Raw genomic sequence first — 57,671 nt, forward strand, 5'->3', positions numbered from 1 at the left:
CCGTCTGCCTCCCCGGGGTGGACGCCAATTCGGCCCTGCTGCGGCTTTTGGCCCAGCTCACCTCCGAGCGCGTTCCCGTCGACTTCGAACCGTTGTTCGCCCTCGCACCGGAGCGTGTCAGCGCCACGGCCTTAGTCGGCGAGGGGAAAACCCTTCGCTTCACTACCGGCGGCGACCCCTTTGCACCGTCGCGCCCGGGAATGGAGGCTTCCGCACCGGCACAGGCGGCACAGGCGGCACCGCCTGTCAGGCCGCAGGCGCCCGTTTCCGCCGCACCTGCCGCAACCAAGGTAGCCGTACCGCAGCCTCCTCAGATACGGCGGTCTACAGATGCGCCGGTAAGTACCTTGTCGATTCCGGCTGCAGATCAAGTGGTTGCACCGACAGCACCATCGATACACAATGCCGCAACTAAGGCGCAGCCTCAGGCAGCTCAGCCCCAGATGGGGCAGCCGCAAGTGAACCCCGCGCCACTACAGGCCGTTTCGCCGCTCCCCATCCAGGGTGCGATCCAGGAACCGCTGCTGCGCGAATTCGCCGCCGCCCAGGAAGCGTCCCAGCAGGCCCATGAGGCTTACCTGCGCGTCGCCACCGGCCTGAGCCGTTCCATCGCCGAGACGCTGGCGCTGCAGATATCCCTGCAGCAGCAGATGCTGGCCGCGGGGATGCCACTGGATGCGGCATCTGCTTTCCCTGCAACGGGTAATTATCCGGGATGGTCTCCGGAACCGGCTGCGGCAGTACCCGCAGCCCCCCCGGCGACAGTGCAGCCTGCCCCCTACCCCGGCGCCCTTCCCGCGCTCTACGACGAGCAGATGTGCTTCGAGTTCGCCGTGGGCTCCGTCGCCAAGATGCTCGGGCCCGAGTTCGCAGAGGCCGACAGCTTCCCGACCCGCGTGAGGCTCCCCGACACGCCGCTGCAACTGGTGCACCGCATCGTGGCGCTGGAGGGAGAGCCCAAATCCATGACCAGCGGCCGCGTGGTGACCCAGCACGACGTGCACCCGGGCGCCTGGTACCTGGACGGCGGCCGCATCCCGACCTGCATCGCAGTCGAGGCGGGTCAGGCGGACCTCTTTCTTTCCGGCTACCTGGGGATCGACTTCATCACGAAGGGACTGGCGGTATATCGCCTGCTGGACGCCGTGGTCACCTTCCACCGCGATCTCCCGGGGCCGGGCGAGACCATCAACTACGACATCCGCATCGAGCGCTTCTTCCGCCAGGGCGAGACCTACCTGTTCCGTTTCCACTTCGAGGCGACGGTTAACGGGGAGCCGCTTCTATCCATGCGCAACGGCTGCGCCGGGTTCTTCACCCAGGGCGAACTCGACGCCGGCAAGGGAATCGTGCGGGGCGCCATCGACCTCCGCCCCAAAACCGGCAAGCTCCCGCCGGACTGGAAGTACCTGGTGCCGATGCAGCCTGCCTCATATGGCGCGGAGCAGTTGAATGCGCTGCGCAGGGGGGATCTCGCCGCCTGTTTCGGCCCCCTCTTCGCCGGGCTTCGCGTAGGGCGCCCGCTCACTATACCGGGCGGCAGGATGGAGCTCGTGCATCGCGTCATGGAGCTCGTGCCCGACGGCGGGCGCTGCGGCCTGGGCTTCATCCGCGCCGAAGCCGACATCCACCCTGAGGACTGGTTCATCACCTGCCACTTCGTCGACGACCGCGTCATGCCCGGCACGCTCATGTACGAGTGCTGCATGCACACGCTGCGCATCTTCCTGCTGCGCCTGGGATGGGTCGCCGAGGCGGACGGCGCCGCGTGGCAACCCGTTCCCGGCGTCGCCAGCCAGCTTTGCTGCCGCGGTCAGGTGCTGGAGACAACCAAGGTGGTCACCTACGAGGTGACAGTAAGGGAACTGGGCTACCGCCCCGAGCCCTACGCCATCGTGGACGCGCTGATGTACGCCGACGGCAAGCCCATCGTCGAGATCACCAACATGTCGGCTCAGCTGACCGGAACCAACCATCAAGCACTGCTTGAACTTTGGGGCGCCAAAGGCCAGGAACTGCATAACGTAGCGGCTCCCGCTCCGACCCAGCCAGCCGGCAACTACGACGTGAAACCTGCCGTCTACACCAAGGCGCAGATCCTCGCTTACAGCAACGGCAAGCCGTCCGAAGGGTTCGGCGACAGGTACCGGATCTTCGACAGCGTCAGAAAGATCGCCCGTCTCCCCGGACCTCCCTTCCAGTTCATGGACCGGGTCACCGCGGTGCGAGGCGAGCCCTGGCAGATGGTCCCTGGGGCATTGGCCGAAGCGCAGTACGACATCCCGGTGGACGAGTGGTATTTCGCCGCCGACCGCCAGGCGCGCATGCCCTTCTCCGTGCTGCTTGAAGCGGCGCTGCAGCCCTGCGGCTGGCTCGCAGCCTACGTGGGCTCCGCGCTCACCACCCCCAACGACATCTCCTTCAGGAACCTGGGAGGGACGGCGGTGCAGCACCGGGCCGTGACGCCTGAGACCGGCACGCTCACCGCGACCGCCACCCTCACCAAGGCGGCGACCAGCGGCGGGATGATCATCCAGGAGTTCAGCTTCAGCGTAGCCGACCGCCAGGGCGTCCTCTACGAGGGGGACACGATGTTCGGCTTCTTCGCCAAGGAGGCGCTGGCAAACCAGGTCGGCATCAGGGAAGCGGCCCCGCACCAGCCTACGGCGGAAGAAATCGCGCGAGGAGAGAAGCTCCCCTATCCCGAGAGCCGCCCGTACCCAGAGAAGAAGCTGAGGATGATCGACCAGATCGAACTCTACGTCGCCGACGGCGGCCCGGCCGGTCTCGGTTACCTGAAAGGGACCAAACTGGTTGACCCGAACGACTGGTACTTCAAGGCGCACTTCTACGAAGACCCGGTGACGCCAGGGTCGCTGGGGCTTGAGTCGTTCCTGCAACTGGTGAAGTTTGCGGCGGTCGAGCGTTGGGGCTGGCAGGAGGGTGACACTCTTGCGGCTGTGGCGCTGGAGCGGGAGCACCGCTGGCTCTACCGCGGCCAGGTGGTGCCGACCAATAAGGAAGTCACCGTAGTTGCCTGGATCACCGCCGTCGATGACGCCAACAAGGTACTTACCGCCGCCGGGTTCCTGTACGTGGATGGGCGCGCCATTTACCAGATGAACGACTTTACGTTGCAGTTGGAGCGGGGGTAGGCGGCAAGGAAATCCCCCCTGCCCCCCCTTCGCAAAGGGGGGAACGCAAGTTCACGTGCGGCGCTGGGTGGGTGAATGGAATCAAAGTTCTTTTCGATGTTGGTTCGACGATAAAAAAGAGTTTGGTTTTCCTCTGTGTTCCTCTGTGGTGAGTGCTTTTAGGTTTGGTTTTCCTCCATGACCCCCGTGAACCTCCGAGTCCTCTGTGGTCATGCTTTTTTAGATTTTGAGCTTCCGTTTTTAAGGTGATGAATGAAGTATTCCAAGGTATTTATCGAATCTTTCGGCTATGAGCTTGCTCCGGTGGTCGTCACTTCCGACGAGCTGGAGGCGCGGCTGGAGCCGCTTTACAAAACCCTGCACTTCACCCCCGGACAGCTCCAGGCGCTGACCGGCATCCGTGAGCGGCGCTGGTGGGAGCCCGGCTTCCAGCTTTCCAAGGGGGCCGTCGCCGCCGGCAAGAAGGCGCTTTCGGCTGCCGGCATCCCGGCTTCCGAGATCGGGGCGCTCCTTTACACCGGCGTCTGCCGGGAGCGGTTCGAGCCTGCCACCGCCTGCCGCGTGGCCGCCGGGCTCGGCATCTCGGGAAACGTCGCGGTGTTGGACCTCTCCAACGCCTGCCTCGGCGTCTTGAACGGCATCCTCGAAGTCGCGAACCGCATCGAGCTGGGGCAGATCCGCGCGGGTCTGGTGGTCTCCTGCGAGAGCGCCAGGGACATCAACGACATCATGATCGCCCGCATGCTAGAGGACAGGAGCATGGAGAACTTCGCCAGTTCGCTCGCCACCCTCACCGGCGGCTCCGGCGCGGTGGCCGTGCTCTTGACCGACGGCTCCTTCTCCAAATCTGGCAGGCGGCGCCTGCGCGGGGGACTGACCCAGGCGGCCCCGGAGCACCACGCCCTTTGCCTGTGGGGCATCACCCCCGACGGCAAGGGAGGCTTCGCGCAGTCCATGAGCACCGATGCGGTCAGCGTGATGAACTACGGGGTCGAGCTCGGCCGCCGCACCTGGGAGCAGTTTCTTCCCGAGGTGGGCTGGGGCGAGCACGACGTGGACCGGGTGGTCTGCCACCAGGTGGGGAGCGCGCACCAAAGCGCCATCTTGAAGACCTTGGGGATCCCGCTGCAGAAAGACTTCACCAGCTACGAGTTCCTGGGCAACATGGGGACCGTCTCCCTGCCGCTCACCGCGGCGCTTGCCGATGAGAGGGACGTCCTCTCCGAGGGGGACCGGGTGGCGCTGCTGGGAATCGGGAGCGGGCTCAACTGTCTCATGCTGGGAGTGGATTGGTAACAACCGCCCTCACCCCCGCCCCTCTCCCAAAGGGCGAGGGGAGATTAATTCACTCATCAACCACTCAATTTCGCCCAGCGGCAGGCAGCCTTGTTTCACGCTACTCACAGACTTCCGCAAACCCCGACCCTCGCCCTTTGGGAGAGGGTCGGGGTGAGGGTAGCACGACATACACAGACACAGGTAAGCATCTAATGACTTTCGACATAAAAGCGCACTACCCCTTCACCGGACGCACGCTGGATCTGGACGGCCTCTCCTACCACTACCTCGATGAGGGCGCGGGCGAGCCTGTGGTCATGGTGCACGGGAATCCTTCCTGGTCCTTCTACTACCGAAACCTGGTGCTGGCGCTGCGGGACAAGTACCGCTGCATCGTCCCGGACCACATCGGCTGCGGCTTTTCGGACAAGCCCGGCGACGACCGCTACGACTACACGCTCGCGCGCCGCATCGACGACCTGGAGCGCCTTATCGACCACCTTCAGCCGGAAGGGAAGATCACCCTGGTACTGCACGATTGGGGCGGGATGATCGGCATGGGGTACGCCAACCGGCACCGGGAGCGGATCGGGCGCATCGTGCTCCTGAACACGGCCGCCTTCCATCTCCCCAAGGAGAAGCCCTTCCCGCTAGGTCTTAAGATCTGCCGCGATACGGCCCTGGGGACGCTTCTGGTGCGCGGCTTCAACGCCTTCAGCGTGGGGGCCTCCATCGTCGGCTGCAAGAAAAACCCGATGCCCTGGGAACTGCAGCAGGCGTACCGCTCCCCCTACGACTCCTGGGCGAACCGCATCGCCACCCTGCGCTTCGTGCAGGACATCCCGCTTGCCCCCGGCGACCGCAACTACGACCTGGTGAGCGAGATAGCCGCTGGCCTTGAGCGGTTTGCCGATCTCCCCATCGCGATCTTCTGGGGTGAGCTCGACTTCGTGTTCGACCGGACCTTCCTTGCTGAGTGGAGGCACCGCTTCCCCAAGGCGAAGGTGAAGAACTACCCCGACGCCGGACACTACCTCCTGGAAGACATGAAGCAAGAAGTCGTGCCGATGATTGCCGAATTCCTGCGAGAGACCACACCCGGGGAGATCCGTTAAGGCCATGCTAGAGAGCGAACTGGTCAACATTGCAGCGCACCTACCGGAGATGGCGAAGCGCCAGCCCGATACGAGCGCCATCATCTTCCCCAAGCAGAACCGGAGCTTGAGCTTCTCTGAGCTCAACACGCTGAGCGACCGGATCGCGCGGGGGCTGATCGCCAACGGCATCTGCCGCGGCGTGCGCACCGTGCTTATGGTGACGCCGAGCCCGGAGTTCTTCGCTCTCACCTTCGCCCTCTTCAAGGTAGGCGCTGTGCCGGTACTGATCGACCCGGGGCTGGGGATCAAGAACCTGAAGCAGTGCTTTGCCGAGGCGCAGCCGCACGCCTTCATCGGCATCCCCAAGGCGCACCTGGCGCGACTGATCTTCGGCTGGGGGAAGGAAACCATCCGGACCTGGATCACCGTCGGCCCGCGCCTTTTCTGGGAAGGAACAACGCTCAACAAAATCATCGAAGAGCACACCGACGCTTCCCCCTTTGTCCCCGCCCCGACCAGTTCCGAGGACGTCGCCGCCATCCTCTTCACCAGCGGCAGCACCGGGGTCCCCAAGGGGGCGGTCTACAGCCACGGCAATTTCGCGGCGCAGGTCAAGGCGCTGAAGCAGGTCTACGGGATCGAACCAGGCGAGATCGACCTCCCCACCTTCCCGCTCTTCGCCCTTTTCGCCCCCGCCCTCGGCATGACCGCCGTTATCCCGGAGATGGACTTCACCCGCCCGGGGTCGGTGGACCCGAAGAAGATCATCGGCGCCATCCATACCTACGGCGTCACCACCATGTTCGGCTCACCCGCACTGATCAACCGGGTCGGGCGCTACGGGGTGCAGCACCAGGTGAAGCTTCCCACCTTGAGGCGCGCCATCTCGGCCGGCGCCCCGGTGTCGGCTGCGGTACTGGAGCGCTTCACTTCGCTGCTGAACCCCGGCGTGCAGGTCTTCACCCCTTACGGCGCCACCGAGGCGCTCCCCGTCTGCTCCATCGGCAGCACCGAGATCCTGGAAACCACCAGGAAGATCACCGATGCCGGCGGCGGCGTCTGCGTCGGCAGGCCGGTCGAGGGGATCCGACTGGAGATCGTCCAGATCAGCGACGACCCTATCTGCAGCTGGCACGAATCGCTGCGGGTACCGACCGGGAAGATCGGCGAGATCGTGGTGCAGGGGGAGCAGGTCACCAGGGGGTACTACAACCGCCCGGAATCGGACCATCTCTCCAAGATCGCCGATCCCGAGACCGGTTCCTTCTTCCACCGCATGGGGGATCTGGGCGGGCGCGACGAGGAAGGTAGGATCTGGTTCTGCGGACGCAAATCGCATCGCGTGGAGACCGAGTCCGGGCCGCTTTACACTATCCCGTGCGAGGCAGTGTTCAACGCCCACCCGGCCGTGTTCCGCACCGCGCTGGTGGGGGTGGGAGCACCCGGCGAGCTGAAGCCCGTGCTCTGCGTGGAGCTGGAAAAGGACGTCAAGGTGGATCCTGAACTGGTCCGGGCCGAGCTCCTCTCCTTCGCACAGGACCACATCCACACTAAGTCGATTGAAACCATACTGTTCCACCCGGCTTTCCCGGTGGACATCCGTCACAACGCCAAGATCTTCCGGGAGAAGCTGGCGGTCTGGGCGGCTGCGAGGCTCAAATGAAGGCTCTGGTGACCGGCGGCGGGGGCTTCTTAGGCTCGGCCATAGTGCGCCAGTTGCTGGCCCGGGGGGACCAGGCGGTCAGCTTCTCGCGCGGCGAGTACCCGGAACTGGCCCTGCTGGGCGTGGAACAGCGCCGGGGCGACCTGTCGGATCCGGAAGCAGTGGTGGACGCGGCCCGGGGGTGCGACGTCGTTTTCCATGTCGCCGCGAAGGCGGGGATCTGGGGAGAGTTCGAGGAGTACTACCGCGCCAACGTCACCGGCACCGAAAACGTCATCGAGGCCTGCCGCAGGCTCGGCATCGAAAGGCTCGTCTATACCGGTTCCCCAAGCGTCGTCTTCGACGGCTCCGACGTGGAGGGAGGGGACGAGTCGCTCCCTTACCCTGCCCATTTCGAGGCGCATTACCCCCACACCAAGGCACTGGCCGAACAGGCTGTGCTCGCGGCGAATAGCCCGACCCTGGGGACGGTGTCGCTGCGCCCGCACCTGATCTGGGGTCCAGGCGACAACCACCTGGTGCCGCGCATCGTGGCTAAGGCGCGCTCGGGCGCCTTGAAGCGAATCGGCAACCGCCCCTGCCTGGTGGACACGGTGTACGTCGAGAACGCCGCCGAGGCGCACCTGAACGCGGCCGACCGGCTGAAAGCCGGAAGCGCGCCGGCGGGAAAGGCGTATTTCATCTCCAACGGCGAACCCATCCCGCTCTGGGAGATGGTTAACCGGATCCTCGCGGCGGCAGGGCTTCCCCCGATAACGCGCCAGGTCTCCCCGGGCCTTGCCTACGGCGCCGGCGTGGTCTGCGAGACCCTCTGGAAGATGCTGCGCCTCTCCGGCGAGCCCCCCATGACCCGCTTCGTAGCCAAGGAACTGGCCACGGCGCACTGGTTCGACCTCTCCGCTGCGCGCGCCGATCTCGGTTACCACCCCCGCATATCCATCGCCGAAGGGCTTAGGCTGCTGCAAGACGCCCTGAGGCAAGGTCGTTGATACCGGTTCCGGGCGAGGAAGGGGTCTTCTTCGAGCTGGCTTCCCTGGACCGCTCCGAAGCGGAAAGAAAGCGTCTGTTCGCCCACCTCTCGCCGGATGAACTGCTGCGGGGTGATCGTCTTTTGGACCCGGTAAAAAGAGAGCGATTCCTAGTGGGGCGAGGGATACTGCGCGAACTGCTGGGGGGGGCGACCGGGGAAGAAGCGCGGGAAATCGGATTTGCTTCTGGGGAACACGGCAAACCGTCGCTGCAGCGTGATGCCGCAAACGGTCCCATAGGTTTCAACGCGTCACATTCCGGTTCATGCCTTCTGGTCGGCGTCGTCTTCGGCGGCGAGGTGGGGGTGGACCTGGAAGAGCTGCGGCCGGATCTCGACTTCGCGCCCATAGCCCGGCGCTACTTCTCTCCCCGCGAGCAGCAAGAGCTGTTCAGCCTGCCCTGGAAAGAGCAACTGACCGCTTTCTACCGCTGCTGGACCCGCAAGGAAGCCTACCTGAAGGGGATCGGCACCGGCTTTTCGCAACCTTCCACCTGCTTCGACGTATCGCTCTTGCCTGGAGAAAAGCCGGCGCTCCTGGCGCACCGCATCACGCCGGAGGAGGTGGGCATATGGCGCCTGCATGATCTACCCGTCCCAACCGGCTACTGCGCCGCTATCGCAATCTGCAACACCTGAGGCGTAGGCACCCGAGCAAATCCCTCACCCCCGCCCCTCTCCCTTCACTTCTTAACCCGAAAGGCCCGGTAGGCGTCCATGTGGCTGCGGTACTTGGTGAGGCTGACCTCGCTGTTCATCCAGGCATAGATGATCGCGTTGCTCTCTCGATCCCATTTGAAGAAAAGGCGATGGTGCTCGTCCGGCTTAGCCCGCCTCCACTGCCGGTAGACGTGCCCCGGCGTCTCCCCCTGATAAAAGCTCGGGTGCTGCGGGTCCGCAGGGACCTCATCCTTGATGGTCTTGTAGACACGCGCCAACAGCTTCGCCTGGGGCGATTTCTTGTAGTTCTGGGGATCCCTTTCCCGCTCCTTCGCCACGGCGGTTACCAGTTCGTCCAGAACCTGCTGGAACGCCGCGTGAAAGCGGATGCGCGATTCGTTGCTCACCATCGATCAGACCTCCACGCCTGCCACCAGCTCCTCGATCAGCTTTATCTGCTCCGGGTCCGGGACCTTGATGGTGTCGGCGCTTTCCCCCAACTCCCGATCCATGTAGTCGTACAGCTCGTACATCGTTTCGTTTTCGACTGAGAAAGAGAAAACGTCGAAGATGCGCGGGTGGCAGGCGGCAGCGTCGAGTTTCGCCGCTATCAGATCCTCGTAATAGGAGGCGACCAGGTTGTCCGGGAGCAGGAAGCGGTAGTGGATGAAACAGGAGGCGTCTTTCAGGGGCACCAGCTCGTAGCGGTGCTTGAGGAGAATGGCGTCGCTCTCGCAGAAAGCGTCCCCCAAGGCGGTTATCACCTGCTTCAGGTCCTTTTCCAGGAGCCCGTGCTTGGCGAGGCTGCCGTTGAGCGCGTCGAAATGCCCCTGGTCCGGGTGCCGCACCCCTTCGTGGCTTTCCTGCCACTGCTGCAGCAGCCTTTTTTGAAGCGAAAACCTCCCCGTCAGGGGGGCGATGCGAAGGGCGGCGTTCAGGAGCTTCGGATCCTGGGGGGCGAGGTCGAGGGCGAGCAGCGTGTACTTCGCGCACTCGTTCCAGAGGCAGCTTTTTTCGAGGGAGAGGGCGTAGTACATCAGCGGCAGGCAGGATTGGGAGAGTTCGATCGCCTTCAGGTGCTGGGCGTGCATGGAGGAGAGGTCGTGCTCCAGGCAGGCGACCAGCCCCATAAGCGCGTGCCCGGAGCCGGGGTCGCTCTTCAGCAGGGTACCGGCCGCCTTCTTGTACTTGGCAAGCTTGATCCCTTGGGTCACATCCCTGCGGGTGAAAAGGGAGAGTTCGCTCCAAAGCTGCGTGAAATCGGTTTGCTTCTTCCAGAACATGGCCAACTCAAACGAACTCGGTCTGGCAGTACTTGCACACAGTTTCCCGCCACTTGACGAACTCCTTGCATTTCGGGCACTGCCGGTAATGGCCGGAGACAGGGCGCAAGGGTTTCTGGAACAGGGTCACCATCAAGGTGGGGGGAAACACGAAGTTCAGCAGGAACCAGGTGAAAGGGTTGCGCCCCTTGGACCAGGCGATCCAGGCGCCGATCAGCCCCGGGAGCAGGAAGAAGACAGCTATAAAGATCCACCCGCGAATGTCGTCCGTCATGCATCCTCCCTTAGTGCCGCTACGTCCTCGGCTCGGTCCTGGTTATGGTGCTGCGCAGGTTCAGCCCGAGGAGGTTGGACGCCTCGCGCATGGCGTTTCTGTAGCGCTCACTGAAATGTGCGATAGCTTCTTCCCGGTTTTCCTCGGCATCGAACGGCAATTGGGTGCGCACCAGTACAATCAGGATTTCTTCCAGTGCGTCGCTTTTCTTTCTCAGCTCCGTTATCTCACTCAGCGATTCTGCCAGTAGATCACGGTCGGCGGCACCTGCTTCTATCGATGACTTCAGTCTCTGTGTTATATCGGGCATACGACGCTCCTCCTTGAGGGGGGAATGGTAACAGCGGCAAGTATTTGAGTCAATATGCATTGTCCTTTGACATGGATAATTGAATTAAGCTCACTTCTTGTTTGCCAAATAGAAGCAAAGGCACTATGCTCTCTCCCCTGCAGTCATCACTAAAAAGCTAAGAGGACCCATACATGAACAGGTTCGCCGCATTGCTAATCGGTTCCGCCCTCACCTCCCTCATCGCCAGCCACGGTTTTGCCGCGGATGCTCAACCGTCAGCCGCAGCACCCGCGACGCAGGCGCCGGCAGAAACAGCGGCGACTACAGCTCCCGCAACCCCGGCGGCGCCCGCAACGCACCCCCCCGCAGCTAAAGACGAGAAAGCAGCCCAGGCTCCCACTGCTGGAAAAGAGGTGAAGGTCGGCTTCATAACCCTGAACAAAGTTGCTTCCGAAACCGCAGAGGGAAAGGCCGCCACTGGCAAGCTGAGCGTGCGGTCCGCCAAACTGCGCGAAAAAATCGATGCAAAGCAAAAGCAGCTTGAGAAGCAAAAGGCCGCCATAGAGTCGAAGCTTCCCACCATGACCCCGAAAGAGCGCCAGACCAAGGGGACGGAATTCCAGAAAAAGGTCGAGGACTTCCAGAAGATGTTGCGCGCGAGCGAGTCGGAAATGGCGGAAATGCAGGAAAAACTGACCAGCCAGGTCTATGCGCAGATAAAAGAAGCTGCGGCCGCTTACGGCAAGGCCAACGGTTTCGCCATTGTGGTCGAGGAAAAGGCGGTGCTCTACCTGGCGGAAGAGCTGAAACCCAAGGACCTGACGGCCGAGATCATCCAGTACATGGACAAGAAACCCGCGAAGTAATATTTAGCAACAGCATGCTTTACGCGAACAGGGGCCTTCATGGCCCCTGTTCTTTTTTCACCCTCGTTTTACCGACTCTTCATTTTGCCCATTCCTTTAGCATCTACCTTCCAATCTAGTTTCAAAGCTTTGCATCACAAACCTTCCCCTTCCTGAAAAACCTGTTGGCATAAAGGAAAATTAATCTTGCGTGATACAATGGAAAAGTTTTTTTCTGGGAGCCAAATTTCACTTAGAACTCGGGGGCGGACATGGAAGTTAGACGCGGCATTACACCTTTTTGTATGGTTCTGGCGCTGCTTTGGGTAGCCCCACAGGCGCAGGCAACGCTCGGAGAGAGGGGCGATTCCATCGCGAAAGACAGCAAAGCCTTATCCACGGTCACCCGCAGCACGGTTCAACGCGCCAGGTACGCAGTGCAGGAGATGACCTCGGAAGCGACAGCAGTTCGGGAGTTCCTGACACCGGAAGGGGTGGTCTTCGCCGTCGCCTGGAACGGGCTGGTCCATCCGGATCTCACCCAACTGCTCGGCTCCTACGACCAGGAGTACCGGACGGCCCTCTCCAAACAGCAACGCAAGCGCGGACACAGGCAGACCCAGGTGAAGTCGAACCGCGTCGTGGTCGAAACATGGGGTCATATGCGAAACCTACAGGGGAGGGCCTACCTGCCTGGACTGTTCCCTCAAGGAGTGAGCCTCAATGAGATCCGTTAACCTACTGGCGATTTTGACCTTCCTGCTGTCGTTCATCATCATGCCCGGCTGCGGCGGTGGAGGCGGAGCCCCCCCCCCCGCTCCGGCTCCGACTCTGAGCTCCGTAACCGTCACGCCGGCCAACTTCTCGCAGGACATCGGCGCGTCGACACAGTTCACCGCCACGGCAACCTTTTCCAACGGGAGCACCCAGGACGTTACTTCTCTTGCCACCTGGACCTCCTCGGCGCCGGCCGTCGCCACCGTAAGCGACGCCACCGGGGCCAAGGGGACGGTGACCACCGTGGCCGCAGGGAGTTCGCTGATTACCGCTTCATTCGGCGGCCTTACCGGCTCCACTACGGTAACCGCGTCGCCGGCGGGGGTTCCGGCGAACGTGATGGCGGTATCGGTCAACGGCGGGCTCTGCTCTGCCGGGAGCTACCTGAACAAGCCGTGCGTGAGCGTAACGGTATGTACCCCCGATCTATCGGCCTGCCAACCGGTCGACGACATCTTGCTTGACACCGGGAGCTATGGCCTGCGGGTATTCAAAGAGGCAGTTGGAACACTGCCGCTACCTCAAGTGACAAGCGGCAGTGGCTCCCTCGCCGGGTGCACGCAATTCGTAGACCAGACTTCTCTTTGGGGTCCTATCGTGAGGGCATCGGTAAAGCTCGGTAACGAGCCTGCGGTAGAGATCCCGATCCAATTGATCGACTCAACCTTCAGCGCCAGCCCCAGCTACTGTCCCGGCGCAGAGCCTAACGCGAGATCAGCACGCTTTTCCGGAATACTGGGCGTCGGCGTACTCACCGAAGATTGCGGTCAAGACTGCGCCGATTTTGCAGAAATCGGGATCTATTACCGTTGCACCGGCACCACTTGTGTCAAAACTACTGTCCCCCTGGCAGATCAAGTGCAGAACCCGGTGGCCCACCTGCCGTTGGACAATAACGGCCTGATAGTGCTGTTGCCATCGGTTCCTGTAGGTGTCGGCGCCCCATCCGTCAGCGGCTCGGTGATCTTCGGCATTGGAACACGCAGCAACAACACGCCGGCCTCGCCCATCGTGTTCCCGACCGATCAAAGGGGCGACATCAGCACCATATTTAACGGCGTCAAGACGACAGGCTTCTTCGACACCGGCTCGAACGGTTTGTTCTTCCCCAACGCAGACGACTCGGTTCTCCCTGTCTGCGCCGACGGGAACTCCGACTGGTTCTGCCCGCCCGCCACGCGCGCTCTGTTCGCCACCAACGTCGGCATCGGGGGAACCCCCACCAACACTGTAGGGTTCAACATTTCCAATTTCGTCACCCTGGCCAATTCCCCTAACAACGTCTTCAACGACGTCGGCGGCCCCTCGACCTTCGGGTTCGACTGGGGCCTCCCCTTCTTCCTGGGACGAAGTGTCTATTTCGGCCTTGAGCAAAAGAGCTCCACCCTCGGCAACGGTCCCTACGTCGCCTACTGACCGAACCCTCCCACCATCGTCCCAACAGCACCTTGCCGCCTGCAGCGGGGCAAGGTGCTTCTTTTTCTACCCTATGCCGCGCTTTCGTTAGAAGGTTTACTGTGATAGATTCATGGGAGCGAAAAGCTGTAATAATGTCGATGCGATGGCAGCGGACCCTCGTTTCGGGCCCGTTGCGGTTGGGAGGGATACCTTGATCAAACCTTTGCTGATGCTCCTCGCTTTATCGATGGGAACCCTGCTACCGGCGACAACGCTTTGGGCCGAAACGGCTGCCTCGAAAACGGCGGAAGGCGCCGCCAAGTCAGAATCCCGACCAGGGTCGGCAACGCCTGGGCGGACGGTCACAACCGCCCACAGCACGCGCATTGCCGGCAAGGAGATCAGGTACCTTGCCACCGCCGGAGAGCTCCCCCTGGTCAACGATGCCGGAGAGGCCGAGGCGCAGATCTTCTACGTCTCCTACAACGCAGAAAAACGCGATGCCAATCGGCCGTTAATCTTCGTCTTCAACGGCGGACCGGGAGCGGCCGCGGTATGGCTGCACCTTGGGGCCATGGGACCCAGGCGGGTACAGATGCTCCCTGACGGCAACATGCCTTCGCCCCCCTTCCAACTGGTAGACAACGAACAGGGATGGCTCGATCTTGCCGACCTCGTCTTCGTCGACCCAGTCGGCACCGGCTACAGCCGGGCGGCAAAACCGGAACTGGCCAAAAAGTTCAGCGCCGTTCAAGCCGACATCGACTCACTGACGCGGTTCATCAGGCTTTACCTCAGCAAGATCCAGCGTTGGGGAAGCCCGCTCTTTCTGGCTGGCGAGAGCTACGGGAGCTTCCGGTCGGCAGCGCTTTCTGAATCCCTTCTGGAGCATGGCATCGCCTTGAACGGGGTGTTGCTGATATCGTCCATCCTCAACCTGCAGACCGTCTCCTTCGACTTCGGCAACGATCTCCCCTACTCCCTCTTCCTTCCCAGCTACACGGCAACCGCCTGGTATCACAAGAAGCTTGCGCCCGAGTTGCAGGGAGACCTGGAACGGACCCTGGCAGACGCGGAAAAATGGGCCGCAAGCGACTACCTGACGGCGCTGAACCAGGGGGACCGCCTCGATCCGGCGGCACGCCGCGCCGTGGCCGAAAAGCTTGCCCGCTTCACCGGCCTTAGCGCCAGTTTCGTGGAGAACCGCAATCTGCGCATCGACAGCCGGGATTTCGCAACCGAACTGTTGCGGGGCGACGGCAGGATCACCGGCATCATGGATACCCGCTTCAGCGCCCCGAACACCGCCCCGAGCAAATCGTTCCCCTTCGATCCCACCGTGAGCACCATACGCTCGCCCTTCACCTCCACCGTCAACCTCTACTTGCGGGATGAACTCAACTACCACAGCGACCTGGAATACTTCGTCCTTGGAGGTGGCATCGGGCGCTGGGACTGGGAGACGAAGAACAGTTACGCCGACACGAGCGAGAATCTTCGTGACGCCATGGCGAAAAACCGCTACCTCGGGGTGTTCATCGCCTCCGGGCTCTTCGACCTGGCGACCCCGCATTTCGCGACCGACTACACCGTGGCGCATCTCGGGGTCGCACCGGAGTTGAAGAAGAACATCACCGTGCGACGTTACCGCTCGGGGCACATGATGTATCTGGAAAAAGAGTCACTGGCTCAGTTGAAAAAGGATGCGGCCGAGTTCATCGGCGCCGCGGTGAAGAGATGATAAAAGGGACAGGCTACTTTTGAGATCAAAAAGTAGCCTGTCCCTTTTTCCTATTTTTTATTGCCACAGAGCCTCGGGCTTGGGGATCTCGATCATGTCCTGCTCTTCCTGTGGGAGGGTGGAGAAGAACTCAAGGCCGGTCAGCTTTTCCACCTCGCGGACCGGAACCAGGTACTTAGGCATGTCGCGGGTGTCGAGCGGACTGTTGGGCATGACCACCGCGATGGCTTCGTGCCTTACCGGATCGAGGACCACTTTGAAAAGAGCATCCGGTACCGCCACCTTATTGCGGCCAATGGTTTTCACTTCACCTTCGCCGTAGATCGGCCCGCTGTAGATGTAAAGTTCCCCGCGCTTCTCCACCCACTGGCGCACCTTCTTTTCCAACTCGGCCCAGATGCCGCGATTCATCCCCTCCCCCGCCTGGGGAACCATGTTGGATAGATAGAAACTCTCCGACATGGCGGCTGCATCCCATGCCATGTCCGCCGCTGGGGCCATGTGCCCCCGGTCGTATCCCGATCCTTTGTAGTCAGACAGTTCCGCCCGCTGCCCTTTGGGCAGTTCCGCATCAGGCACGAAACGGTCGGAGCGCTTCAGGACCGCCTTTAGCCGCTCCCGTGTCATGCGCTCCGCGACCCAGACCGGGGTCTTGCGCTGGGCGTCGTGCGAGAGCAGGTATCCCTTGCGGCAAAGGAGATCGCCAGAGGTGCCTGGGACGCCGAACTGCGTGTACTCGCGGCAGTCGTTGAGGGGACCAGCAAAGACGGAAACGGTGGTAAACAGTACCAGCAACAGGGAATGAAGACAGAGTCGACGCATCAATACCGCCAAAGAGGAAGGTAGGCCGGTCAAAACCGGTTGCTGACAGGCGCGCAGTGTAGCAGGAGTACTTTGAGCGGTCCAACATTATCTGGGATCTCTAAGCAGGTCTGCATCAGCAGGCAAAAAATCCGTGGGGAGGTTTACATAGAAGAAATATGTATTATCATAAGAACCAGAATTAGACAGTTCTAACAATATGCGAGAGGTGGTACTGACAATGTACCAAGGACTTAAGACGGGTATCGAAGGGAGGCAGGAGGTAGAGACTGCCTACGAAATAGCGGTCAAAGAGCAGGCTGCCGAGGTAATGGCAAAGCTCGCCCACACAGTCAGAAGCAACTCCAAAAAGCACGGCTCTTTGACTCCCGGAGAGATGCTGACAGTTCTGATCAAGGACCTGCCTGAGAGTGTTCAGAAGGCGGTGCGGACCAGGATGCCAAACGATGCGGCCTACCGGGACATCAAGACTATCATGACCTCTTCACGTCAGATCTTTTTCTACTCCCTGGCGCACATGTCGGCCACCGACGCCGAGGCCAAGGGTCGAATAGAAGAGACGAAGCTCATAATCGCCGAAAAAATACGTCGAGACTCCCGGGTCACCATTTCCCTCACCCCCTTGAACGCGATATATGCGCTGTGGCCGGAGATGCGGACGGTCAAGATCTGCTCCATCATGAACGAGATGCAAGCCCAGGAATGCTACCGCGACGTGAAAACGGTCTCCGCCTGCAGCGGCGCGCTCTACCTCTACAGCGACCGGCACATCACCGACAAATACGCCGTGCTTCTGGCACGGACCGCCGTCAACGACACCTGCACCACCATCGCGCATACGGTGAGGGAAGAGTCAAGGATCTACCCCAGGCCCATCAATATCACGGCCTTCACAAGCCAGGTTTTCGGCATTCCACCCGCTTCACTAGAGCCCTGCATAGTACGGGTCCTGAACCATCCCGAATTCACGGACATAAGGAAATTGATCCACCCCGAAACCCAGGCGGTGTATCTCTACTCCAACCAGTACATGAAAGAGGACCATGCCTTCTCCGTCATGAAGTGGCTGGAGGAAACACCTTCCAAGCGCAACGCTTCTTTATTTTGATGTCTTGGGGAGGGCCTGGGCCACCAACTCGGCTAAGTCCTTTACCTGAACCCCGGCGCCAGGCACCTCCTTCACCCCGTCTTCGAACATGGTCATGCAGAAAGGGCAGCTGACGCAGATGGTGTCCGGTTTCAACGCCAGCGCCTCCGCCACGCGTGCCCGGTTGATCGGCGTTCCCTCGTGCTCCTCAAGCCACATCCGACCGCCACCTGCGCCGCAGCAAAAGGCTTTGTCGAGGTTGCGTTCCATCTCGCCGGCCGCCGTACCGGTTACCGCCTGTACCACTGAGCGCGGGGGCTGGTAGACGTCGTTATGGCGCCCCAGGTAGCAGGAGTCGTGCAGGACCAGGTTTCCCAGTTCCTCCATCTTTCCCTCCAGTTGCAGCTCACCCGAAGCAAGAAACCCGGCGATCAACTCGCTGTGATGCAGCACCTCCAGTTCCAGCCCGAATTGCCGGAAATCGTTCTTGAGCGTGTTGTAGCAGTGAGGGCACTGGGTAATGACCTTGGTTACCCCCTTCTCCCGGAACTGCGCCACGCTTTCCCGCGCCATCAGGTCGAAGAGGTATTCGTTGCCCAACCGGCGCACGCTCTCGCCGCAACATTTCTCCTCCCTGCCCAGGACGCCATAGGAGACGCCCGCAGCGTCCAACACCCGGGTCAGGGCGACGCTCACCTGCTTGTTCCGGGCATCGAAGGCGCCCGAGCAGCCGAGGAAGAGGAGGTACTCTGTCTCTCCCGCCACGAAAGGGCGTAGCTCCAGTTGAGAGCTCCACTTGCTCCTTTCCGACGGGGCCATCCCCCAGGGATTGGAGCGCTGCTCCATATTTTCGAAGAGGTTCAAAAGCTCGTCGGGGAACTTCGCCTCCATCTGCACCAAGTGCCGCCGCATCTTCACGATCTTCGGGAGATGCTCGATGAAGACCGGGCACGCCTCCATGCAGGCGCCGCAGGAAGTGCAGCTCCAAAGGGCGGATTCCGGGGTCGCTCCCTTCTTCCCTTCCCCTATCAGCGAGACGGCTCGTTCCGCCTGAGCGTCTCCGGCAAGCTTCTCCAGCACGGTCCCGTTTTGCAGCAGGTTCTCCTTAATGGCATGGAGCACCTCCCGCGGGTTGAGCGCCTTTCCGGTGGCGGCAGCCGGACAGGAGTCATGGCAACGGCCGCATTCGGTGCAGGAGAAGGAATCGAGCAGGTCCTTCCAGGTGAGCTGGTCAACTGTTGCCGCTCCGAAAATGTTCCCCTCGCTGAACTCCTCGCGGGGCTGCGTGTTGCTCTTGCCCATGGTGCGCAAGAAGACATTAGGTATGGCGGTAAGTATATGCATGTGCTTACTGTAGGGGAGATAGTTCATGAACCCCAGCAACACCACGGCATGGATCCACCAGAACACGCTGACGGCGAGATTAAGCTGGTCCGCGGCCAGGCACGAAGATAAAAGGCTCGCGAAGATGCCGGACACAGGAGTAAAGGGAGAGGCAGTACGCACACCGGAAGCGATGAGGGCGCCATTCATCCCGAAGAAGGCAAGCATCAGGAGGGCGATCATGGAGAGGATGAAGTAGGCCTCGCAGGTGCGCGCCCCCGGAAACGGCGGGTTTATGCTGCGGCGCACGGCTGCGACAGCCACCGCGATCAGTACCGCCAGCGAGCAGATATCGAACAGAAACGCCAGAGCGTCGTGCAAAGGTTCAGGCAAAAGCGCAAAAGAGAGGCCCGGCAGTATCCCGGATACCAGGAATTCCAGATTCGCCACGGCCAGCACCAGGAAGGCCCAGAAGATGACCACGTGGTTGAGGCCGAAGGGGCGGCTCATCACCCTTTTCTGCCCGAGGGCATAGACGAGCATCTCCTTGAAACGGGCCAGCGGCTGGTCGAAGCGATATTCGTGCTTCCCGATGGCCACCAACACCAGCCGGCGGTAACAACTGAAGGCAAAAGCAGCCATGGAAAGGGACAGCAGGACAGAGAAAAAAATATGTTCCATAGGTATGACTCCCGGCAGGATCGAAGGTTTACTTGCGCTTCAGCTTCTCAGTTGTTTCATCTCCCGTACCCCGGCGGTCAGGGCCGGCACCACCTCAAAGAGATCCCCAACGATGCCGAAGGTCGCCACCTCGAATATAGGCGCTTCACGGTCGCGGTTGATGGCGACGATGACGTCGGAATCCTGCATGCCGACCAGGTGCTGAATGGCGCCGGATATGCCGCAGGCGATGTAGATCTTGGGCCGCACCGTCTTGCCCGTCTGCCCCACCTGCCGGTCCTGCGGCAGCCACCCCGCGTCGACCGCGCTGCGCGAGCCGCCTACCACCCCGCCCAGCTCCTCGGCGAGTTCCTCCAGCAGCGCGAAGTTTTCCTTCGCCATCAATCCCCGGCCGCCGGAGACGATGAACTCGGCGCCAGCGACATCGACCTTGTCCTTCCCCCCCTTGTCCGTGATCACCTCCAGAACCCGTGTGAAGATGGAGGACTCCGGGATAGGGCAGCTCTCCGGGATGGTAATGCCCGTCGCACCTTGACGCTGCTGCGGCATGGGCATGACATGCGGGCGCACGGTGGCCATCTGGGGGCGGAAGCGGTCGCACATGATGGTCGCCATGATGTTGCCCCCGAAGGCCGGACGCGTCTGCATCAGGTTCCCCTTGGCGTCGATCCCCAATCCGGTGCAGTCGGCGGTGAGTCCTGTCTTGACGCGGGTTGCCACCGCACCGGCCAGGTCGCGCCCCATACCTGTCGCCCCCATGAGGACCACCTGGGGCTTGTGCTTTTCGATCAGGTGACACATCGCCGCGAGGAATGGCTCAGTCCGGTACTGGCGGAACACCGAGTCGTTGATCATGTAGGCCTGGTCAGCGCAGTAGCTGAAGGCGGTGTCGGCTAAGTGATCCACCCCGCTCCCTATAATGACCGCCGAGAGCGGCACCCCAAGCGTGTCGGCAAGCTCGCGCCCCACGCCGGTCAGCTCCCAGGAGACCTTCGCCGCCTCCCCGTCGTTTTGCTCGACGAAGACCCAGACCCCTTTGTAGGCAGCCACACGACTGCGGCGCTCCAGCTCCTCTTCGTCGATCTCCTCGCCCCCGTGCTTCTCGAAGCTCGCGATTATGGCCAGCTCTTCCGGGGTGTAGAACATCTCCAGCGCGCCCGCCGGGCAGGCCTTCACACACTTGACGCAGCCGATGCACTTTGCCGTCTCGATGACAGGTTCGCCCTGTTCGCTCATCTCCACGCCGTTTATCGGGCAGACGCTCTGGCAGCGCGCGCCGCAGGCGATGCATTTCCCCGCTATCACCCGCGCTTTGCCGCGAGGCCTCTTCACCTTTACTGGTTCGCTCATTTGGTCACCTTTTTATTGCCGATCTTTGTAGTGAGGCGCTTCGTGGCGTGGCACTTCGTAAAGGGGACAGGCTACTTTATTTTTTGAAAAACCAGCCTGTCCCCTTTGGGGTGGCCTATACGGAGAGCATGTCACCCTGGACCAGGCGGTCGAGCAACAGACGGGCCGCTGCTATGGGATCGTTCAGGCCGTCGCCTATGATCTCGCCTTCCTGCCGCTCCGGAGAGAAGATGCGGCTTACCCAGGTGGGGGACCCCTTGAGGCCGACGCTGTTCACGTCCAACTGCAACTGCTCGTTGCTCCACGACTCCACCTCGGCCTTGGCGGATGCCAGCCGCATCGGCACCGTCGGGTAACGTGGGCGGTTCAGCTCCCGAACCACCGTGATCATCGCCGGCAGCCGAGCCTCTACGATCTCGTAGCGCCCCTCCAGCTTACGACGCACTGTTACCGTCTTCGCATCAAGGTCAAGCTTTTCGATCCGGTCCACCAGGGTCAATTGGGAATATCCCAGGCGGACCGCGATCCCCGGGCCTACCTGTGCCGTGTCGCCATCGATAGTCTGCTTGCCGCAGAACACGAGGCCGACCTCTTCGCTCTCGCCCAGTTTCCGTATGGCCGCAGCAAGTACGTTGCTGGTCGACAGCGTGTCCGCGCCGCCAAAAGCCCGATCCGAAAGGAGGATGCTGCGATCAACACCCAGAGCCAGCGCCTTTCTCAGCGTCGCTTCGGCGTTGGGGGGACCCATGGAAAGCGCCACGCTCTTCAACCCGTGGCTGTCCTTGAGACGCAGGGTCTCCTCCAGCGCATGGGTGTCGTAAGGGTTGACGATGAACGGGATCCCGTCCCTCACCAGGGTGTTGGTGACGGGATCGATCTGCACCTGCGTCGTATCCGGGACCTGCTTCAGGCAGGCAATTACCAGCATGTCTGGCCTCCTTGTCTCTTATAAACTCACCGCCGACCTCAGGCTGGCACCGTCTTTTGACTGCCCTTGAGCTACGTTCCCACTCCTCACCCAAGCCTTCCCCCTCCCTGGCTCTTCTCCTTACCCCATGCTACCCATGCTAGCCAGCGCGAAGATCTTCTCGTTGTCGTAGCTCGGCTGCGCTCCCAGGTACATGAGCGTGTTGCTGCCGGCTATGGAGAATTTTCTCTTGGTGAGCATGGCGGCAACGGCGAGATTCCCGGCGGGAACATCGAGAAAGACGGGTCCCGATAGTCCTCCAAGGGCCCGGTTCAACAGAAGCTCCGCCTGAGTTTCCCTAAGCGCCCCCCACGGCCCGATCTGCGTCCCCTCTTCCCAAGGTTGGCAGCAAAGAAAGGAGTGCTCTCCGCAATAGCTCCATCCGCGGCCGACGGTGACATCCAAAAGCCCATCCCGCCGGTCACCCCACCCTGCCCGATCCACTTCCCGCATGGTTTGCAGATCCTGATGTACCAATCTCTCCGCGCTGGATTCGTTTCTCCCTGTCCCTTTCCAGCGGTTGATACTGTCGATGGGAAGAAAACCGAGCTTCCGGTACAGACCTACTCCTTTGGCTGAGGCGGTTAGCCACACGGTCGCCACCCGGGCCGAGAGGAGGGCATCGAGGGCACCTTCCATCAGCTTCGCGCCGATACCGCGCCTGCGCGCCTCGCTCGTTACCAGGAGGTTGCCGATCCAACCGCTGTTCTCGTGCCGCAGCGACGTTATGTAGCCAAGCGTCTTCCCCTCCTCGCGCCAGGCGAGGCACCCCTGGGGGAAGCTCTGCAGCAGGAACTGAAATTCCCAGGCCCCGCAGATCCACCCTTCCGCAACGGCCATGGCTATGAAGGAAGGTATGTCGGACTCGACGAACGGTTCGATCATCTGCTACGCCGCCGGAGCTATCGCGAGCTGCAGGTTTTCGCCGATCAGCCCCACCGCGTCGGCACGGCACTGCTTGCAGTGCTTGAACTGCCCGATGGTCTTCTCGTTGGCCTGGCGCAGCACATCCAGCCGTTCTGCTGAAGGAGGCGCGATGTGGGCGAAGTCCGCCTGCGGAATAAGCGGCATGATGTTCATCACGAAGGCCCCAAGTTCCTTAACCTTCTTCGAGATGAGCGGGATCTGCTCGTCGTTCACGCCGGGTATCAGCACCGTGTTTATCTTGATGGTCAGCCCCAGTTCCGCCGCATGGCGGATCCCTTCCAACTGGTTACGAACCAGGATCTCCGCCCCCTCCTCGCCTGTGTATTTCGTCCCCTTATAGAAGACGTGGGAGTAGATCTTGCCGCCGACCTTCGGGTCCAACGCGTTGAGAGTGACGGTGAGGCTGTGCAGTCCGATCTCCTTAAGCACTGGCATCTTGTCGGGGAGCAGCAAGCCGTTGGTGCTCAGACACTTGATCAACTGCGGAAACTCCCGATCCACGTAACGAAAGGTGTCGAAGGTCTCTTCGTTGAAGAGCGGATCCCCCGGCCCGGCAATGCCGATGACCTTGATGATGGGGCCGGTGATGGGGCTTGCCATCACCTCCCTCACCCTGACGATCGCCTCGTCCGGCGTGAGCAGGCGGCTCGTGACGCCCGGGCGCGATTCGTTGGCGCAGTCGTGACGCCGGGTGCAATAGCCGCATTTGATGTTGCACTTGGGCGCCACCGCGAGGTGCATTCGCCCGTTTTTATGGTGGTTGCCGCCAAAGCAGGGATGCCCCTGGATCTTCTTCATCTTCTCGCACGAGGTTGCCATGTCATCCTCCTTGATCCTTGCTTCAGGCCGCGCCTGAAAACGAAAAATGCCCGGCGGGATATCTGCTATCCGCGCCGGGCATCGTTGCCGTTTATGTTAGATACGTCGTTGTACCTGTTCTGCCTAATGAGCATTTAGCATGCCAGCTTCCGGTGCGGATAACGTTTACAGGTGGGACCTGGGGGGGGCGGGAGGTGATGAAAGCAGCTTTTATCTTTCCACATTTGCCTTGCAACACTGCACATTAGCAGGGCTTCGTCCATTGACGGCAGGCATTCATCTTTACCGCAGAATGTTCCCGCTCGATTGACACCCCGGATGATTTACCACACCGCGCCTAGTGTTTCATTAGCTGCAGAGTTGCCTCGCACTTGCAGCATCAGACTATTTTTTGTGCATTGCCCACAGCGGCGACAGTGCAACCAAGGGCAAATCCCCCCTGCCCCCCCTCCCAAAGGGGGGACGCGAGTGTTCGTGCAGCGCCTTTGTGGGCAAGGTTCCCACGGTTCCTCCCAATTATCAGAAGAAGGGTTGTTCATAGGTCTAATCAAAAACCATGAGTACCGGATTGCTTATTGCACCAGTCGGCGCATGTCCAGCCACTCCTACCATAGCGACCTTCTCTCCCACGCCAGGGGAGCCTTCATCGGCCTTGCGGTCGGCGACGCGCTGGGGGCTCCCGTGGAGTTCATGACGCGGGGGGAAATCAAGGAGAAGTACGGCGTCTTGAAGGAGATGGTGGGAGGGGGATGGCTGAGGCTGAAACCCGGAGAGGTCACCGACGACACCGAGATGTCGCTCTGCTTGGCGCGCGCCATAGTCAAGGCGCGAGGTTGGGACAGGAAGCAAGCAGCCGACAACCTGGCGGGATGGCTCAAGTCGAAGCCGATAGACGTGGGCGACACCTGCCGGCGCGGCATCAGGAACTACATGCTGCACGGCACGGTCGAAACCCCGCCCAACGAATGGGACGGCGGCAACGGCGCCGTGATGAGGACCCTCCCCATCGGCCTCTATACCGCTGGCGACGCCGCGCTTTTGGAAGCCTGCAGCCTGGAGCAAGCCCACCTCACCCACAACCATCCCCTGTCCGACGCCGCCACCATCTACCTGGGGCGCCTGCTGCACCTGGCGCTGGCAGGAAGTTCCATGCACCGTCTGCGACGCGAGGCCGGGCACCTGATAGAGAAGTACCCGAACTTCAGCTTCGATCCCTACAAGGGGCTCGCCACCGGTTACGTGGTCGATACCATGCAGACCGTCTTGTACTGCTTTTTCAGGTCGCGATCTTTTGAGGGGTGCGTGGTGGACACGGTGAACCAGGGAGGTGACGCGGATACCACCGGCGCCATAGCCGGAGCCTTGGCAGGCGCCTATTACGGCGAGGACGCTATACCAGTCAGGTGGCGCAAAAAACTTTCCAAGGAGGTGCTGACCGAGATAATCGAACTTTCGGAGGCGCTGGTAAAGCTCTCGCCTCAGTTCCGGCGCAGTTGACCCTGCGGCTTAGTTTACCCGCGGCTCGGTTTTCTTTGCGTCTTTGCGTCTTTGCGTCTTGGCGTGAGCCGCAGTTTCAGATGGTGCAGAGCAGTCGCTTCACCCGGAATTCCCCCCCTATCACCAGGCACTCCCCCTCCCCCTTCAGGATGGAATTGGGCAGCAGTTCGCTGAAAAAAAAGATCTTCTCCAGAGGAACCTGCGCCTCCCAGACGATGAAGCCGAACTCCCAGGCGCGTTCCTCATCGGTGGTGAAGGAGTTCAAGTTGTTGAGGCGCACGATCTCCTCGCGTTTCGAGATGGTCTCAAGTTTGTCGTGCTCCGAACGCTCAAACGTGCCGCGATACAGCGTGAGGTGGCGGCGGTCGGGGTACCTCTTGGCGAGTTCGTACTGGGAGTACTCGTAGAGGAGATCGAGCTGGGAGTTGATGGCAGAGGTGCGCGCGCTCCCCTTGGTGCGGTCCACCGCGTACTGCAGGTAATTCTCGTCGTGGATCCCCGCGATGCGCACGTTATGAAAGGTGGGCGGAAGGCCCATCCTGCTTTCCACCCACCCCTTCAGTACTGCCCCCTCAACCGAGTTGGAATCCATCATCCACCCCCTGAGAAAGCGCAGGTAGCTGTTTTTCAGGCTCTTGCGCGCCGTTGCGCTCTCCTGCTGCCACTGATGCAGTTGGAACTTAACCGACATGTAGTCGTTGAAGAGCGCGGCACGTTCTTCAGGCGCGGCTATGGTATCCAGCTTGTTGAAGAGGAAGCGGTTGACGGCCCGCACCCCCTGGATTTCCAACGACTGCGGGTTGTCGTTGAAATGCCGGGAAGCGATGACCCAGGGGGGAAGGTTGCAGTGGTTGAATGACACCATTAAAAATCAGATAAAGATAAAGATAAAGATAGAGATTGAGAAGAACCTAAAACCTGGTTTTTTCAATCTTAATCTTTATCTTCATCTGCCTCTCAGGGTTTTCTTTAGCTTTATCTTTATCCTCTATCTGCTTTACAAAGCCCTGGCCAGGTCGCGCAGGACAGGTTCGATTTCGCCTTCCACCACGTACGGTTCCACGCCCAGGCGCTCCAGTTCCGCCTTCGGGGCCTCCCCGATCATAGAGCAAACCACGGCGCGGCAACCCTTGAGGGCTTCGGCGGTGTCCCTCAACGTGTGAGCCCGCAGCGGGTGATCCGGGTCGAAGCGGCAATACTTCTCCACCGGGCGCTCCTCCAGCAGGGCGACCGAATCGCCCTCCACCTGGTAAATGAGGAAGCGCTCGACGTGGCCGAAGTGCTGGTTTATTTCTTTGCCATCCTTTGAGGCAACGGCGAAAAGCATAGAACCTCCAAAAACCAGATAAAGATAGAGATAAAGATTGAGTAGAACCTAAACACCAGATTGAGATCAAGATTGAGATTAAGTGAAAACCCTGGAATCGAGTGAAGAAGCTTGGCTTGGGAAGAACAAGGTTTGCTTAATCTCAATCTTTATCTTTATCTGCCTTTTAAGCTAGGACCGGTGCGAAGGTGAAGCACTTCTTGGAGCAGGTCCTGCCGCAGGCCTGGCAGCCGATGCAATTGCCGGGATTATCGACTTTCATGAACATCTTGGCGGAATCGTCCTCGTCCACCTCCTCGAAGGTCAGCACGTCGTGCGCGCAGACCTTGAAACAGCGGCCGCAGCCGATGCAGGTTTCTTCATCGATGGAGGTTATGAACTGCGGGGTCCACTCTTTCTTTTCCTTGGTCAGACCGGTGATGTAAGCCATGATACGTCTCCTTTAATATCGACGATTTTGCAGCCTTTTATTGATCTTGCACCTGAACCTTCGTCGGATGCGGCCCGGACTCTTTGGTAACGAGTCACTCCTCCCCTTGCTAATCCTCGTCCAGAAACGACGTAGCCACGTCCTTGTTCATAGCCTTGCGCAGCCAGGGGGGCGGGTTGCCTCGCAGCACTTCCTGCATCCGTTCGATGGACTCTTTCAGCCCGACTTCCACGTTGGTCTTCATCGGATGGATGCGCTTGGCAACCAGCTTGGCCGCGGCCGGCCCGCCGATCTGCATGGTATAGACGATGGCGCAGTCGGCCAGGAGGCTGGCCCGGGCAGCTATGCGGTCCTCCTCGTCGCTGCCATGCTCGCCGACGGTGAGGGTCTGAACGTAATGCGCCTCCTCGGGCCCCACCTCCCAGATGTGAAAGGAATCAGCCTGCCCGAAATGCATGTCGATGGTATCTCCCGTCTTGGTGGTAAAAGCGATCTTCATACTCTCTCCTTGAAAAGCGAGATAAAGATAAAGATAGAGATAAAGAAGAATCAGTAGCCTAGGTTTTAGCCTTTATCTCAGTCTTAATCTCAATCTGCCTCTGCTTAATCTGCCTTTTCTATGTTTCTCAGTTGTGCGCCAGCTTCTGCGCTTCCTTGGCGTTGGCCTGGAATATGTTTGCCACCTCGAAGACCAGGTTCAGCGTCCCCTGATAGCCGACCCACATCTTTTGGTGCGCACCGAGCCGGTCGAAAACCGGCATTCCGGTTCTCAGGTGCGCGTTGATCCCGAGTTTCTTTGCGGCTTGGCGCCCGTTGGAGTTGGCGACCAGAAGGTCGGCTCCCACCGCCGCCTGTTCCAGGTCCTCCAGGTCCCCGACAAACACGTTTTCAGGCGGCAACCTATCCAAGCCGCGCGTCCTCGTGGCAGCAATGGCGACCTGTATCTCGCACCCAAGGCCGGCAAGGAAGTTCGTCATTCCCTTGAGATGGTCCGCCTCCAGCGCCAGCGCCACCTTCTTCTGCCCGAACTGGTAGTGACTGTCGACCATGGCGTCCATGAGGCGGCTTCTCCAGCGCCGGAATTTCTCCGGTATCGGGCGCCCGGACAAGGCCGAGAGCGTGGTCATCAAAAGGTCCGTCTCTTTGAGTCCGGTGATAGAGGTGAAGCCGTAACTCGGGATGCCGAACTTCTCCTGGAGTACCCCGGCCGCGTCCGCGAGCGAATCGCCGAAATATAGCGTCGCCTCGCTCCGTCCCGCAGCCTTGATCCGCTCGATGGCGGTGCCCCCTACGGAGAGCGCCGACACGGTCGCATCGATGTGCCCGTCCAGCGCGTTGGAGATGTCGGGCACCACCACTGGATCCAGCCCGAACGCCTCGCAGATTTCTGCGATTTCCTCGATCTCGGCAGGAGTTAGCTGGCAACCAGGAAGGATATTTACCTGTCCAGGTATCCCGATGCCACCTTCCGGCACCGTCGCCAAGATGGCCTCGACCGCAGCGGCGTAACCCTCTTGCATCGAACCGCAGTAATCCGGGGTCGAGGCGTGGATTACGGGAATCGAGTCGTGCTCCGGATGCGCCTCGCGGAACTTGACGATGGCGCTCCTGACGTCGTCCCCCATGGTCTCGGTGAGCCCGGTGGTCATCACCCCCACCACCTCAGGCTTGAACTTCTCCATAACCCGGTTCAGGCCGATCCTCAGGTTGTCCCAGCCGCCGAAGATAGCGGCCTCTTCGCTCATGCTGGTTGAGTTGAGCGCGATCGATTCCTTGAAATGCCGTGAGAGCTGCAGCCTGATGAAGGTGGAACATCCCTGGGCGCCGTGCAAAAGCCCCAGCATCCCGTCGATGCCGAGATAAGCGAGCGTCGCCCCCAGCGCTGGCGAGTTCTTCTGCGGGTTTACCGTGGCGTTCTTGGTAGGCACCTTGACCCGCGAGGCCTTGATCTCCTCGGCGGCGAAGCGTGCGGCGTGCCCGGCTGTGTAGGCCAGGTCCGCTTTTTGGGCCTCGGCATCTTTCTCCCACGGCGCCTTTTCGTTCAGGACCGGCCAGATCGGGTTATTCACCGTGAGGTCTAGCTGTTTGGCAAAGGTGACCATCCCGGCGTAACCCGCGTAAGGGTGCGAGCGTCCGTGGTTAATGTCCAGAAACGGCGTCTTTGTCTTCAGCGCCAGGAACTTGGTCTTCCCCCCCGCGACGATCAGGTCGGGGAGCTTTTCGTACATGACCGAAAGAAGGCCGGCCGTACTGGTGTCCGCGATGATGGAGGCATCCTCGTGCATCAACGCCTTCATGCGGTAGAAGTCTTCCAACGTGGAATTCTGAGTTCCGGCGGCGAGAATCTCCACCCCCAGCTCCGCCAGCGCGTTCACCATGGACCAGGTTTTCACCCCCCCGGTAAAAAGCACCGCCTTCTTCCCGGAGAGCCTCTCCCGGTAGGGAGTAAGCTCCGCGCGACAAGCCTCCTCGCACTCGGCGATCAGCTTTTCCACCCGGTCCTGCATCACCCCCTTCTCCAGGCCGTTCACCCGGTCGTCCAACTCCCGCGCTATGTCCCGCAGCGCCTTGGCGACATCGGTCATGCCGTAGAAGGATTCCTCCAGGTACGGTATGCCGTACACCTTCTGCATTTTCTTGGCGAGGTTGGTGAGGCTTTTGGAGCAGACGATGATGTTCAGCTTGGCGCGATGCGCGTAGCGCAGCTCCTCGAACTTGGCGTCGCCGCTGATGCAGGAGAGGACGCGGATCCCGAGCCGGTCGAAGAGCGGCAGCATCCCCCAGAGGTCGCCGGCGATGTTGTACTCGCCGATCAGGTTGATGTCGTAATCCGTCGTGTATTCCGGCTCCGCCGTACCGATCACGTATTTGAAGAGGGTCTCGCCGGCCAGGCGGTTGCCGATGTTCTTGTCGCCGATGAAGCCCGGCGTGTTCACCGGGATCACCGGGACGCTCACCTTGTCCTGTGCCGCTTTGCAGACCGCCTCGATGTCGTCGCCGGTCATTGAGGTAACGCACGTGGCGTAGACGAAGATCGCCTTTGCCTCCGGGTAGCGTGCCGCCAGTTCCTGGATGGCGCGGTAGAGCTTCTTTTCGCCGCCGAAGATCACGTCGTTTTGCAACATCTCCGTAGTGAAGCCGCGGCGGTAGATCTGGGAATCCGAGGAGCGTGCCCCGCGGTTGTCCCAGGAGTTTCCGGCGCAGGCGATGGGGCCGTGCACCAGGTGGATGACGTCGGTAATGGGCATGAGGACCACGCGGGCGCCGTCGTAGGCGCAGCTTCGTTCCGTTCCCTCGCCCGGTTCCGACTTTTTGCAGAACTTAGGAGCCCCGGCATCGTGAGTGTCGCAATCAGTTGTGTCGTACCAGTCTGGCTTCGCCATTGGAGCCTCCTTTTAAAACCATTAGCAAGGAGAACATCTGAGGACTTCTGAGGAAAGACAAAGACTTGAGTTTTAAACCTTCTTGTGCTTCTCTCCTTGCCTTTGCTTACTCAGGTTTCCTCTCAATCTCCTTGCTAATGGTTTTGGGTTTTTATCTCATCATCTCGAAGTGCCGGTCCTCGCAGGTCTCGTCTCGTATCTCGATGAACTTGTTGCAGATGGCGGTCAGCATGTTGATGGCGCCCTGGTAGCCGATGAGGGGCGAACGGTGCAGGTTGACGCGGTCGAAGACCGGGAAGCCGAACCGGAAGAGCGGGATGCCTGCGTCGCGCGCCGCGAACTTGCCGTGGGTGTCGCCGATCATCGCGTCGACCGGGTCGGTCATCAGCAGACTCCTCATGTGCCAGAGGTCCTTGCCCATGTAGATATTGCACCCCTTGCCGTCTGGGGAACTGTCAAGAAGCGCCTGGAGCTCTTTCTCGACCTTTTTGTTCCCCTTGCTGCAAAGGATGTGGTACGGCTTGGCACCCATCTCCAGTAGGAAGGAGACATACCCGATCAGGTAGTCCGGGTCGCCGTAAAGGGCGAACTTCTTGCCGTGAATGTACTGGTGCGCGTCGGTCATGGCGTCGACGGCGTAGCCGCGTTCGGCCTTGAGGGACGCGGGTACCGGCTTGCCGAAGAGTTCGGAGAGCTTCAAAAGCAGCGCGTCGGTCTTGGCAACGCCGAACGGGGTCGGCAGCGAGACGTGGGTCCCGGAGTAGTTGTCCTTGATCCAGGTAAAGGTCTTGGCGCTGGAAAAAGGCGCCACGGTCAGAGTGGCCTTGCCGTTGATGGAGTCAGCCGCGTCTTCGAGCTTGGTGCCGCCCGGATAGGGGCGGTAGGTGCCGTCCAGGGGCGAATCGAAGGTGTCGGAGATATCGGCCAAAAGCGTGTAGGGGATGCCGAATTCCTTCAGGATCCTCTTGTACTCCCGGTAGTTCCCGGTGTTGCAGTCAAAGCCCGGGATCAAGTTCAACTTACCGGTGCAGCGCCCCTCGACTTTCTTCCCCTCGGTCAGCGACTGCAGGATGGAGAGAAGCATGGCGTCGTAGCCGTGAACGTGCGAGCCGTTGAAGCTCGGGGTGTTGGCGTAGGGGAGCGGGTAGTCCTGCGGCACGATCCCCTTGTTTCTCGCGTTCTTGATGAACGCGGTCAGGTCGTCGCCGATGACCTCCGGCATGCAGGAGGTGAAGACCGCCATCATCTTGGGCTTATAGATGGTGTAGGCGTTCTCCAGGGCCTCGTGCAGGTTGTTCTGCCCACCGAACACCGCGCCGTCCTCGGTCATGGAGTCGGACACTGCCGGAGCCGGCTCGCGGAAGTGGCGGTTGAAGGTGGAGCGGTAGTACGAGGCGCACCCTTGCGATCCGTGCACGAAGGGGAGCGTCCCCTCGAAGCCGTGCGCGGCGAGTTCCGCGCCCAGCGGTTGGCAGGCGTGCGGCGGGTTGATCACCAGCGCCTGGCGGGCGAAGTTCTTCTCCTTGTACTCCTCGGTATTGATCCACGCGGAAACCCGTTTCACTTCCTCTTCGGGAATCTCGGTGACGTATTTCACGGCAGCTTCTGCAGTCATAGTAGTGCTCCTTAAAATCGAGATTAAGATTGAGATTAAGATTGAGATTAAGATTGAGAAGAAGCTGAAACAGATACTGCCAACTCCCTTACTGACTTTACTTAATCTTTATCTCAATCTTTATCTGGTTCACTAAAAGGGCGCCTTCACCAGCTTCCAGGTCGGGCTGTTGACGGCCATGTCGACGTCGCGGGCGAAGATCGGGAAGCCGTTATAGGCGTGGTACGGACCGGAGTAGTCCCAACTGTGCATCTGGCGGAACGGGATGCCCATCTTCTGGAACAGGTACTTCTCCTTGATGCCTGAGCCGATCAGGTCGGGACGGAGCTCATCCACGAACTGCTCCAGCTCGTGCTCGGACGCGTCGTCGTAGATCACGGTCGCCTCAGGCATCTCCACGGAGGTTCTTTCGTAGTCGTCGCCATGGGCGAACTCGTAACCGGAACCGACCACGGTCATGCCGAGGTCTGCGTAGGCGTTAACGGTGTGACGGGGGCGCAGGCCGCCGACGTAGAGCATCACCTTCTTTCCTTCCAGGCGCGGGCGGTACTCGTCGATTACCGCCTGCATGATCGGGTCGTACTTGGCGATCGCCTTTTCCACCTTCTCCTTGATGTTGTCATCGAAGTACTCGGCGATCTTCCTCAGGCTCTCGCGGATCTTGGTCGGACCGAAGAAGTTGAACTCCAGCCAGGGGATGCCGTACTTCTCTTCCATGACGCGGCACATGTAGTTCATGGAACGGTAGCAGTGGATCAGGTTCAGCTTGACCTTGTGCGTCGCGGCGATCTTTTCCAGTTCGCCGTCGCCGGTCCATACCGCCTTGACGTTCAACCCTATTTCTTCAAGCAGAGGTTTAACGCTCCAGACGTCGCCGCCGATGTTGTAGTCGCCGATGAGGGCGATGTCGTACGGGGTCTCCGGCTCGGCGAATTCGCGGGTGCCGATAATGTGGTCGCGGATGGTGTCGTTGGAGATGTGGTGGCCAAGGGACTGGGACACGCCGCGGAACCCCTCGCAGTTGCAAGGGATGACCGGGATCTCCAGTTCCTGCGAGGCAACCTTCGCCACGGAGTTGATGTCGTCGCCGATGAGACCGACCGGGCATTCGGAAAGGACCGAGATCCCTTTGGCCAGCGGGAAAAGGTCGTGCGCCTCGGCCAGCAGGGTCTTCAACTTCTTGTCGCCGCCGTAGACGATGTCCTTTTCCTGGAAGTCGGAGGTGAACTGCATGGCGAACTGGCTGACGCCGTTCACGCCGGTGACCAGGTTGCGGCGGGTCCCCCAGGAGTACCAGCCGCAACCGACCGGACCGTGGGAGACGTGCACCATGTCCCGGATCGGGCCCCAGACCACCCCTTTGGCCCCTGCGTAGGCGCAGCCGCGGGCGCTCATGATGCCGGGGACGGTCTTGCGGTTGCTCTTCACGCAAGCCCCTTCCCCCTCGTTGGGGGCCAAGTGCGGCGCCCTCTTCTTCTTGGCCTTCTCCGGATAGATCTCCAGGGCGTGGTCGATCATCGCCTGGGTAGATTCCTTGGTGATTCCTTCTACCTTCTTTATTGGTGCCTCAGACATATAAGTCTCCTTATTGGTACCGGCCGCCGCTTCGCCTTCCTCCTGATGCCGCGATTGCTCCCCCCTTCGAGAAGGGGGGCAGGGGGGGATTTGGTCTAAGGCTTCATCCGGTAATAGGTCAGATTAAACCACTGCCGCCTCGGCCACGCCCACGATCGACTCGTCCTCGGCCTCCATGATGCCGAACTCCATCAGCAGGTCTTCCAGCTCTTCCATCTCCAGCGGGGTCGGGACCACCAGCATCTTGTTGTCGGCGATCTTCTGGGCCAGGGAGCGGTATTCGTTGGCCTGCGGGTGCTCGGGGGAATACTCGATGACGGTCATCCTGCGCAGTTCGGCGCGCTGCACCTGGTTGTCGCGGGGAACGAAGTGGATCATCTGGGTGCCGAGCTTCTTGGCCAGCGCGTCGATAAGCTCGTACTCCTTGTCCGTCTTCCTCGCGTTGCAGATGAGGCCGGCCAGCCTGACCTTGCCGGAGGAGGCGTACTTCAGGATCCCCTTGGCGATGTTGTTGGCGGCGTACATAGCCATCATCTCGCCGGAGCAGACGATGTAGATCTCCTCGGCCTTCCCTTCGCGGATCGGCATGGCGAAACCGCCGCAGACGACGTCGCCCAGAACGTCGTAAAAGACGAAGTCGAGGTCGGGTGTGTAGGCGCCGTTTTCCTCCAGGAAGTTGATGGCGGTGATGACGCCGCGGCCGGCACAGCCGACGCCCGGCTCCGGTCCGCCGGACTCGACGCATTTCACATCGCCGTAACCTACCTTCATGACGTCCTCAAGCTCCAGGTCCTCTACCGTGCCCAGCTCGCGGACCAGGTCCATAACGGTCGACTGCGCCTTGGCGTGCAGGATGAGACGGGTGGAGTCGGCCTTGGGGTCGCAGCCTACGATCATGACCTTCTTGCCGATGGAGGCGAGGCCTGCCACGGTGTTCTGGGTAGTGGTGGATTTGCCGATGCCGCCCTTGCCGTAAATCGCGATCTGTCTCATTGTTCCTCTCCTTTTTGCCCCACTGACCGCTTCCGCCCTCAGGCAGAACCGCTTGGTCGCCGTTGCCGGCCTGTCCGGCAATCCTGGCACCTGGCATGATCCCTCAAGGGTAGACTGCGGTGCGGGGCCCGTTTGGTTTGCGGGGCCCAAATAAAAAAGGCGCTCCGTTACTGCTAACGTGGGCGCCTTTGCCATACTGCCGGGTGATGGGGGTACATCGGTGTATCCCCGTATTCGGTTTTGTCTTTCTCTTAGCAGCTTGCGTGCCAACTTTCAAGCTGCCGTTATTGCATCATTTTAGCTTTCAGTGGCAATGAATGGCGGCTTGACCTCCAACCATCTGCCTATTTTTCTGCCTAAGTTTTATGCAACGTCAGGCAGCGAGCGAAGCCCCTTTTCCCTGGTGCAGCTTGACCAGGTCCATCGGCGCCAGGGGCCCCTTGATGCGCTGCGCCGTGCTCCTCACCTTGTCCATCAGTCCCTGCGCCTCTTCCCTGGAAATGGGGATGCCGATCTGGCGGTAGCTTTCCACGATCCCGTTGGTCCCGGAATGCTTTCCCGCTACGATGTGCCTTTTCAGCCCCACCTCCTCGGGGGTGAACCCCTCGTAGTTGGTCGGGTCCTTCAGCACGCCGTCGGCATGCAGCCCCGACTCGTGGGAGAAGACCCGCTCGCCCACAACAGCCTTCCAGGGAGGAACCTCGCGGTTGGAGGCGCGCCCCACCAGCCGGGACACCGATTGAAAGCGCCTGGTGTCGATGCCGACGTCGATGCCGCAGGCAACCTTCAGCGCCATGACCACCTCTTCCAATGCCGCATTGCCAGCCCGTTCGCCGAGGCCGTTGACCGTGGTGCTGACGTAGGAAGCCCCTCCCCTCACCCCGGCCAGGGCGTTCGCCGTGGCAAGCCCCAGGTCGTTGTGGGTGTGCACCTCGATGTCGAGTCCTGGGACCGCGCCCTTCAGGCGCCTTACCATTTCGAACATCGCGAAGGGATCGAGGATGCCGAGCGTGTCGCAGAAACGGAAGCGGTCGGCGCCGTTTGCTTGGGCGATCTGCATCAGCTGGATCAGGAAGTCGCTGTCGGCGCGGCTGGCGTCCTCGCCCCCGACGCAGACGTAGAGCCCCTTCTCCTTGGCAAAGCATAGCGCCCGCTTCAGCTGTTCCTTCACGAAATCCCTGCTCTTGTTGATCTTGTGTTCGATCATGATGTCCGAGACGCTGAGCGAGATATCCACGGCTTTTATGCCGCAGGCGATGCTTGCCTCGATGTCTTGAACCAGCGCGCGGTTCCAGGTGATGAGCCGGGCCGAAAGGCCCAACGCCACCAGTGCCCGGATCGAGTCGCGCTCCTCCTCGCCCATGGCGGGTATGCCGCATTCCAGTTCGTGGACGCCCATGGCGTCCAAGTGCCTGGCGATGGAGATCTTTTCCTTTGCGGTAAAGACCACCCCTGCCGTCTGTTCGCCGTCTCGCAGCGTGGTGTCGCCGATGAAAACCTGGGCCTTGTTAACTCCAGCCATCTCGCCCTCCTCAGGAGCTTTCGCCCCGTCAAGCGTGCCGGGCGCCGTTGCCCTGATGCAGCTTGGTTAGCAGAAGCTGTGCCATGAGCGGCCCAGGTTCAGGTATACACACCTGGACCGGGAGCTAACTCTGCGAAGCTGCGTGGGCTTTTTTTCTGGGGAGCTTGAGAGGGTGGCGAAGAGGATTGCTGCGCCGATCTGGCTACAGGCTCAGCAGCAGCTTAATTTAACGGCAGAAGCCGCAATTAAAAAGGTAAGCAGAGTACAGAGTGAAAAGGGGACCGGCTACTTTTTGATTTCAAAAAGTAGCCGGTCCCCCTTTTTTATGCACGGTAGCGAACTACGGTTTCACTTCTCCTGGAACCACCTTCGACAGGTAGGCGCGGATCCTTTTCGCATTGGTGCCGACGTCGCTTATGCCTTCTCTTGAGACGGAGCGTACGTCCAGCAGGGAACGATTCCCCGCGGGCTGGATCCGGATGACGATGTCATCCTTGAAGCCGAACCACTTGGTGGTGTCGGTCGCCTCTATCTTCCCCTCGGCAGGAAGTTCCGCCACGATGTCCCAACCCATGTCGCGCGTCGCCAGTAGCGCAACCTTGTACGCTTCCACCTGAGGATAAGGAAGCACCACTGTCTTCAAATCTGGATAGGCCTTTTGCTGCATTGCCGCCACAGCCGCGCCAGGGTAACGGACCCCGGCGTGGCGCGCCGAACTGATGGCGACGAAGGCGGGAGGATGCTGGAGGTCGGTGGAGATGTCATGGATGCGGGGATAAGCCTGCGCCTGCGTCTTCCAGTACAGCGGGATGCCGAAAGCAGCCAGCGCCAGCAGCAAGGCGAGCAGTGAAAGGAGAATCCCCTTGGCATGCCGCTTCCGGATCGAGATGAGCCCGGATACCAGCGCCAGCAACGCGCAGCCAAGACCGATATAGCCGGCTGCCTTGATCAGGGCGAAGCCGGTCCTGAAGTGCCAGAGATGGACCCGGGAGCCGAGCCCGGAGCTCAAGAGCAGGATAACGGCGACAACGGCGCAAGCTGCCGCGAAAAGCGGAAACACCAACCAGGTGCTGCGGTCGGAATGATTTGGAGAATGCATCTGGTCCTTCGAGTGCCCCTGGTATTCCATAGAAACCTCCCCCGTTGCAAACAGCCCCAGCCCCTAGCCCCTGCTTTTTGTCCCTGCAATAATCCCGGCTCCGTTGGGAAGCTGGATCGGCAGGCGATGCACTTCTTTCGCACCCGCACTCTGCAGCATTCTGACGATCTCAGCCTCGCTGTACGACTGCCCCTCGGGGGTGCCAAGCAGCATGTTCAAGGAGAAGAGCGCGGGGAAGACGGGAGCGTCCCTCGTGTCGTCCAGGATGAACTCCTGGACCAGGACCAGCCCGCCCGGCTCCAAAGCGGTCACCGCCTTCTTCAGCAGGCTCTCGCAAGCGGCAGGGCCTATGCCGTGCAGCACGTGCGACAGCCACGCCACGTCGAACCCCTCAGGGAGCTCTTCCTTTTCGAAATCTACGTCGATGAATCCGATCCGGTCCGAAAGTTCGAAGTGCGCCACCGTCTTTTCCGCGAAGCTGCGGGTGGTCGGCAGATCGCAAATAACGGCATCGAGATCGGGGTTCTGCTTACAGAAATAGATGGCGTAGGTCCCCGGCCCGCCCCCGATGTCGAGGAGGCGGCGGCGCCCGGAAAGATCGATCTGCGGCACCACCCGCGGCGCGAGCTGCATGGCCAGGTTGAACATCCCCATCAGGAAGCTTTCCCGCGACGACTCGACGTCCTCGTGCGAGACCCTCTCGCGGACCGGCTCGCCCGTGCGCACGGCCTGGTCCAGGTTGGCCCAGCTCGCCATCAGGTGATGGTGGTGCATGATGATGTGCCCAAGATATTCGTGGGAATTGCGGGACAGATAGGTGGCGGCGAAGGGGGTGGCAGCGAAATTCTCACCCTGTTTTTCCAGCAGCCCCAACGCCACCAGCGCGTGCAGCAGCATGGAGATGCCTCGTTCGTCGCTCTTTACTCTGGCAGCTACTGTTTCGGCAGGGAGCGGACCTTTGTCGAGCTGGCTGAAGACGTCGAGCTTGACGCCGGCATGCAGAGCGCAGGTGCTCCAGTAACCTCCAGACAACTCTAGAAGCTCGGGAATGGTCCAGTTCTTTTTTTCCACGTAGCCCTCCATGAAGATCGTTAATTTGCCGCTCGCAAGTCTATCGGGCTGCGGCTACTCAGTCAAGGCGGTTGAATAAGGAACACTTAAGCATAGCGGTCGAAATAGCTAGATATAGATCACAGTTACAAGTCACAGCGCATGCTCGATTAACTGCGTCGAGTATCTGCCGATGCCATAGACAGAGTCGGGACCCCAACGCTTAAAAATCAATCTGAATGTCTCCCTAGAAGATACTTGCGGTCGACGACGAATCCTTCTCGCGGTTCCTGTTTCGTCCGTAGCTGGGGGGACATGGCTAGGGGGACAGGCACCTTCGGAGCCAGTCCCCCCGCCAATTCCAAGGAGGGGGACGCCTGAAACGAAAGATGCCTTCGCGGGAGCGTTCCGCGAAGGCATCTTAAGCTTCGGAGCACCTATTTCACGATGGGCGCCTTGATCTCATGTTCCGGTCGGAACGGCAGATGCTTCGTACCGCGGTTGCCGGTGTACTTGGGAAGCTCAAGGTCGACCTGTTCCGGTACCCGCTCCCCCGCCTTTGCCAGCATCTGGCGCAGGTGCATGTCGGCGGTGGCCGCGTGGCGCGCGGCGTCGTCCAGGACCCGCAGCCCCTCTTTGGGGTTATGGAAGCCGGTGGAGTTCTCGGCGCCTACGAAGATAAGGCGGTAAAAGGCCTGCTCGTAATTCTCCCTGGCTATGCCGTAGACCTCGTTGTCGATCTGCTTGCCTGCCGCTTTCGCCTTGTTGGCCATCTCGAAAAGCTTGGCGTCGGCTGCGACAGCATACCCGGTTTTCAGGTAGCTGCCGATAAAGCGGTCCTGCATCGCGATCACCTTGGCGCGCAACTCCGGCGCTTTCTCCTCGTGGCAACCGGCGCACTGCGTCATCTCACCCTTTAGCGGGCTCATGATCCTGTGGTCGGTCAGGCTCTCGTGGCTGACGGTCATCATCGGCATATGGCAGTCGGCGCAGGTAACGCCAGCGGACCAGTGGGGGCTGTTGTTGGAGTAAAACTCGTATTCGGGGTGCCGTAAAAAGGCGAGCTTGAAGCCGGTTACCGCCTGGGTCCACTCCAGGTGCGAAGGGGAACTCTTGATGTCCTTGATGATGTTCTCGATCGGTATCCCCCCTTCCCTGCTCCCCGCCCAGGGAAACACCACGTCCGTCGAATGCATATCCTTGTCCTTGGGGATCATGTAGGTAACGTGGCACTGGGCGCAGACAAGCGTCCTCTTCTGCTCCCTATTGAGTTTGGCCGGGTCCACCCCGATCTTCCTGAGCGCCTTGCCCAGCGTGAACTCGCGTGAAATTCTCAGCTCCATGCCGCGGTTGTCGTGGCAGTCGATGCAGGCCACCCCGAGCGTCTGGTTCTGTTTGGGAAGCCTCGCCAGCACTTCCTTGTAAGGGGTCGCGAAGTAGGCTCTCCCCATCTCCTTTTGCAGCTTCGGCGCGTAGGGGGTTTTGCAGGTGAGGCAGGCGCCCCCGGCCTTGAGCCTGCCGGGATCCACCTCAAGCTGGTCTTGCACCATGTAGTAATGCCCGCGCGGCTCGTTGTATTCCGCGCCGAACCCCCATCCGCTGTACAAAAGCGCGAGGAATGGGTACTCGTCCAGCTTGTCGCGCCGCTCTTCTCCTACGTCGTACCCGCGTTTGTACTTGCTCAGGCCTGCCGGAGTCGGCTCGCTGGTGAGCTTCCACTGCTGATAGTGCACCGGGTAGAGCCTCCCCCAATGAGCCGGGTCGATGGCGGCATCGGCCGGATCCATAGGCTCGTCTGCCATCTCCGCCGGCGGCCTCGATTCAGCTTTGTTGTGGGTACAGCCGCTCCAGAGCGCCGTCGCTGCCAAAAGGACCAAAACCGCGCAACCGCATCGCTTCGCATAGGTGAGACGCATGTCGATACCCCCTTTTCCGTTGGCGTTTGTTCCCGCAGAGCCTGCAGGCTCCGGCAGGACTTTTCGAGTCTACCATCTGTTTAATCCAAGGGAATTCCCTGCGGGATTTTTAAGGCAAGGAAAGCGAACAAAGAGAGTGCTTGCTACTGGCCGTTTTGCTGCCCCTCGGGGGATTTGGAACCCTTATTCGACAGCGCCTGACTCAACACGGCTCGCAGCGCGGCGAGCGTATAAGGCTTCTGAACGAATCCCTCAAGCCCTTTGCCGAGGAATTTGCGGGTTACCTCCTGCTCGCTGAAACCGCTGGAGAGGATCACTCTCACCTCCGCGTCCATCTTGCGCAGTTCGTGGAAGGCCTCTTCGCCGCTTAGGTTGGGCATGTTCAGATCCATCAGGACAAGGGCTATCCCCTCCCCGTGCCTGCGGTACAACTCCAGCGCCTGCCTTCCGTCCGCCGCAGAGATGACCACAAAGCCCAGTTCGTGCAGCATCGCGCTCGCCACGTCGCGCACGCTTTCCTCGTCGTCGACCAGGAGCACGGTACCCGCCCCCCTCCAATGCTCTGCCATGTTGACTGCGGCGGTGGGGAGCACTGCTGCCTCAGTGGCGGGGAGCAGGATCTTGAAGCTGCTGCCCTTACCCGGCTCGCTGTAGACCTTGATGACTCCCTTGTGCCCGCGCACGATGCCGAGTATGGCCGCCATGCCGAGCCCGCGCCCGGTGAACTTGGTGGTGAAAAAAGGTTCGAAGATCCTGTCAACGGTCTCCGTGGACATGCCGCAGCCGTTGTCGGTCACCTCGAGATAGACATAACGCCCCTCGAGGAGGTGCTCGTCCAGCCAATTTTCGGCAAGGTAGTGGCTGTCGCATATCAGGGAGCCGGTCGCTATGGTGATTTCCCCGCTCTTCTCCCCTATTGCCTCCGACGCGTTGATGGCGAGGTTCATGATGATCTGCCGGATCTGGGTCGGGTCGGCGACGATCCCCGGCAACTCCTCGGCCAGGTGGAAACGGAGCACGGCCTTCTTACTGAGCGACACCTCCAGCATGGAGGTCATCTCGCGAACCACCCGGTTCAGGTCCAGCGCCTCCAGGACGAAGCGCCCCTTGCCGGAGTAGGCCAGCATCTGGCGCGCCAGGTCGGCGGCCTTCTCGGAGGCCTTCTCGATCTGCAGCAGGTGCTGCTTAAGGGGCGAGCCCTGATCAACGCGCTGCAGGGCGAGGCTCGTGTTCCCCATGATGGCTAGGAGGATGTTGTTGAAGTCGTGCGCTATGCCGCCGGCCAAAACGCCGAGGCTCTCCAGCTTTTGCACGTGCAGCATCTGCTGCTCGCTTCTGTGGCGCTTCTCTTCGGCAGACTTGAGATCGGTCATGTCGGTGATGGTGGCGACCAGTTCGGCCGGCTTGCCGTCGGGGCCGACCAGCCTGCGTCCGGTCAGGTACCCCCAGAACACGGTGCCGTCCTTGCGCTGGTAGTGCCTCTCGTAATGAGCCGACTCCAGCTCGCCGGTCAGAAGCAGCCGGAGTGATGTCCCGGCCAACCGACGCTGCTCCGGCGCGACGTGGCTGCAGTAATCGGAGCCGATCAGTTCCTCCATAGGCATACCGAACATCTCTGCCATGTGCTGGTTGGCGTAGATCACCGCTCCTGCGGGGTCGACCTGGATCACGCCTGCCTGGATCACGTCGAAGATGATCTGCAGCTTCCCCTCGTTCTCCCGCAAAGCGGCCACGGCCTGCTGCTGTTCGAGCCTCGCCTTCAAGACCGGCGCGATCTGCGCCCCTATCCCCTGCAGCATCTGCAGGTCCTCTTCCGTGTAGTCGCCGGGGCGGTTGGCGACCATCAAAAGCGCGCTCGGCTTACCCTGGTAGACCAGGGGGGCCATGAGAAGGCGCTCTACCTCGAAGTGCCAGACGGGCAGGTTCTGCGGATGGTTAGAGTAGCGCGCTTCGCCGCTGCGCAGCGTCACCCCCCAGAACGTCTCCCCCCAACGTGCCTCCGAAATGACGACGTGGGTGGCCTTCGGGCCGCCGCTGTCGACCGATACAGCCGACAATACCAGGGCTCCGGCATCGTCCAGATAGCCGACCAGGCCCTGGGGGCTATCCATAACCTCGAGCAGCGCCACCAGGAGTTCCTGGTACATCTGCTGCTCTTCGCTGCTGGTCAAAAAAGCCTGTGAGATTCGGTTCAGCGACACGTTGAAGCGCTCGGACCGGCGCAGTATCTGCACGGTTTCCTTGCGTTCGGTGACGTCGCGCACGCTGCAAAGTACGGCGCTTTCCCCGCGGTAATCTATGACGCGGCTGTCGATCTCCACCGAGATCACCCCGCCCTCCTTCAGACGGTGCTCGGATTCCAGGAACCCTTCGCGGTGCTGCGCGATCAGGCGCAGACGCTCCGGGAACGCATCGGCATACCGCGGGCCGACCAGATCGCCGAAGCTCATTGCCAGAATTTCCTCGCGGCTGAAGCCGCGGGTACGCCAGGCGGCGTCGTTTACCTCCAGGATCTTACCGTCAAGGCTTACCACGAAGACGGAATCGCTGACGCAGTTCAGAAGTTCCGCGCGGATGGCCAGTTCCTGCTCCGCGATTTTCCGGTCGGTGACGTCCCGGTTGGATACGCGGCGCCCCAGGAAATTCCCGTTGGAAAAGACGGGGCGGCAGGCGTGATGGATCCAGCGGACAGCGCCGCTTTTGGTGGCGATGCGGAACTCGATGGAGTCCGGAGGCGACCCCGCCACGCCCTGTTCAAGGTGATTTGCGAATGCTTCACTGTCATCAGGATGAACCAGGCGCTGCGCCAGTTCGCTGTCGTCCATGAATTCCTGGGCGCTATAACCGGTAATATCTAAGCAGGAGGGAGAGACGTAGCGCATCTCCCCTTGCTGGTCTTTCCAGTACTCCCAATCCTGGGTCCAGTCGCAAACGGTGCGGAACTTTTCTTCACCGGCGCGCAGTTCCTCCTCGTAATCGTGCCGGCGCCGCACCGATGCCAGGATCCCCCCGCTTCCCACAGCCCAGAGCAAAAAGTAAGCGGCCGAGAATGTCTTCCTGGTCTGGCTGTCGGCCTTGAAATACCCCTCAAGCGGTATGGAGATGACGATGCCGCCCAGCAGATCACCTTTTTTGTACCCTTGGCCGATATGGCATTTGAGGCAGGACTCATCGGCAATGAAGGCGGAGATGAAACGCAGGTAGGGCTTGCCGTTGATGTCGGTGGTATGGGAACGTTCCACCACGCTCCCCTGTTCGAACTGCATCAGGGACTCGCGCTCCCAGGCATCAGGCGCGTTCTGGGGGTTAAGCGGCTTCAGGCTCACTATCCGGTTGATGATGGGAGTGTCGGTTGCTTTGGCGATGCCGTCGAAGACCATGCGGGTCATGTAGGCAGGATTGACCAGGGTGAGGTGGATGCCGTCGGTGGTGGCGACGTCGCGCTGCGGCACCTTGAGGTAGGGGTTCGGGGCGACCTTTTCCTTGAAGGTGTAGACTCCTCCCACCGACGATCCCCAGGCCCGGTAGGCCATGTTCAGACGGAAGTAGTCGCGGGCCTCGTTTTCCGCCTCCTTCAGCGAGTCCTGATGGTGCAAGAACATGTTGGTCCCGGCAAGAAGTGCAATAAAAACAGTCCAGGCAGCCAGCGGCAGCACTGCCCTCCTTAAATACACCTGCCAGTCCAAAGCGCTTTTCATGGCACAAGCCTCGGGCGGTAAGTAAAGCAAAGGTCGAAGCGGCCGGCCAGGGAGCCAGCTCTTTGTCTGCGACGCTTAGCCTGGTCGGGACGTCAGCCGATGGTAAGACGGTTTTTGCCGGCGCCCTTGCTTTGGTACATGAGGAGGTCGGCGCGCTGCAGCAAAGACTGAAGCGTGTCTTCCGGAAGCGCCATGGTAGCGCCGATGGAGATGGTTACCCTGAGCCTCTCCTCCCCTACCAGCAGGAAGGACTTCTCCACCAGCTTGCGCAGGCGCTGGCCCATGTGCTTCAGATTGGCGGCGGTGACGTTGCGCACGATCCCTACGAATTCCTCCCCTCCCCAGCGACCGTAGAGGTCGAAGGGACGGGAGTTGGCGCTCAGGGTTCCACCCACGAAGCTGAGCACGCGGTCTCCGGTTTCGTGGCCGTAGTCGTCGTTCACCCTTTTGAAATCGTCGAGATCCATGAACAGGACCCCGAAAGGGATGTCGTAGCGGCTCATCTCTTCGAGGCGCGCTTCGAGCTCACGCTCCAGGTAGCGGCGGTTGGCGAGCTGGGTCAGTTCGTCCAGAAGCGCAAGCTTCTCCAGTTCCAGCAGTCGCAGTTCATTCGCTGCCTTGTTGCTGCTGTCCGAGAACATCTCCACGCCGCCGATTACCTCCCCCTTGTCGTCGGTCAGGGGGACCACCCGCACCGAAACCGGGATCCGGTGCCCGTTTTTGTGGTGCAGGAAGAGTTCGGCATCGTGGACCATCCCGGAATCGATGGTCGCGGCAAGCGGACAGGAACTGTTGCAGAGGTTTTGCCCTATGTCGTCGACATGGCAAAGGATGTTGTCGGCACAGCGCTTCGAGATGACCTCTTCGGAGGTGAATCCTGATAAGCGCTCGGCTGCGCGGTTCCAAAAGACTACCTTGCGGTCGCGATCCACGATGTAGAGCCCGTCACGCAGATCGTCGATAATCTTCTTGTAGGACTGCTTGCTAAGGTACACGAACCGGCTCCTTGGCTGATGACGCGAAATTAAAGAGGATTCGCCAACTGGCTAATGAGTATAGTGCGCCTGCTGTAGGATGTCAAAATCCCTGAAAATATTCCTGGGTTCCCAATCCCCCTTTCTCCTTTCTCGAACAAAACGATCATTTGCTGCCGACTTTTCTCATAGCGGCAAGGTAATTGGCGGTAAAGATGTAATCGTCGCGGTAGTCTATTCGCCCGTCCCCGTTCAGGTCGCGCCTCTTGATCGCCGCTTCCCCTTTGGCAGGTTTCAGGTAGGACTCGAAATCGGCCTCGGTGACCTTCCCGGAGCCGTCGAGGTCCACGTCCGCGGCCGGCGCCAACGCGAGAGGGCATTGCCGAATACCGTCAAGGAGCATTACCACCAGCGCGCTCTCGGCACCGGGATCAGGTTTCACCTCCAAGAGCCAGCCATCCTGCCCGGCCCGGAAAGAGACAGCCTGGCACCCTTGGAAGGCGAAGTTGGGCGCCTTGTCGCCGTTGCCCGGGATGGTCAGGGCAAGGACGGAGCCCGGGGTGCTGATCCCAACCGCCGGTTCCTGGCGAAAGCACTGGTTCATCCCCGGGGCGAAGAGCGAGATGAAGCCGGCGGCGCTCCTTTGCCCGGTGTAGGTGCGGAAGTGCTCCAGCACGCTCGCCGCCTCTATGGGCGCAGCGGTAGCAGGATCTGCCGCGGGCACGTTATCCGGCGGAACGGTTTCCGCCGGAGCTTTTTCAGCCGGGGGACGACTGACAGTCGGCGTCTGCTTTATCTCGGCTGGCGCGAGCGGCGCATCCCCCTCCTGGGTGGCGCCGCCGGGGGTTACTCCTCCACCCGGCAAGGCAGGCGCTTCGCCTGCGGGAAGCGAGACGCTCCCGCCGAGAATCCTTGCGCCGGCTCGCACCGGGGTCGCCACCGGTTCGGCAACTGCGTCTAACTCGCCGCCAGGGGGGGCGGAATCCGCGACCGGGGCGGTCGCAGCGGCCGGGGCGGCAGCGGGTGGCTGCACCGTGTCGGTACTGCTTCCGGCATAAAGGAGCACCGCCTGTTTCGACCCAAGCGTGTCGATGATGCTCCCCCTCGCGCTGATTTGCCCGATGTCGCCCCCTTGCCTATCGAAGAAGAGGGTGGCGATCGGGCCGTTGCCGTTGATGGCGGGGGCCCCGATGATCGAAACCAACAAGGTGCCGGCATCGTTGCGGTTGAGCGCGGTGACGGCGCCCCTGGCGAGCGGTCCCTGGGTCAGGCGCGGGTTGGTAAGCCTCGCGCTGTCATAGCTGATGGTGAGGTCGACGCCTGCGACGCTGGTGAAACCGGTCCCCTGCAGCACGAAGGAGCCGCTGCCGGCAGGGATCAGCGAGAGTACCGGCGCGGCGGATGTCCGCTGCGGCAGCAAGAGCGGAAGGCAAAACAAGAGGGAGCCGAGGAGGACTCCCCGTAGCGAATAGCGCTGGCACATGAGGACCTCGCGGAATAGATAGATGTTGTGCCGCCGGAAGATAAGGCCAGGGCGGCAGCGGTCCGGGGAGGGGTTCCCCCCTCCCCGGCTTGTCGCTCTTTTTTACTGTGCTACGCCCACCAGCGTGACGCTCTGGCTGTTGGTGTTGTTGTTGGCGTTATCGGTGAAATCGACACGGGCGTTGCGGGTGCCGGTGGTCCTCGAAGGCGCGAAGCTGACGCTTACGGTGCAGCTTGCTCCAGCGGCGAGCCCGGCGCCGCCGGTCGGGCAGTTGTTGTTGACCAGCGTGTAGTCCGCCGCGGCAGTCCCGTTCACGGAGATGCTGCTGACCAGCAGGGGAACCCCTCCCGTGGAAGTGAGGGTGATGGTCTGGGGCGCGCTGACCGAGCCGCGGGTCACGTTGCCGAAGTTGATCGAGGTGGGGCCGATCCCTGCCGCAGGTCCGCTCAGGCCGGTGCCGCTGATCGGTATGCTCTGCGGGCTCCCCGCGGCGCTGTCGTAGATGGACAGGATCGCGGAACGCGGGCCGGGCGCGGTCGGCCTGAATTTGATGTTGATGGTGCACGATTCGCCCCCTACCAGGGTGGGGGGGCAGCCGTTGGTCTGGGTGAAATCGCCGGGGTTGGCCCCGCCCAGTGCTATGTTGCTGACGGCCATCGGTAGGTCGCTGGTATTGAGTATGGAGACCACCTGTTTCGAGCTGTTGTTGTTCACCACCTGGGCTCCGAAGTAAAGCGCCTGGGAGCTGAGAGTGATGGTGCTCCCGAGCCCGGTCAAGGGGACCGAGAAGGTGCCGGTCGGCGTCCCGTTGAAGGGGTCGTTGCTGACGACGGTGAGGGCGGCGCTCTTCGCCCCCTCGGCAAGCGGGGTGAAGCTGACCGCGACGCTGCAGGATGCACCAGGTGCTACGGAAGCGCCGCAGCTGCTGGTGAGTGCGAAGTGGGTCGGGTCGGTGCCGGTAAGGGTGATGGAGCTTATCTGGAGCGCAGTCGCGGAGCTCGCGTTGGACACGGTCACGGTCTGCGGCAGGCTGACGGTGTTCACCAGCACGTTGCCGTAGGAGAGCGAGGCAGGTGCTACGCTCCCCACCGGCGCCACGCCGGTTCCCGCCAACGCCACGTTGAGAAGCGGGGTCACCGGGTCGTTTGTGGCTACAGCCATGGTAGCGGCGCGGCTACCGAAAGCCTGCGGGGTGAAGACCACGTCGACTGTGCAGGAGGCGCCGACCGCGATGGGAACGCTGCCGCAGTTGCCGGTCTGGGAGAAGTCCGCCGCGTTGCTCCCGGCGAACCCGATGCCGCTTACGACAAGCGGCGCGGTGCCGGCGTTGGAGACGACCACCTGCCTCGCTGCGCTCGCGCTCTTGGCGAACTGGCTGCCGAAGTTGACCGACGCCGGGTTGGCGACCGCGATGGGGGCCGTGCCGATGACGCTCAGAGGTACGATGGCAGTCGCTGCTGCCGGGCTCGTGGTATTGATGGCGAGGTCGGCCAGGACGGTTCCGGCAAGGCTCGGGGTGGCGCTAACGCTGATGGTGCAGCTGGCGGCGGGAGCGAGCGTTACCGGGCAGTCATGGGTGACGCTGAAATCGGCGACGGTGCCGCCGGTAAGCCGTATCGCCGAGACGCCCAGATCCTGGTTCCCCGTGTTGGCGAGAACGATCGTTTTGGCGACGCTCGTCGTTGCCACGGGCTGCGGATCGAAGGTGAGCTGCAGCGGGTTGAGCGTCGGGAGCGCTGAGGCGATGCCGGTGCCGGTGACGGGGACGGTGAGCGCCGGACGGGCCGGATCGTTGCTGTTCACGGTGACCGAGGCGCTCGCTGCGGCCGCCACGGTCGGGTTGAAGCTGACGCTGATGCTGCAGCTTGCGGCAGGCGCAAGCGTAGTGACGCAGTTGTTGGCGGTGACGGCGAACTCGCCGGGGTTCGCGCCGGCAAGGGTCACGGAGGTGACGGTCAGGTCGGAGCTGCCGCTGTTGTTAATCGTGACGGTCTTCGCCGCGCTCGCCGTTCCGAACGGCTGGTTCCCGAAGGAAAGGGATACGGGGGAAGTCAAGTCGATCGGAATCGCGGCTACCGTGGCGAGGTTGGACCATGCGGAGCGGCTGGTGGCAGCCTTCCACTCCGGCGTGTAGCTCGCTGGTGCGGCCGGAGTGTAGTTGTCGAGCGCCTGCACCCGGTAGTAGCTCCCAAGCGCCGGATCGACCGAGAGCTGCATAATCTCGCCGAACTTGGACGCCGGGACGCTGGCGGCGACGACCTGGGTGGACACCCCCGCCTGGAAGGTTGGGTCGTTGCTGATCTGCACCTCGAAGCTCGACTCGCTTGCCGAGTTGTCCTTGAAGGAAAGATCGACGTTGGGGCCGTTACTGACCGCGGTAAGCGCCGCAGGCGCTGTCGGCGGCACCAGGTACGACATGGAACGCATCATGTCGTTTTCCTCGTGGCTCAGGATGTGGCAATGCCAGACGTACTCGTGTCCGAAGTTGTACATCTGGTTGACCATGGCGCCCCCCAAATCTCCGCCGGTCTTGGGATCGGACTGGGAGAACCCCATGCCGGAGCCGATGGGGACCGTCGGGTTGAGCGGACGGACGCTGTCGGGGAGCGGGAACGGCACCTGCGGGGTGATGGGGCGCAGCGCGACGATGGTGTCCTCCAGCGGGCTCACCCTGATGGTGTCCTTCCACCCGAGCTCGTTGGCGTCGGGGAGCCTGATGATGCCGTCCCAGGAAACACGGTTCAGGATCTGCACGTCGAACAGGTGGAAGTGGACCGGGTGCGTATCGACCCCGTTGTGCGAGATCTTCCAGACCTGGGTGCCGCCCGGGGTGAGCTGCTCGGTGACCGGATCGACGTAGTTCTGCAGCACGAAGTTGGCGGTAGCCGCGTTGGTGAAGGGGAGTTCCAGGCCGAGCTTCGCCGCCATGCGGCCGAACTCGTCGAAGGAGGCCCCCATCTCGTCGTGGATCGCCTTGGGCTTCATGGGGAAGTTTTCCACCAGCGTGCCGTCGGGCTGTTTGAAGCTGATCGAGGTGTCGGTGATCCTGGAAACGCCCCAGGTGGGCCAGTTGGCCGGGAAGAGCTTGTTGTAGGTCTGGTTGTAGGCGCTCTGCCCCACGACGACCGGTTCCTGGGAGAGCGAGAAGGCTCCCGCCTCGGTCGGCGTGGTCTTGAACGCGCTCTGCAGCTCGGTCAGCATGGCCGGGTTGTAGTCGTCGGGGGGGGCGCTGCCGCCCGAGCCGGTGACGGTTATCTGCATCACGGTGCGGATGTTGGGGCCGAAGCCGACCGGGGTGCCGGCGATGCCGCCTATGTCGGTGCGGTCGGGGGCGCCGGTGTAGTAGTTGTACTGCGGCACCAGCGCCGGGAAGGCGGTGGGCGCGTCGTTGTAAAGGATCAGGGTCTTGCCGGCGTACTTGGAGAAGTCGACGATGACGTCGGCGCGCTCGGCCGGTCCCATGATGAGGGTGCCGCCGTTCACGTTGCCGAAATTGAAGGTGGTCGGGTCGAGGTTCCAGGAAACGGGCTGGTTCGGGAGCACCACCGGCGCGGGGAGAAGCCCCCCTTCGCTACCCACCTGGATGAAGGCGGGGCCGCGCAGGGCTGGGTCGGGTACCCCCCCTTCCCTCGCGTCGGCAGGCCAGTTCGGATAGGCCGGCATCTCCAGCGCCGGGACCATCTTCACCTCGGTATTGTCTGCGCAGGTGGGGCATCCCTTCTGGACGCTCGCGTCCGCCTGGTAGAGCTGCAGGTTGAGGAAGCGGTCGTGCGCCGCGTTAAGGATGCGCAACCGGTACGGCTTCGGGTCCACGGTCATCTTGGGGTAAGCGGTGCCGTTTACCACCATGGTGTCCATGAAAGCCTCGGCGCCCCAGGAGGTATCGGGGGTGCCGGGGATAAGCGGCGGCTGGCAGAAGCCGGCCACGGCGGGGTCGCAGGTAGGATCGTAGTAGGGATTCGCCACCGGCCCTTTGGCCACGCACAGGGGAAGCTGCGCGCCGTTTTCGCCGCAGACAGGGGTCGCCGGGTAGAACCAGGGGCCGTAGAACCAGCGCCCGTAGCCGCTCATGCCGGAGAGGTCCGGGTTGAAGGGGTTCTCTGCCGGCATGTAGACGTGGGGCCACCACAGGTCGCCGGTGTTCGCCGCGCGCTCGAACACCCCTTTGGCGTTGGGGGCGGAGGCCAGTGGGCCGGTCCCCCAGTTCCAGAGCGGGTCGGTCTTCTTCACGTAGGTCGGGCTCGCAGGATCGCCGTCCACGAAGGTCTTGTCCTGGATGATGAGCGGGATCTGGTCGGCGGGAATGGTCCCCGCCTTGAAGCTGCGGCCGTTCACCGTGCCGCCGTTCACCAGCGCCTTTTCGACGTCGTCCTGCAACAGGTACCCCGCCGCCTCGCCGACGTAGACGTTGAGGCGGGTGATCCCCATCGAGTGGTCATGGTAGAACATCAGCCTGGAACTCTGCTGGTTGGTCCAGTAGTAGGTCTGGGCCCCCTCGCCCGGGTCGTTGGTCGCTCCCGGCTCGGCGCAGGTGGTGGAACCGGCGCAGGCCGAGCCGGGGAAGCTCGCCTCGGTGATCATGGTGCCGTCGGCCTTGAACCACATATCCGGGACGTTGACCACGCTCACCCCTTTTTTATAGGAGGTAGCCTCGGCCGCGGGGGTGATCCACTGGTGCGGCGTGCCGTCGCTGATCCAGGGGGTGCGCCCGCCGTGCAGGTGCAGGTCGCCCCTGTTCTGGGTGTACATCTCGCAGTTCTGCGGCCCCATCGGGTCCGCCGGGTCCACCGGGGTGCAGGCAGGCCCCTCGCCGGAGCCCATGACCGTGGTGTCGACCGGAACGAAGAGGTTGCCCACGCTGCCGTTGGGGAGCCGGTTGATGAACTTGACCCGGACCGGCCGGTCCTTGGTCGCCATGATCAGCGGCCCCAGGTAATGGAAGGCGGATACGTTGGGATCGGTGGTGTTGACCTGGCGGTAGCCGCGCAGCGTAGTCGGGGGAAGGTCGGAGTGCATCTTCTCCGTGTACTCCCCGAGCTCCAGCTCGTAGTAATCGGACCCGGGAAAGCTCGTGGTGTCGGGTATGGCCACCGGCAGGTACTGCCCCAGGTTGTTCTTAGCCCCAGCGTTCAAGCCGGGGAGCGTGTCCACGAACTTGCGCAGGGGGGGCGAATTGGCCCAGTTCGGTGTCTCGTAGTAATCCGGCGTGTACCCTGGCGCCGTGTAGGGTGCAGCCTGCGCGGTCGCGGCCGCTGTGGAGAGGACAGCGACGGCAAACGCGAGGCAGATGTGCTGCAAGAATCGCCTGCTCATAGATTTCTCCTCCTGGATACATTTCATTGCCTGTCCCGGACCTGAGGGGCACCGCTTTCTTCCATGAGCTTCTTCCTCATTTCCGCGCCGCGCGCCTTGATCTCGCTTCTGAGCGCCCTCTCCCTGAGCGGAGCCGCGCTTTTTGCCGCAGCCGGCACCGCAGGCTTTGCCTCCGCCTCTTTGGCGCCTTGCTGCGACGCCGGTTCCGGGGCCGCCTGCGCCGTCGGTTCCGGGGCCGCCTGCGCCGTCGCAAGCGACATGGTCACGGCCATGGCCGCTATGGCTGACATCATTTTTTTCATTGCATCCTCCTGCGGGTGCTTTCAGATGGCCGCTTCCCGCTGTCAGTTGACCGCGAGAAGCTCTATTTCAAAGACGATGGTTTCGTTGGGGCCGACCTTGCCGTTTCCCTTGTTGCCGTAGGCTAACTGCGGCGGCAGGAAAAGCTGCCACTTGGACCCGGCCGGCATCAGCTTGAGCGCCTCCGACAGCCCCGGCAGCACCCCGTCCCCTACCCGGCGCCTGGCCGGCTCCCCTATGCGATAGGAGCTTTCGTACTCGAAGCCGGTGATCGAAGCGGTGCGGTAATGGAAAGTCACGCTGTCGGCCTCGGCGGGGCGCTTGCCGGTCCCTTCCTTGAGCACCCGGTACTGCAGGCCGCTTGGAAGGGCAACGACACCCTTTTCCTTCTTGTTGGCGGCAAGGAACTCCACCCCTGCCTTCTTGTTTTCCTGTGCCGCTTCCCCCCTGCTCTTCGCCGCTTTCCGGCGCACGTCGTGCTGATAGAAGCTTATGTACTTGCGCAGTTCCTCGTCGGACATGAGGAGTTTTCCGCCGGCAAGGGCGTCGCGCATCCCCTTCACCACCAGTTCCAGGTCGATATCTACCTCCTGCTGCTTCAGGTTGCCGATGAGGTTCACGCCTATGGCGTAGCTGGTCCGTTCCTTCGGGGTGGAAAGAGTTTCGGCCGCGTGGGCCGTAGCCGACGCGAGGAATACCGCCAGTAAAATGAAGAGGCATCGCATATCAGCGCACCCTGATCACGGTGTTGTCGTGCGCATCGGCAACGTAGAGCGTGGCGCCGTCGGTGGTGATGCCGTTGGGGTTCCTGAGCCCGGTGACGACGGCTCCGGCGACGCCGGTGGCAATGGCGATCCTGCTGACCGAACCGTTGGCCGCGTCGGTGACGAAGAGGCTGATGCCGTCGGTGGTGATGCCGCTGGGAAAGTTGAAGGCAGCGCCGGTAACCGTCAAGGGGGAGAAGGCGGAGCTTGCCAATGTGAACTTGCAGATCCTGTCGTTACCGCTGTCGGCGATGTAGAGGGTGGTGCCGTCGGTGGTGACGCCGTAGGGCGAACTTAAGCCCGCCGAGGGGGCCACCGCCGTCGAGACCGCGCCGGTGGCGATAACGATCTTCCTGATGGCGTTGTTCCCGCTGTCGGCAAGGTAAAGGTTGGTCCCGTCGGTGGTGATGCCGTTGGGGGAATGGAACCTTGCCGCGCTCCCGGCGCCGTCGGCCGAACCGGTTGCCCCGGCCGTGCCGGCCAGCGTGGAAACGGCTCCGGTGGCGATGACGATCTTCCTGACCGTGTTGTTGCCGGTGTCGGAGACGAAGAGGTTGGTGCCGTCGGTGGTTATGCCGCTTGGGAACCTGAAGGAGGCTCCGGCGCCGGTGCCGTCGCCGGAGCCGGGGCGGTCGGGAGTTCCGGCGAGCGTCGTCACGGCACCCGTGGCGATGGAGATCTGCCTCACCGTGTGGTTGTTGGTATCGGCCAGGTAGACGTTTCTGCCGTCGGTGGTCAGGTCGTAGGGGGAGGTGAAGGCAGCCGCGACCCCTAAGCCGTCGGCGGATCCCACCGTCCCGGCGAGGGTGGAGCTGGCCCCGGTGGCGACGGCTACCTTGCGCAGCAGATCGTTTCCTGCGTCGGCCACGTAGAGTACGCCTGCGTTCAAGGCCACGCCGGCAGGGGCGCTGAAGCGGGCCGCGCCCCCCACAGCATCGGAGCTCCCGGGGCTTCCACCATCGTCGCCAGCCAGGGTGGAAACCGCCTGAGTGGCGATGTCCACCTTGCGCAGGTTGTTCCTCTCGGCGTCGGCGACGAAAACGCTGGTCCCGTCGGTCGCGATGCCGGCCGGCGACTCGATCCCCTCGGCAGGCTGCACCAGGGTGGAGACCACGCCGGTTGCGATGATGATCCTCCTGATCGCGGAATTGCCCTGATCCGCGAGATAGAGGGATACGCCGTCGGTGGCGATGCCGCGCGGCGAGTTGAAGCTGGCAGCTATGCCGGTGCCGTCGGCGAAATCCTGCAGGCCGCTGCCGGCAAGGGTTGTGACCGCAGCCGAGGCGAGGACAATCTTGCGTACGCGATGGTTGAGGCCGTCGGCGACGTAAAGGTTGGTCCCATCGGTGGCGATGCCTGAGGGGGAGCTGAACCTGGCTGCCCCCCCAGTGCCGTTAGCGGAGCCTACGCCCCCCGCGGTACCGGCCAGTGTGGTCACGGCGCCGGTAGCGACGTTAATGCTGCGTATGGTGTTGTTGCCGGTGTCGCTGACATACAGCGTGGAGTTGTCGCTGCTCAAGGCGATGCCGTTGGGGTAGTTGAACCTCGCGGCAGCCCCGGTGCCGTCGCCCGAGCCGGTGATCCCCGCAAGACCTGCGATCGTCGAGGTGGCCCCGGTAGCAAGGACGACCTTACGGATGACGCTGTTGCCGGTATCGAGGACGTAGAGACTGGTCCCGTCGCTGGCGACGTCGCCGGGAAAGCTGAATCGCGCCTGAGACGCGGCGCCGTCGGTGGAACCGGCGCTACCGGCGAAGGAGGTCACGCTATTGGTCAGGGCCAGGGATCTCCCCTGCAACGCTCCACCCATGCTGGTCAGCTGCGGCTCGCCCCCCCCGCCTCCTCCGCCGCCACCGCACGAGGCCAATGCCATCGTCATAACAGCCGCGAAAGCTACCTTTAGCAAACGTTTCAAACTCATTCTTACCTCCACTTCCTGTTAATGGTTCATCTGCTAGCAACAAAAGGTTAGTTGGGTAACTATCAGCAACCTGATTTTCGTACGACAGCCAGTCGTTGAATCAGGCAAAGCAGCCCATTGTCAGTCTTTTCTAGCTGAAAAGTTTCAGACATTGTGCAGGTGCTGTGCCTACATTTGAAAATTAAAAGATATGACAGTAGGTCAGGTAGTTACGAGATGGGAGCGTGGGAGAAAATGAAACGAAGGTTGCGCTTTACCCTAAGAGGAAAGGAGCTAGCGAAGAAAGCGAGGAATGTAAATGGTTGATTTACAGTGATTTTACGGAAGGGTGCAAAAAATAGTACAACTGTCGCTTTTTTCGCACCCTTTCGCGCTGCCACGCAAAGGCAGAAAAGGGAGTCATCAGCGGCAGACGCAGCGTGAACCAGGCTCAGACCCCGAGAATCAACCCTTCGAGCAGCCCTGAGTCACTCACCTTGAAGGTCTCGAAGCCGAAGATGCGCATGGTGGTGAGAACCACCAGCACACCGGCAATGATGAGGTCCTCGCGCCCTGGTTCCAGCCCCTTTACTTCGAGCCTCTGTTGCGGCGTCAGCGGCAGTAGCTGCCGGTATATCTTTTCCACGGCGGCAAGCGGCATGGTGTAGTTGTTCACCCGCTTGTAATCGTAGTCTTCCATCCCCATGTCTATGGCGGCAAGTGTCGTGGCGGTCCCTGCGGTCCCTACCAGGGTCGACTTCCTGAAGCGTTCCTCGAGCCCCTGCGCAGCCAGGTCCTTTTGCAGCGCGGTCAGCTCGCGACTGATCTTGTCCTCCATCTCTACGACCCCGACCTTCCCTTCGGTGAGCCTGACCACGCCGATGGGGAGGCTGCGGGAAAAAACCGGCTGCAGATCCGAGGCAAGGGTGTACTCGGTGCTCCCGCCTCCCACGTCGAAGACAGCCAAGTCGCAATCCTTGCGATCCAGGATCGAGCCCACCCCTCTCAGCGTCAGCACCGCCTCCTCCATGCCGTCGATCACCTCCAAGGCGATGCCGGTCTCGGCAAGCACCCTTTGCACGAACCCTTCACCGTTTTTCGCGTCCCTGACGGCGCTGGTGGCGACCGCCCGAAGCCGGACCACGCCGTGGTGCGACATGTCGAGCGCGAACTCCTTCAAGGCGGCGATGGAACGAAGCTGCGCCTCCTCTGATAGCCCGCGCTCGCGGGTAAAGCCCCCCCCGAGCCTGGTGATGATCCGTTTCAAAACTATCTGGCGGTAGGGGTCCCGGCCGGCGATGAGCAGCCTCGCCGTGTTGGTGCCAAGGTCTATGGCGGCTACGGTGTGGTTCATGCGGCGATTCCTTTTTTCTGGGAGATGATGGAGAAGCAGAGTTCGGAGATCTTGCAGAAGGCGATGATCATGTCGCCGTAGAGAAGCCCCGCCACGATGCTGCACTTGCCGACTTTAAGCCGGCGCAGATGGCTCGCCTGCAGCTCCTCTTGAAGCAGGGCCACCTCAGCGCGAAGGGGGGCCGGGTCCTCGTCCTCCTCCCCTTTAAGGACTCGCTCGCAAAGGGAAACGACTTCCCCCACCTTGGTGGCGAAGCGCTTCAACTCCTCCATGGCCGAGCTGGAAAAGCGGAGCCGTTCCTCTTTCTTGCGCACCAGGTAGTTCAGCACCGCCTCGGTCTGGTCCCCCACCTGCTCCATCTCGTTCACCATCTGCAGCATGGCAGGTATCTCTACGGCCCGCTCCAGCGAGAGCGTCTCCCTGGAAAGCGCCACCAGGAAATGGGACATGTCGCGGTGCAGCACGTCGAGCACCAGTTCCTTGTCCCTGATCGCGGCGACGACCTTCGGGTTGTAGGAGTCGAACTGCGACACCAGTTCGCGATACATGGCGGCGGCGAGCCCCCCCATGCGGGAGAGTTCGCTCCAGGCCTGGACCAGTGCGATAGTCGGCGTCTTGATCACCCGCGTGTCGATGAACCTCGGGCGCGGTTCGCTCTCGGAGCGCCTGGCAGGTAGAAGCGTTTCGGCGGAACGGGTGAAAAAGCCGAGCAGGGGAAGAAAGATCAAGAGCGACGCGACGGTAAATATGGTGTGGGCGTTGGCCAGGTGCCTGGCGACGTACGGCCGCAGCGCCTGGGCCACCGCATGCGGGGCGGCGCCGGATTGCTGTAAAAGCGACAGGTCGCCTGGGGAGACGGCATTGATCGCACGCAGGAAAAGCGGGAAGAAGAGGAGCCCGAGCGCGATGGCGCCCCAGCTGATACAGAGGTAGATGACGACCGCCCTTTTGGCGGTTTGGCTCCCCCCGACGGAGGCGATGAGCGGGATCAGCGCCGCTCCAGCCACCTCGCCGATGACCATGGCGATGGCGGCGTCATAGGAGAGGACTCCCGCCGAGGCAAGCGCGATGACGATTCCCAAGGTCGCGCTTCCCGACTGCACCAGGAAGGTCAAGAGCGCCCCCAGGAGCACTGCAGCCAGCCGGATCGAGGGAAGCCCCTCGCGCATCCCGGAGATGATGGCGCTTTCGCTCAAGGGAAGCGATGCCCCCTCGATGATGGAGAGGCCGAAAAAGACGAGCCCCACCCCCAAAAGCAACCCGCCCAGTTGCGACAAGCGCCTGCTTTTGGAGAAGAAGCTCAAAAGGACCCCGACGGTGATGGCGGGAAGCGCCAGCGCCGTGACCCGGAAGGCGATGATTTGAATGGCGAGGGTGGTGCCGATGCCGGTGCCCAGAAGCACACCGAGGGCCTGGTACAGCGAGAGGAGCCCGGCGTTGACGAAGCCGACCACCAGGACCGAGGCGGCACTGCCGGACTGCAACAGCGAGGCAAGGCAACTTCCGACCAAAGGCGCGGTGAGGCGGTTACCGGTTGCCTTCTCCAAAAGCCTGCGGAGACGTTCCCCGCTCACCTTTTGCAGCCCCTCCGACATGGTGCGCATGCCGAGGATAAAAAGCGCCAGCCCGCCCAGCCCCTCGATAATGTAGGACCAATAAGTGGGGACCATATGAAAGTCGTGGCTCCGAGGTTTGGGTCAACTTTGAAGTTGAGCCGTTGACAAGTGAAAGGCGCCTTGCGGGCGTGCGCTACCCGGAAGGCGCCTAATGGGCCAAAAAAGGTGAGACCGATCTGCTCCTAGCTTTAAGCCTAGCTGGAGACTTTCTCTTTCAGTTCTTTACCGACCTTGAAGAAGGGAAGCTTCTTCGCCTTGACGGAAATGGATTCGCCTGTCTTTGGATTTCTGCCGGTGTAGGCGTCGTACTCTTTCACCACAAAGCTTCCGAACCCCCTGATCTCGATCCTGTCGCCGGACAAAAGGGCGTCGGTCATCGAGGCGAAGACTGCGTTG

At 61.6% G+C, this 57,671-nt stretch carries 44 protein-coding genes (2 of these 44 cut by a window edge); 12 read left to right on the top strand and 32 right to left on the bottom strand.

From position 1 onward, the window contains the following. The 6 genes from K419_RS0102660 to K419_RS0102685 all read left to right on the top strand — a co-directional run. On the top strand, window positions 1–3,155 hold the 3' portion of the coding sequence (locus K419_RS0102660) for a type I polyketide synthase (RefSeq protein WP_026840208.1). 4,048 nt of this gene lie to the left of the window's left edge; only the last 3,155 of its 7,203 coding nucleotides appear in the window; the start codon falls outside the window, past its left edge; the stop codon is at window positions 3,153–3,155. Window positions 3,156–3,407: 252 nt separating this feature from the next. Then, the gene (locus K419_RS0102665) at window positions 3,408–4,451 is read left to right on the top strand and encodes a 3-oxoacyl-ACP synthase III (RefSeq protein WP_026840209.1); all 1,044 of its coding nucleotides are present in this window, start codon (window positions 3,408–3,410) and stop codon (window positions 4,449–4,451) included. Between the two features lie 194 nt (window positions 4,452–4,645). Next, window positions 4,646–5,548, top strand: coding sequence for an alpha/beta fold hydrolase (locus K419_RS0102670; RefSeq protein ID WP_026840210.1), 903 nt, complete (start codon window positions 4,646–4,648; stop codon window positions 5,546–5,548). 4 nt (window positions 5,549–5,552) lie between these two features. Next, entirely contained in the window at window positions 5,553–7,193 is a 1,641-nt protein-coding gene (locus K419_RS0102675; protein ID WP_026840211.1) for a fatty acid CoA ligase family protein, read from the top strand. Beyond that, on the top strand, window positions 7,190–8,182 hold the full coding sequence (locus tag K419_RS0102680) for an NAD-dependent epimerase/dehydratase family protein (protein WP_026840212.1): 993 nt from the start codon (window positions 7,190–7,192) through the stop codon (window positions 8,180–8,182). Before K419_RS0102675 ends, K419_RS0102680 begins: the two co-directional genes overlap by 4 nt. Next, complete coding sequence (locus K419_RS0102685) at window positions 8,179–8,859, top strand: 4'-phosphopantetheinyl transferase family protein (RefSeq protein WP_026840213.1); 681 nt, start codon at window positions 8,179–8,181, stop codon at window positions 8,857–8,859. The genes K419_RS0102680 and K419_RS0102685 overlap by 4 nt, the downstream gene beginning before the upstream one ends. A 44-nt stretch (window positions 8,860–8,903) precedes the next feature. On the opposite strand, the gene K419_RS0102690 is transcribed toward K419_RS0102685, so the two are convergent. From K419_RS0102690 to K419_RS0102705, 4 genes are read right to left on the bottom strand one after another with little or no spacing between them, the layout of a single operon-like run. Then, window positions 8,904–9,290: a type II toxin-antitoxin system YhaV family toxin gene (locus tag K419_RS0102690; RefSeq protein WP_026840214.1), complete on the bottom strand. Its 387-nt coding sequence runs from the start codon at window positions 9,288–9,290 to the stop codon at window positions 8,904–8,906. Between the two features lie 3 nt (window positions 9,291–9,293). Then, the gene (locus K419_RS0102695; protein WP_026840215.1) at window positions 9,294–10,163 is read right to left on the bottom strand and encodes a hypothetical protein; all 870 of its coding nucleotides are present in this window, start codon (window positions 10,161–10,163) and stop codon (window positions 9,294–9,296) included. Window positions 10,164–10,170: 7 nt separating this feature from the next. Further along, complete coding sequence (locus K419_RS0102700; protein WP_026840216.1) at window positions 10,171–10,437, bottom strand: zinc ribbon domain-containing protein; 267 nt, start codon at window positions 10,435–10,437, stop codon at window positions 10,171–10,173. Window positions 10,438–10,456: 19 nt separating this feature from the next. After that, window positions 10,457–10,747, bottom strand: coding sequence for a hypothetical protein (locus K419_RS0102705; protein WP_026840217.1), 291 nt, complete (start codon window positions 10,745–10,747; stop codon window positions 10,457–10,459). A gap of 173 nt (window positions 10,748–10,920) precedes the next feature. Here K419_RS0102705 and K419_RS0102710 point away from each other — a divergent pair, with 173 nt between their 5' ends. From K419_RS0102710 to K419_RS0102725, 4 genes are all read left to right on the top strand, one after another. Continuing rightward, window positions 10,921–11,595 carry an OmpH family outer membrane protein gene (locus tag K419_RS0102710; RefSeq protein ID WP_026840218.1) on the top strand — a complete coding sequence of 225 codons (675 nt, stop codon included), beginning with the start codon at window positions 10,921–10,923 and terminating at the stop codon, window positions 11,593–11,595. 251 nt (window positions 11,596–11,846) lie between these two features. Then, a complete protein-coding gene (locus K419_RS0102715) occupies window positions 11,847–12,311 on the top strand; it encodes a DUF2844 domain-containing protein (RefSeq protein ID WP_026840219.1) in 465 nt (154 codons plus the stop codon). Further along, a complete protein-coding gene (locus K419_RS0102720) occupies window positions 12,298–13,767 on the top strand; it encodes a DUF3443 family protein (protein WP_026840220.1) in 1,470 nt (489 codons plus the stop codon). The genes K419_RS0102715 and K419_RS0102720 overlap by 14 nt, the downstream gene beginning before the upstream one ends. Window positions 13,768–13,960: 193 nt before the next feature. Beyond that, on the top strand, window positions 13,961–15,490 hold the full coding sequence (locus K419_RS0102725; RefSeq protein ID WP_026840221.1) for a S10 family peptidase: 1,530 nt from the start codon (window positions 13,961–13,963) through the stop codon (window positions 15,488–15,490). Window positions 15,491–15,547: 57 nt separating this feature from the next. Here the strand turns inward: K419_RS0102725 and K419_RS0102730 are convergent, their stop codons facing one another. Then, a complete protein-coding gene (locus tag K419_RS0102730) occupies window positions 15,548–16,312 on the bottom strand; it encodes a DNA/RNA non-specific endonuclease (protein WP_026840222.1) in 765 nt (254 codons plus the stop codon). A gap of 220 nt (window positions 16,313–16,532) precedes the next feature. Here K419_RS0102730 and K419_RS0102735 point away from each other — a divergent pair, with 220 nt between their 5' ends. After that, the gene (locus K419_RS0102735) at window positions 16,533–17,420 is read left to right on the top strand and encodes a hypothetical protein (RefSeq protein WP_026840223.1); all 888 of its coding nucleotides are present in this window, start codon (window positions 16,533–16,535) and stop codon (window positions 17,418–17,420) included. Here K419_RS0102735 and K419_RS0102740 read toward each other — a convergent pair. The 5 genes from K419_RS0102740 to K419_RS0102760 form a co-directional block, all read right to left on the bottom strand. Then, window positions 17,412–19,403: a (Fe-S)-binding protein gene (locus tag K419_RS0102740; protein ID WP_026840224.1), complete on the bottom strand. Its 1,992-nt coding sequence runs from the start codon at window positions 19,401–19,403 to the stop codon at window positions 17,412–17,414. The two genes, K419_RS0102735 and K419_RS0102740, sit on opposite strands and share 9 nt — an antisense overlap. A gap of 39 nt (window positions 19,404–19,442) precedes the next feature. Beyond that, a complete protein-coding gene (locus tag K419_RS0102745; protein ID WP_026840225.1) occupies window positions 19,443–20,753 on the bottom strand; it encodes an electron transfer flavoprotein subunit alpha in 1,311 nt (436 codons plus the stop codon). 115 nt (window positions 20,754–20,868) lie between these two features. Next, window positions 20,869–21,681: an electron transfer flavoprotein subunit beta/FixA family protein gene (locus K419_RS0102750; protein WP_026840226.1), complete on the bottom strand. Its 813-nt coding sequence runs from the start codon at window positions 21,679–21,681 to the stop codon at window positions 20,869–20,871. Between the two features lie 120 nt (window positions 21,682–21,801). Beyond that, window positions 21,802–22,605 (bottom strand): GNAT family N-acetyltransferase, encoded by an 804-nt coding sequence (locus tag K419_RS0102755; protein ID WP_026840227.1) that lies wholly within the window; start codon window positions 22,603–22,605, stop codon window positions 21,802–21,804. Between the two features lie 3 nt (window positions 22,606–22,608). Continuing rightward, entirely contained in the window at window positions 22,609–23,466 is an 858-nt protein-coding gene (locus K419_RS0102760; RefSeq protein WP_026840228.1) for a radical SAM protein, read from the bottom strand. Between the two features lie 591 nt (window positions 23,467–24,057). Here K419_RS0102760 and draG point away from each other — a divergent pair. Continuing rightward, the gene (gene draG, locus K419_RS0102765; RefSeq protein ID WP_026840229.1) at window positions 24,058–24,963 is read left to right on the top strand and encodes an ADP-ribosyl-[dinitrogen reductase] hydrolase; all 906 of its coding nucleotides are present in this window, start codon (window positions 24,058–24,060) and stop codon (window positions 24,961–24,963) included. Between the two features lie 76 nt (window positions 24,964–25,039). Here the strand turns inward: draG and K419_RS0102770 are convergent, their stop codons facing one another. The 22 genes from K419_RS0102770 to K419_RS0102880 all read right to left on the bottom strand — a co-directional run. Beyond that, the gene (locus K419_RS0102770) at window positions 25,040–25,828 is read right to left on the bottom strand and encodes an NAD(+)--dinitrogen-reductase ADP-D-ribosyltransferase (RefSeq protein WP_026840230.1); all 789 of its coding nucleotides are present in this window, start codon (window positions 25,826–25,828) and stop codon (window positions 25,040–25,042) included. 132 nt (window positions 25,829–25,960) lie between these two features. Continuing rightward, a complete protein-coding gene (locus tag K419_RS0102775; RefSeq protein ID WP_026840231.1) occupies window positions 25,961–26,290 on the bottom strand; it encodes a NifB/NifX family molybdenum-iron cluster-binding protein in 330 nt (109 codons plus the stop codon). Window positions 26,291–26,456: 166 nt separating this feature from the next. Further along, complete coding sequence (fdxB, locus tag K419_RS0102780; RefSeq protein ID WP_026840232.1) at window positions 26,457–26,720, bottom strand: ferredoxin III, nif-specific; 264 nt, start codon at window positions 26,718–26,720, stop codon at window positions 26,457–26,459. A 109-nt stretch (window positions 26,721–26,829) separates the two neighbouring features. Beyond that, the gene (gene nifX, locus K419_RS0102785; RefSeq protein WP_026840233.1) at window positions 26,830–27,219 is read right to left on the bottom strand and encodes a nitrogen fixation protein NifX; all 390 of its coding nucleotides are present in this window, start codon (window positions 27,217–27,219) and stop codon (window positions 26,830–26,832) included. 127 nt (window positions 27,220–27,346) lie between these two features. Further along, the gene (locus tag K419_RS0102790; protein WP_026840234.1) at window positions 27,347–30,103 is read right to left on the bottom strand and encodes a bifunctional nitrogenase iron-molybdenum cofactor biosynthesis protein NifEN; all 2,757 of its coding nucleotides are present in this window, start codon (window positions 30,101–30,103) and stop codon (window positions 27,347–27,349) included. Window positions 30,104–30,254: 151 nt separating this feature from the next. Continuing rightward, window positions 30,255–31,718, bottom strand: a complete 1,464-nt coding sequence (gene nifK, locus K419_RS0102795; protein WP_026840235.1) for a nitrogenase molybdenum-iron protein subunit beta — start codon at window positions 31,716–31,718, stop codon at window positions 30,255–30,257. 132 nt (window positions 31,719–31,850) lie between these two features. Beyond that, window positions 31,851–33,293, bottom strand: coding sequence for a nitrogenase molybdenum-iron protein alpha chain (gene nifD / locus K419_RS0102805; RefSeq protein ID WP_026840236.1), 1,443 nt, complete (start codon window positions 33,291–33,293; stop codon window positions 31,851–31,853). A gap of 123 nt (window positions 33,294–33,416) precedes the next feature. Continuing rightward, a complete protein-coding gene (gene nifH, locus K419_RS0102810; RefSeq protein ID WP_026840237.1) occupies window positions 33,417–34,286 on the bottom strand; it encodes a nitrogenase iron protein in 870 nt (289 codons plus the stop codon). 373 nt (window positions 34,287–34,659) lie between these two features. Next, window positions 34,660–35,808 (bottom strand): homocitrate synthase, encoded by a 1,149-nt coding sequence (nifV, locus tag K419_RS0102815; RefSeq protein WP_026840238.1) that lies wholly within the window; start codon window positions 35,806–35,808, stop codon window positions 34,660–34,662. Between the two features lie 340 nt (window positions 35,809–36,148). Next, window positions 36,149–36,937, bottom strand: coding sequence for a DUF1499 domain-containing protein (locus K419_RS0102820; protein WP_026840239.1), 789 nt, complete (start codon window positions 36,935–36,937; stop codon window positions 36,149–36,151). Between the two features lie 33 nt (window positions 36,938–36,970). Continuing rightward, window positions 36,971–37,978 carry a methyltransferase gene (locus K419_RS0102825; RefSeq protein ID WP_026840240.1) on the bottom strand — a complete coding sequence of 336 codons (1,008 nt, stop codon included), beginning with the start codon at window positions 37,976–37,978 and terminating at the stop codon, window positions 36,971–36,973. Window positions 37,979–38,394: 416 nt separating this feature from the next. After that, complete coding sequence (locus K419_RS0102830; protein ID WP_026840241.1) at window positions 38,395–39,873, bottom strand: ammonia-forming cytochrome c nitrite reductase subunit c552; 1,479 nt, start codon at window positions 39,871–39,873, stop codon at window positions 38,395–38,397. 143 nt (window positions 39,874–40,016) lie between these two features. Next, entirely contained in the window at window positions 40,017–43,571 is a 3,555-nt protein-coding gene (locus K419_RS0102835) for a PAS domain S-box protein (RefSeq protein WP_026840242.1), read from the bottom strand. 92 nt (window positions 43,572–43,663) lie between these two features. Beyond that, window positions 43,664–44,566, bottom strand: a complete 903-nt coding sequence (locus K419_RS0102840; protein WP_026840243.1) for a sensor domain-containing diguanylate cyclase — start codon at window positions 44,564–44,566, stop codon at window positions 43,664–43,666. 145 nt (window positions 44,567–44,711) lie between these two features. Further along, window positions 44,712–46,028: a hypothetical protein gene (locus K419_RS0102845; RefSeq protein ID WP_156912169.1), complete on the bottom strand. Its 1,317-nt coding sequence runs from the start codon at window positions 46,026–46,028 to the stop codon at window positions 44,712–44,714. 102 nt (window positions 46,029–46,130) lie between these two features. After that, entirely contained in the window at window positions 46,131–51,341 is a 5,211-nt protein-coding gene (locus tag K419_RS22695) for a choice-of-anchor D domain-containing protein (RefSeq protein WP_051292845.1), read from the bottom strand. 23 nt (window positions 51,342–51,364) lie between these two features. Then, window positions 51,365–51,643, bottom strand: coding sequence for a lipase chaperone (locus K419_RS0102855; protein ID WP_026840245.1), 279 nt, complete (start codon window positions 51,641–51,643; stop codon window positions 51,365–51,367). A 42-nt stretch (window positions 51,644–51,685) separates the two neighbouring features. Further along, on the bottom strand, window positions 51,686–52,366 hold the full coding sequence (locus K419_RS0102860; RefSeq protein WP_026840246.1) for an FKBP-type peptidyl-prolyl cis-trans isomerase: 681 nt from the start codon (window positions 52,364–52,366) through the stop codon (window positions 51,686–51,688). A gap of 1 nt (window position 52,367) precedes the next feature. Then, the gene (locus tag K419_RS23430; RefSeq protein WP_226377612.1) at window positions 52,368–54,284 is read right to left on the bottom strand and encodes an NHL repeat-containing protein; all 1,917 of its coding nucleotides are present in this window, start codon (window positions 54,282–54,284) and stop codon (window positions 52,368–52,370) included. A 472-nt stretch (window positions 54,285–54,756) separates the two neighbouring features. Further along, window positions 54,757–55,659 carry a Ppx/GppA phosphatase family protein gene (locus tag K419_RS0102870; protein ID WP_026840247.1) on the bottom strand — a complete coding sequence of 301 codons (903 nt, stop codon included), beginning with the start codon at window positions 55,657–55,659 and terminating at the stop codon, window positions 54,757–54,759. Then, complete coding sequence (locus tag K419_RS0102875; RefSeq protein ID WP_026840248.1) at window positions 55,656–57,329, bottom strand: Na/Pi cotransporter family protein; 1,674 nt, start codon at window positions 57,327–57,329, stop codon at window positions 55,656–55,658. Before K419_RS0102875 ends, K419_RS0102870 begins: the two co-directional genes overlap by 4 nt. 140 nt (window positions 57,330–57,469) lie before the next feature. Next, window positions 57,470–57,671: the 3' portion of an HU family DNA-binding protein gene (locus tag K419_RS0102880; protein ID WP_015837447.1), read on the bottom strand. Its footprint extends 74 nt past the window's final position; 202 of the gene's 276 nt are visible here — the last part of the coding sequence; the start codon falls outside the window, past its right edge; the stop codon is at window positions 57,470–57,472.

It is taken from the genome of Citrifermentans bremense R1, from assembly GCF_000426865.1.
Lineage (GTDB): Bacteria > Desulfobacterota > Desulfuromonadia > Geobacterales > Geobacteraceae > Geomonas > Geomonas bremensis.

Coding starts and splice junctions, on each gene's coding strand:
- K419_RS0102665 (WP_026840209.1), top strand. CDS start 3,408: ATGAAGTATTCCAAGGTATTTATCGAATCTTTCGGCTATGAGCTTGCT.
- K419_RS0102670 (WP_026840210.1), top strand. CDS start 4,646: ATGACTTTCGACATAAAAGCGCACTACCCCTTCACCGGACGCACGCTG.
- K419_RS0102675 (WP_026840211.1), top strand. CDS start 5,553: ATGCTAGAGAGCGAACTGGTCAACATTGCAGCGCACCTACCGGAGATG.
- K419_RS0102680 (WP_026840212.1), top strand. CDS start 7,190: ATGAAGGCTCTGGTGACCGGCGGCGGGGGCTTCTTAGGCTCGGCCATA.
- K419_RS0102690 (WP_026840214.1), bottom strand. CDS start 9,290: ATGGTGAGCAACGAATCGCGCATCCGCTTTCACGCGGCGTTCCAGCAG.
- K419_RS0102695 (WP_026840215.1), bottom strand. CDS start 10,163: ATGTTCTGGAAGAAGCAAACCGATTTCACGCAGCTTTGGAGCGAACTC.
- K419_RS0102700 (WP_026840216.1), bottom strand. CDS start 10,437: ATGACGGACGACATTCGCGGGTGGATCTTTATAGCTGTCTTCTTCCTG.
- K419_RS0102705 (WP_026840217.1), bottom strand. CDS start 10,747: ATGCCCGATATAACACAGAGACTGAAGTCATCGATAGAAGCAGGTGCC.
- K419_RS0102710 (WP_026840218.1), top strand. CDS start 10,921: ATGAACAGGTTCGCCGCATTGCTAATCGGTTCCGCCCTCACCTCCCTC.
- K419_RS0102715 (WP_026840219.1), top strand. CDS start 11,847: ATGGAAGTTAGACGCGGCATTACACCTTTTTGTATGGTTCTGGCGCTG.
- K419_RS0102720 (WP_026840220.1), top strand. CDS start 12,298: ATGAGATCCGTTAACCTACTGGCGATTTTGACCTTCCTGCTGTCGTTC.
- K419_RS0102730 (WP_026840222.1), bottom strand. CDS start 16,312: ATGCGTCGACTCTGTCTTCATTCCCTGTTGCTGGTACTGTTTACCACC.
- K419_RS0102735 (WP_026840223.1), top strand. CDS start 16,533: ATGTACCAAGGACTTAAGACGGGTATCGAAGGGAGGCAGGAGGTAGAG.
- K419_RS0102740 (WP_026840224.1), bottom strand. CDS start 19,403: ATGGAACATATTTTTTTCTCTGTCCTGCTGTCCCTTTCCATGGCTGCT.
- K419_RS0102745 (WP_026840225.1), bottom strand. CDS start 20,753: ATGAGCGAACCAGTAAAGGTGAAGAGGCCTCGCGGCAAAGCGCGGGTG.
- K419_RS0102750 (WP_026840226.1), bottom strand. CDS start 21,681: ATGCTGGTAATTGCCTGCCTGAAGCAGGTCCCGGATACGACGCAGGTG.
- K419_RS0102755 (WP_026840227.1), bottom strand. CDS start 22,605: ATGATCGAACCGTTCGTCGAGTCCGACATACCTTCCTTCATAGCCATG.
- K419_RS0102760 (WP_026840228.1), bottom strand. CDS start 23,466: ATGGCAACCTCGTGCGAGAAGATGAAGAAGATCCAGGGGCATCCCTGC.
- draG (WP_026840229.1), top strand. CDS start 24,058: ATGTCCAGCCACTCCTACCATAGCGACCTTCTCTCCCACGCCAGGGGA.
- K419_RS0102770 (WP_026840230.1), bottom strand. CDS start 25,828: ATGGTGTCATTCAACCACTGCAACCTTCCCCCCTGGGTCATCGCTTCC.
- K419_RS0102775 (WP_026840231.1), bottom strand. CDS start 26,290: ATGCTTTTCGCCGTTGCCTCAAAGGATGGCAAAGAAATAAACCAGCAC.
- fdxB (WP_026840232.1), bottom strand. CDS start 26,720: ATGGCTTACATCACCGGTCTGACCAAGGAAAAGAAAGAGTGGACCCCG.
- nifX (WP_026840233.1), bottom strand. CDS start 27,219: ATGAAGATCGCTTTTACCACCAAGACGGGAGATACCATCGACATGCAT.
- K419_RS0102790 (WP_026840234.1), bottom strand. CDS start 30,103: ATGGCGAAGCCAGACTGGTACGACACAACTGATTGCGACACTCACGAT.
- nifK (WP_026840235.1), bottom strand. CDS start 31,718: ATGACTGCAGAAGCTGCCGTGAAATACGTCACCGAGATTCCCGAAGAG.
- nifD (WP_026840236.1), bottom strand. CDS start 33,293: ATGTCTGAGGCACCAATAAAGAAGGTAGAAGGAATCACCAAGGAATCT.
- nifH (WP_026840237.1), bottom strand. CDS start 34,286: ATGAGACAGATCGCGATTTACGGCAAGGGCGGCATCGGCAAATCCACC.
- nifV (WP_026840238.1), bottom strand. CDS start 35,808: ATGGCTGGAGTTAACAAGGCCCAGGTTTTCATCGGCGACACCACGCTG.
- K419_RS0102820 (WP_026840239.1), bottom strand. CDS start 36,937: ATGGAATACCAGGGGCACTCGAAGGACCAGATGCATTCTCCAAATCAT.
- K419_RS0102830 (WP_026840241.1), bottom strand. CDS start 39,873: ATGCGTCTCACCTATGCGAAGCGATGCGGTTGCGCGGTTTTGGTCCTT.
- K419_RS0102835 (WP_026840242.1), bottom strand. CDS start 43,571: ATGAAAAGCGCTTTGGACTGGCAGGTGTATTTAAGGAGGGCAGTGCTG.
- K419_RS0102845 (WP_156912169.1), bottom strand. CDS start 46,028: ATGTGCCAGCGCTATTCGCTACGGGGAGTCCTCCTCGGCTCCCTCTTG.
- K419_RS22695 (WP_051292845.1), bottom strand. CDS start 51,341: ATGAGCAGGCGATTCTTGCAGCACATCTGCCTCGCGTTTGCCGTCGCT.
- K419_RS0102855 (WP_026840245.1), bottom strand. CDS start 51,643: ATGAAAAAAATGATGTCAGCCATAGCGGCCATGGCCGTGACCATGTCG.
- K419_RS0102860 (WP_026840246.1), bottom strand. CDS start 52,366: ATGCGATGCCTCTTCATTTTACTGGCGGTATTCCTCGCGTCGGCTACG.
- K419_RS23430 (WP_226377612.1), bottom strand. CDS start 54,284: ATGACGATGGCATTGGCCTCGTGCGGTGGCGGCGGAGGAGGCGGGGGG.
- K419_RS0102870 (WP_026840247.1), bottom strand. CDS start 55,659: ATGAACCACACCGTAGCCGCCATAGACCTTGGCACCAACACGGCGAGG.
- K419_RS0102875 (WP_026840248.1), bottom strand. CDS start 57,329: ATGGTCCCCACTTATTGGTCCTACATTATCGAGGGGCTGGGCGGGCTG.